The sequence below is a fragment of the Streptomyces sp. NBC_01268 genome, from assembly GCF_036240795.1.
In the GTDB taxonomy this organism is placed as follows: Bacteria; Actinomycetota; Actinomycetes; order Streptomycetales; family Streptomycetaceae; genus Streptomyces.
Map to the genome: position 1 here is coordinate 8,413,644 of NZ_CP108454.1, position 55,232 is coordinate 8,468,875.

The following is a 55,232-nucleotide window of genomic DNA, read 5'->3' on the forward strand; positions in this document are numbered from 1 at the left end:
CATGCCGATCCGGACGTGTTCGCGGCGCTGAAGGCGGCCGTCATGGCCGACTCGACCGACCACCAGTTCCGGCTGCTGCTCGACTCCCTGGACCCGGACGAGACGTACGCGGCGATGGAGCCGGGGGCGTTGGTCCAGGCCGACGCGTGGGGGCGGGTGCCGCACACGTACGTCCGGCTCTCCGCCGACCGGAGCCTCCCCCTGGCGGTACAGGACCACATGATCCGCACGGCGGACGCACTGACCCCGCACCACCCCTTCGACGTACACACCCTCGCGACCTCCCACGTCGGCTACTTCAGCCGGCCACGGATCTTCGCGGAGCTGCTGACGAGCCTCTCCTGAAGCGTCCCCCCGCACCCCGGTCGCCCGGGGTGCGGGGGGACGTCCTCTCCAGGGGAGGGGCCCGCCCGGTCGAGGTGGACCTGATCCTTACTCGGCCAGCCCGCGGCTCGCCGCACTGGCGAGGCGGTAGTCGGCGTCCCGCTCGGCGAAGCGGTCAGGCGGCGCGGCAGAGTTCGGCCGGGTCGGTCCGGGACGAGGCGTGGGTCACGGTCGGGTGTACGGGACGGTCGGTGCGGACGGTGGCCGCGGCGTGCGAGCGCTTCCGCGCGAAGACGACGAGGCGCAGCACCGCGAACCGTGCGACACCGGCGAGTGCGGAGGCGGACAGGTAGACGGCCTGCCCGAGCACCGCACCGGGTTCCGCCACCAGCTGGTGGAGGACGAGTATCGCCACGCAGGTCACCACGTACGCTCCCCCCGCGGCTCCGGCGGACTGCACATGCTGACGCCAGGTCGCGCGCCCGCCCGCGCCGAAGGTGAAGCGGGCGTGCATCTCGGTGGCGAGGAGCGTGGAGACCACGGTGATCAGGGCGTTGGCCAGGATCCAGGGAATCCAGAAGGCGAGGAGCGGCACGGCAAAGCTGGAGGCGAGCCCCACCCCGCCGCCGCAGAGCACGAAGCGGGCGAAGGTGCTGAAGGCGCCGGGTCCTGCTTGCCGCCGGCCGCGTGCTGTCTCCATGATCCGCCCCCTTTGGTGACTCATCCCGTGAAACCCGTGAGACCCGTGAATCCCGTGAAAACGCGCACCCCTCGGCCCGTCGAGGCCGCAGAGTGCGCCATGCGTGGTGCCATTATGGCGCATGCGTGGCGCCATCGCGAGCCATTAATGGCGCCGCCTGTGGCGTCATGGGTTCCGTGGGCCGGGGCGTGGCCAGAAAGTTGCAGGTCAGGTGCTGTTGGGTCGCCGGCCTGGCGAGGCGGGACGCGCCGCTGACAGACTGGCCGGCGATCTGCCGAAGGAGCACCCCGTGTCGATGATCCACCGCCTGCGCAGCGCGGTCCGCCGGACGTACCGGCGCGCCGTGGACCTCAGCCACCCGGCGCGCTCGCCACTCGGCAGCGCCGTCGTCAACTGTGTGGTCTACGCGGACGGGGTGCGGCAGGAGGGCGTCCGGTCGGTCGAGGAGGCCGTGCGGCGCGTGCGCCGCAGGGGCGGCGGCGGCTTCGTGTGGATCGGTCTGCACGAGCCGGAGGAGAAGGAGTTCGCGGGGCTTGCCGAGTTGTTCGGGCTGCATCCGCTGGCGGTCGAGGACGCGGTCCACGCCCATCAACGGCCGAAGCTGGAGCAGTACGGCGACGTGCTGTTCGCCGTCTTCAAGACCGTTCGCTACGTGGAGCACGACGAGCTCACCGCCACGAGCGAGGTGGTGGACACCGGCGAGCTGATGGCCTTCACCGGACCCGACTTCGTCATCACCATCCGCCACGGGGGCCACGGCTCCCTCGGCCCGCTCCGCGAGGCCCTGGAGACGGAGCCGGAACAGCTCGCCAAGGGGCCCTCCGCCGTCCTGCACGCGATAGCGGACCATGTCGTCGACGACTACCTCGCCGTCGCCGACGCGGTGCAGGACGACCTGGACGCGATCGAGACCGCGGTCTTCTCCGAGCAGGGCGACCGTGGCGACGCCGGCCGGATCTACCAGCTCAAGCGCGAGCTCCTCGAACTCAAGCGGGCCGTGGCTCCGCTGGGCCGGCCCCTCCAGCGGCTCGCCACGGAGCCGGTCACGATCGTCGCGCCCGAGATCCGCGCGTACTTCCGTGACGTGGCCGACCACCTGGCCCGGGTCGCCGAGCAGGTCGCCTCGTACGACACCCTGCTCGACTCGATCCTCCAGGCCCATCTCGCGCAGGTGACCGTCGCCCAGAACGAGGACATGCGCAAGATCACCGCCTGGGCCGCGATCATCGCGGTCCCGACGATGGTCTGCGGCGTCTACGGCATGAACTTCGACCACATGCCCGAGCTGCGCTGGACCTACGGCTATCCCCTGGTCCTCGGCGTCATGGCCGTCGCCTGCTTCGTCATCCACCGGGGCTTCCGCCGCAACGGCTGGCTCTGACCCCCAGCGCCAGGCGTGTCAGGGACGCGAGACGGCCGTCCTGGGCGCCCGCTCGTCGGTCGGCGCCTCGGGTGTCCAGGTGCAGGGCGGGCAGGGTGACGTCCCTTCGGGGTACCCGGCGCGAGGCTGGCGCGTGGCGCCGGAGCGTGTCGCGCGGGTTCGGGATATGAGTGGTCGCCGGCGGCGGTCGGCGGTGATCGCCACTGTTCGGAAAGGCGGGAGTCCGGTGACCGTCAAACCCATTCCCGAAGGATATCCGCGCGTCACGCCGTACCTCTGCGTCGACGGAGCCGCGGCGGCGATCGACTTCTACGTCTCCGTGTTCGGCGCGAGCGAGCGGATGAGGATGCCGGCGTCCGACGGCAGGATCGGCCACGCCGAGCTGGCGTTCGGCAACTCGGTCGTCATGCTCGCGGACGAGTACCCGGAGATCAACTTCCGCTCGCCGAAGACGGTGGGCGGGACGCCCATCACACTGCACGTGTACGTCGAGGACGTCGACGCGGTCTTCGCCAAGGCCCTCGCCCGTGGCGCGAAGGAGCTGTCGCCGGTCAAGAACGAGTTCTACGGCGACCGCACCGGGCAGTTGGAGGACCCCTTCGGCCACCGCTGGAATCTCGCCACGCACGTGGCGGACGTCCCTCCGGAGGAGAGGGAGAAGCGGGCCAAGGAGGCCCTGCAGTCCATGGAGTCGGCCCCGGACGGCGACTGAAGCGCCCTACTCGATGGGGGCTGCCGGGAGGCGCGGGACGCCGTCGCTCGCATCCTGCGTCTTCGGCGCCGAGTGGCGGCGCCGCCTTCGCAGCCAGACGTACAGCGCCAGGCAGGGCAGCAGCAGTCCGCAGACGCTGAGGGTGAGGAACGCGGTGAAGCTGGTGATGTGGGTGACCAGCCAGTCGAAGTTCTGCCCGAAGAAGCCGACGACGAAGGACAGCGGGAGGAACACGGTCGCGACGATCGTCAGCCGCTCCATCGTGGCGCTCTGCCTGAGGTTGATCTTGTTCTGCTCGACGGAGATCACCGCGATGTTCGCTTCCAGGACGGTGGTCAGAAGGTCCCGTTGGGCGGCGACCTCCTCGTTGACCAGCAACAAGTGGTCGTGCACGTCGCGGAAGTACGGCAGGAGTTCCGTCGGTGATCTGCCGGGCGGCAAGCGTCGGGCCAGCACGGTGAGCAGCGGGTGCACGGCGCGGTAGAAGTCGGTGGCCTCGCGGCGCAGGGAGTAGATCCGCTCGGTCGGGGCGACCGTACCGGAGAACACCGTGGACTCGATCTGCTCGATGTCCCGTTCGAGCTCTGTGACGACGGGCGCGTAGCTGTCGACGACCTGATCCAGGATCGCCCACAGCGTCGAGGCGCTGCCGGTCCGTAGCAGCTCGGGGCGGTGTTCGAGTCTGCTGCGGGCGCCGGTCAGTTCGCTGGCGATGCCCTGGCGGACGGTGATGACGAAGCGCTCGGCGAGGAACACGCTGATCTCGCCGGTGTCGATCTCCTCGCGCTCGTCGTCGTAGCGCGCGGTGCGCAGGATGATCAGCTCCGTGCCGTCCTCGTATTGCTCGGCCTTCGGTCGCAGGTGGAAGGCCTGGGCGTCCTCGACGGCGAGTTCGTGCAGTCCGAAGCAGTCGCGTACCCGGGCCAGTTCCTCGGGGCCTGGTTCGAACATGCCGAGCCAGACGAATCCGCCCTGCCGGCAGCGGGCGGCGGCCTCCTCCAGCGGCATGGGGCCCACGTGCTGTCGGTGCCCGTCCCGGTAGTGTGCGCAGTCGACGATCATGGTCTTCCTCCTGGCGTCCAGCCCACCGCGCCGCCTGTCGTAGCGCGTCGTAGCGCTCGTGTACGCCTCGTAGCCGGAGACGCTCCTCCGATCCCGCGGGACGTGACCTCAGCGGCCGCTCGCGTCGGCCCGCACCGCCCATGGCCTATCGCCTTGGCCTGTATATCCCATTTAATCCAGATTGCTCGCTTATGGGGAAACATGGCGGCATCAGCCGTCGGTCCGTGCTGAAGGCCCTCCCCGTCGCGGGTCTCGCGGCGGTGCCCGGCGGAATCATGGCCATATGGCGTGTGGCCGCGGCGCCGACGCCCTATCCGCAGCCCGCCGTCCCGGCCTCGCGGCCGGTGCCCGGTTCGGTGTCGCCGGTGCTGGAGCAGACGCTCGACGTCCGGTTCACGGACATCTCCGTGCCGGGCCTCGGCCCGATCACCACGCGCACCTACAACGGGGCGATCCCGGGCCCCACCCTGCGCGTGTGCGGCGGGCAGACCCTGCGGCTGACGCACATCAACGGCCTTCCGCCCCACCCGCCGCACACCGGCGGCCACAACACACCGCACCACCCGAACAGCTTCAATCTGCACACGCAGGGGATCCACGTCTCCCCGTCCGGGGACGCCGACAACGGCCTGCGCGAGTTCGCGCCGCGCACCACGGACGAGGCCACCGCCGGCGCGCCGGAGCAGCGGTACGTGACGATCGTCCACGTGCCGGTCGACCATCCCGCCGGCACCTACTGGTACCACCCGCACCTGCACGGAGGCGTCGCGGAGCAGATCGTCGGCGGCATGGCCGGGATGAGCATCGTCGAAGGCGACGTCGACGAGGTCCCCGAGATCAAGGCCGCCGCCGACCTCGTCGTGTGCATCAACGAACTCAAGGTCAAGGACGGCAAGATCCCCGCCTTCACCTCGGGTGGCTAGGTGGCCGGGGTCCTTCCACGTTCGCCGTCAACGGCACCGTCAACCCCACCCTCCGGTTGCGCCCCGGCGAGGTGCAGCGGTGGCGGCTGGTCGCCGCGACCGCCTTCACCGCCCTGCGAGACGAATGGGGGTGGGTCAGTCGCGCAGGCGTCCGAGCAGTGCGCCTTGTCCGGACTGGAGCACGTGAGCGGTCTCCAGCGGGATCCAGAAGCACTCGAACCGCTTCGTCTCACCGTGCCCGTCGTGGTCCTCCTGGCTCGGCCACCGCTCCGGGGTCGATTCGGCCAGCTCCAGGTGGAAGACGTGCCGCTCCTGGATTTCGGCCCGGTACGGGCCCATGTCGTACGCGGTCACGCCGAGCTTGCGCCACGATCTTGAAGTCCGCGAGGCCGGTCTCCTCGCGGGCCTCGCGCAGCGCCGCCGCCTCGGGCGCTTCGCCCTCTCGGATGCTGCCGGCCGGGACCTGGGCGCCGACCTCCTCCCAGGGGAAGTCGACGTGGCGGTGGACCAGCAGTCGGCCGTCGCGCACGATGTAGCACAGCGCCTTGGCCTTGGTGACCTTGTCGGACAGGAGGTTCTCCTCAGGAGTGACCTCGGACGCGGTCAGCGGTAGTCGTTGAGCCAGTCGCCCGGAATCAGGTCACGGACGCGGTCGAGGTCTTCGGGCGTCCGGCCACGAGCCAGGACGGCCATGCCGTCGCTGCGTAGCAGGACGTCCTGGCCCAGGAACCAACGAGTCGCGTGCTCTTCCTCCCCGATGGGATAGGCCGGGAACGGCAGCTGGACACAGGTCTCTTGCAGCAGCTCGATGCTGGCGCCATCAGGGTCGAGGAAGTCGCAGGACTCTCCGTCGGCCTGCACAGACTCGGACAGAACGATCTCCATAAAGCACAGGGAAAGACGCTCCATCCAGCCCTCCCACCGCTCGGCGATCTTGTCGGACAAGTCGAGCCGGATGAACACCGCAGGGTCGTCGTCCCGGAGTCGTTCGAGGAGGATGCCCCAGGATGCGGCTCCCTGGTTCTCGTGCCGGAAGACCAGGGCCTCTTTGGCGTCATCAACATGCAGTTCTGCCGGGCTGAGCAGCTCGTCATGGTTGCTGGTGAGATCCCGGCGGCGCCCGAACAGCAGATACGCCTCGCGCATCGCCGTCGGCAGCTGGACGCCCAGCCTCTCCTCCGCCGCGGCCAGATCGGCCTCCGTCCACCCGTCGCCGCTCTGCAGCGCGTCGGCCCAGTGGGCGGCGAAGCCCTGAATGAAGCTCCATGCACCGCTGCGGCCGTCGACGCCTCGGGCGAGAGATGCAGCAAGATCGAACCCTTGTGTCATGCCAGGACGATATCCGTCCTGCTCATTGCCCCGACAAGCCGACCAGGTGCTCTCGGAAGTCGGTTCTGGCACAGAACTTGGGGAGCGGTCGCGGAGAGTCATCGCAGCGTTCGACGTCCAAGAACGATTGATGCCGAGTTCGTGCAACAGGGACCCTCGCGCAGTTCGTGGAGAATGCCAAGCTGCCCGGCAGTTTGAGCATGCCTCGCTGCGCCGGGTGAGAAGCCCCTTCTGGCAAGCGCAGGCTGCGTAGTTCCGGCTCCGGAAATGGCCAGGAGGAGCTACAGCTTGGGACGCTAGTGCTCTGACCGGAAACGATCACCGGGTTCAGTCCTGGTCCGGGCGTCGCGGAGAACTCTCATGCGGTCGTGTCATGTGTCTGTGCGCATGCGCCACAGTGGAGATCGATAGCCTGTCGTCCGTCGTGCCCCGACCGGGTTGACGTTGCGGATGTTCCAGGTCAACGAGTCACCACGTCGCTTCTGTGAGCGGCACGGATTCATCGCCACTGAGCACACCGACGGTCACCGCAACGAGGAACGCGAGCCGGACATCCGGTACGTGTGGTGCCCTGGGAAGCAAGAGCTTTGAGGTGCTTCAAGCCATCTGGACGATTGGCCGTCTTCCCCAGCGCATGCCATTCTCGCTGCGGACGCGGACGGGAGCGCGTTCGCGTCGCCCTGGGGCTGAGCGGCCAGGCTGGATCACACCCTTGTCCGCACCCGAAGCAGTCTCTAACATCCGTCTCCGCGTCCCGTGCACCGCGTCCCGCGACGGAAGGCTGCCTCCGTGAGCGTATTCACTCTGCTGCCCTTCCTCCTGATAGGCGGCGCGGTGTTCTCAATCGCTGCGGTCTCCCGGAACAGACGTCGTACGGCCGAAGCACGCGCCCAGCGCGAGCGTTCCTACCAAGCCGCGCTGCCGCTCCCCACGATCGCTCTGGACCGCCAGAACGCGCTGGCACTCGAAGCCCTGGACGAGGTGTGCGCCCTGAGCGGCAGCGTCGCCGGGGTCTTCGTGGACATGGAGGGGTACTTCACCCGGCGCGGCTGGAACGCGGGCGACGTCTTCCTGATCACGGGCCGACTCGCCGCTCTGGACCTGGCCCACCAACTCGTGACCGCCAACCACCCCTACAACCCGTACCGGTACCGGGCAACACCAAACGGAGTGAGGGAGAACATGGCGAACGCCGGCCGCGGGGCCAACGCCTCGAACATCAACGTCAACCAGACCACCGAACAGGGCGACAACACCTTCAACGCGTCCTTCGGTGCGGGCAACGCCTCGATGTACCAGGACCGTCAGGGTGAGGTCCGGAACCTCCACCAGCGGTTGGCGAACCAGCTGCGCGAAGACGCCGCCCAGGCCACGCAGGCGGAAGCGGACGTCGCCGAGAGCTACGCGGGGAACCTGGAATCGGCCCTCGCCGCCCCCGACGCCGAAGCCCGCGATGTGGCCCTGGGTCGCATCCACCGGTTCCTCCTGACGGCAGGCAGCGCATTCCAGGCCAGCCAGCAGCTGCTCAGCCTCCTCGGCCTACCCGGCTCCTGAGAGACGGCAGCTGAGGAGCGCGAACTCTCCTGTGTCTGTGCTCGCATCCCACCGTGACCCGGCGCCAAGGTCATTTCATGACGCGCCTTGTGTGATCGGCAGCGTTTGCTAGTGCTCTGACCGCATTGGTTCGCCGGGTTCAGTCCGGTGGATGAGAGCCTACGCTGGCGACCGTGCCAGTCCAGCAGTCCAGTTGGTCGGATTCGCTCCAGAGGACCTCAAGCTGTCTGCGGGTGAGTTCTTCCGCTTTCTGGAGGAGGGCCGTCTGCGCGAGATCAGGCTCGGACGAGGACGGAGGACCAGCGAGCGCGCCGTCGGCAACGCCAGCTGGTCCGGTGAAGTAGACGGCGTACCGCCACTTGCCCGGCGTTCGGTACAGGACCAGGGTTGCCGGTGTCCCGAGGGTGCGCCAGTACGGCTGTCGCTTGCTTGGCATGCCGGCACGGTACTGCTCTTGGTCGGCCTCGCTGCTCGTGCGGCGTTGGGCAGAGGCCGACCGCCCCAGCGGAGGCCCTTCTCGCTACGGACACGGGTGCGCTCCTTGCGCTGGGCGGCGAGCACGTCGGGGTGACGGGCGTTCTTGTTACGCCAGCGCAGGTAGGCGTGCAGGGCCCGGGTCTGGACGGTGTGGTGTGGTGGTTGGAGTTGGCGACGGTGAACTGCCGCAGCGGTCGGCCGGTCCTTCTCCTCCGTCGAGGAGATGGACGCCGCCTTCATCACCTGGGTCCCACAGCGGCGGGCTCAGGCCCACAGGACCCACCAGCAGATCATCGGAGAGCGGGCGGCCCGCGACCACGCGGCTCTCAAGCCGCTTCCGGAGAATCCGTATCTGGTGGCCGAGCGGCATCTGCGGCCTGTCGGCAAGGACTGTCTGGTCGCCTTCGGCGGCAATCTCTACTCAGTACCTGCCCTCAGGGTCCGACCACGTCAGTTGGTGGAGATCCGGGCCACGAAGTCACAGGTCATGCTGCATTCCACCATCGCGGCCGCCAACGGCGAGACGTTGCTGGCCACCCATCCGCGGGCGATCGGCCGAGGGGCCCGTGTCGTCGACGAGAGCCACCGGGACGGTCTGCACAAGGAGTTCGCGGGTTTCGCTCGGGGCGGCCCCGTCCTGGCCCGGACGCTCGACGACGTCGAGGGCCCGGCTGACCAGTGCCAGGTCGACCCCTTCCTTGCGTGGTGCCTCCAAGGCGTCTTCGATCCGTTCAGCCACCCGCGCCTCGCCCGCGTCGTTGGCGATCAGGGCGATGGCCTGCTCGACCAGCACCGCGGCCTCATCGCTCTCCATCTCATCCGCCCAGGCGACCCCGGGAACTGTGAGGAAGAACAGAGTGGCGACCGTGCCGGTCAGCCCCGTACGCGGGGCAGGGGTGAGGCAACCTGTCGGCCTCCGTGTTCGTGCCCTCGGGCTGGATGGATCCTTGCGCATGACGATCGCCCTTCGTGGCGTCAGGGACAGCACCCCCGCTACGGCCGTCACCAGCAGAGTGTGGGACATGCGAGGGGGGCCTCGATCACGGACCCGCCGTGCGGCGGCCTGTTCACCCGGGCGCGTACGTCTCTGTTGACGGGCAGGACGCCGAACGACTCCGACCGCGGGGGAGCGCCGGTGTCGAAGCGCCGCGCGTTCCGCCTGCCCTCCTGTCAGCTCTTGCCCAGCATCGTCTTCATCTGGGCGATCTCCGCGGTCTGGGCCGTGATGATCTCGTCGGCGAGCGTCTTGGCGGGGCCGTAGGCACCTTCGGCCTTCTCGGTCTTCGCCATCTCGACCGCGCCCTCGTGGTGCTCGATCATCATCGTCAGGAACATGGTGTCGAAGGCCGTGCCGGAGCCTTTGTCCAGCTCGTCCATGCGTTGCTCGTCCATCATGCCGGGCATTCCGGAGCCGCCGTGGTCCATGCCGTCCATACCGTCCATGCCCGTGGGGACCTCCTCGCCCCACGCCTTCAACCAGCTCGTCATGGTGGCGATCTCCGGGCCCTGCGCGCCCTTGATCTTCTCGGCCAGGGCCTTCACCTCGGCGGATGAGGCGCGGGTCAGGGCCATCTCGGACATGAGGATGGCCTGGCGGTGGTGCGGGATCATGCCCTGCGCGAACGTGACGTCGGCCTGGTTGTGCTCGCCCACGGGGACGGTGGCCGGGGCGGAGGGGGTGGCGACCGTGGGAGTTTCGGTTGCGCTGGTCGTGGTGTTGCCGTCGTCGCCGCAGGCGGTCAGGACGAGCGCGGCCGCGGCCGCAGCCGCGGCCAGAGCGGCACGGCGGGTAGGGAATAGGTTCGTGTCCATGGTGCACAGCTCCCGGTTGGGTGGGGGATCGGGCTACGACGTGGGCTGTGAGCCCAGCGGCCCCGCACGCCACGGCGTTTTCCGGGATCCGCAGCAGATGGCGCGGGTGAGGCGGGGCCCTCCCGCAGGCGGGCGCGCCCTGCGCCGGAACTGAGGGCGTGCCAGCGGAGTCAGGTCACGGTGAGGCGGCCTGTCATGCGCGGGTGGACGGTGCAGAGGTAGGGGTAGCTGCCGGGCACGGATGGAGCGGCGAAGGTGGTCGTCGCTCCGCCTGCGATGGAGCCGGTGTCGAACGCCTGGTCCCCGGTCGCGGTCACCGTGTGCGGTGCCGAGTCACGGTTCGTGACGGTCACTTGCGTCCCGGGGCGGACCTGGAGATCCGTCGGGCTGAACGCGAAGTCCTTGATCACGATGCGCGCCGTGACGGGGCTCGCGCCGGTCGCCGCGGGTGAGTGGCGGGGGGAGGGAGGGGCGGTCCCACCCCCGTTCGAGCAGCCGGCCAGTGCGAGCAGGGTGAGCTCCTCCCGCAGCCCGGGCGATCTGACGGGACCAAGGACGGAAACGTGACATGTGGGGCGGCCCCTTCGGCGAGGGCTGACTGTGGGCAGGCACGGCCGACGGGCGGCCGACGCACTCAGCCTTGCCCGCCCATGCGGCGTCCGCCAGGCACGTACCGCCACCCGCATCACGGCCCTACACGAAGGCCGGACGCCGTCCTCCGATTCGGGGGCGACTCGGAGCCATTGTCGCGGTGTGCTCGCCGCCTCCGAGAGACTCAAGCCGTCGCGGGCCACCCCAGAGAAGCGGTGGCCAAGGCGGCCAGCACCATGGCCACGTACGTCAGCACACGCCCCAGGCACAGTCTTCGGCTGACCAGCCATGCCTCGGCCACGTCGCTGCGGTGCTTTCGCGGCGGTGCGTCGCCACTCGGCAGCGGCGAAGCTGCGCGGCCAACGAGGAGCACGGCCCAGCTGGCGTCCTCGCCGTCGTCGTTTCGCGCCGGACCCCAGCAGCGCCCGCCGCCGCGACGGCCGGAGCTGGAAGTCGGCACGCCGGGCCGTGCGTCGGCCGGTGGTGTTCATGATCTGCCTCCGGCGGTGTGTCCGGTGTGGTGGAAGAGTGCGGCGGCGGCCAGAGTGAGGGCGGTCAGCCAGCCGAGACCGAGGAGCAGGGCGCCGGCCTCGTCGAAGGCGGGGGTGACGGCGGCGTCGATAAGGACGCGGCCGGGGCCGTAACCGGGCAGCACATGGGCCCAGGCGGGTGGCTGGGGGTGGAGCATCGGGCTCTGCTCGATGCCGAGGTCGATGAAGGGCAGCAGGAAGACGATGGGTGGTGCTGCGCAGCGACAGCACGTACTCGAACACCTCGCGTGCCTGGTCCACCCGGCCGGTCAGGGCGAGTGCGTCGGCCAGCCAGAACGAGCACAGCACGAACCGGCCCTCATCGCCGGTGAGCCCGTCGAGAGCTTCGCGCGCACCGGCGGTGGGGTAGCGGCGCATCAGCCCCTGGGGGGTGGCCAGCGCGGCGCGCACGGCGTCGACGGTGCCGATGACTCGGGGGTCGTCGCCGGGAAGGAACCCGGTGCGGGGGATGAGCAGCAGCGCGGCGTCCAGCTCGACCGACCCGTAGGACTGGGTGAAGGTGTTGCGCTGCGGGTCGAAGCCCTTCTCGCACACCTCGCGGTGGATCTCGTCTTGCAGCGCCGCGAGTTCGGTCGCGTCCATGTCGAGGGCTCCGGCCTCGATGAGGCGGATCGTGCGGGTGACGGCCACCCACGCCATCACCTTGGAGTGGACGAAGTGCCGCGGCTCGCCGCGGACCTCCCAGATCCCGGCGTCGACCTGGCGCCACTGCTCCTTGAGCCGGTCGATGAGCCCGCGAACGAGGGCCTGGAGAGGCGCGGTGAGGGTGATGCCGTGCTCGTGTGCGAGCGCGATGAACTCCAGGACCTCGCCGAACACATCCAGCTGCAGCTGGTGCACTGCCCCGTTGCCGACCCGTACCGGGGCCGACCCCTCGTACCCGGGCAGCCAGTCCAGGACCCGCTCGGGCAGCTGACGCCCGCCGCGGATCGTGTACATGATCTGCAGCTTGTCCAGGTCGCCCGCAACCGTGCGCACCAGCCACCGCAGCAGGGCTGCGGCCTCCTCGCGGTAGCTGGCCCGCAGCATCGCGCTCAGCGAGTCGGACGCGTCACGCAGCCAGGTGTAGCGGTAGTCCCAGTTGCGGACGCCGCCGATCTCCTCGGGCAGCGAGGTGGTCGGCGCGGCGACGATCCCTCCGCTCGCCGTGTGCGTCAGCGCCTTCAGCGTGATCACGGCCCGTACGACGGCCTCGCGGTACGGCCCCTCGTACGTGCAGCGGGCGACCCACGTCCGCCAGAACTCCGCGGTCTGCTCCAGGGCGCCCTGCGGGTCGATGCGCGGCGGCGGCCCGTCCGGGGACGGCCCGCCAGGACAGCGTGAACACCATCCGCTCCCCGGCCGCGAGGCTGAAGCGGCTGTGCAGGGTGTTGTCCTTGACGGTGACCTCAGCGGCGGTGTCGAGCCACAGGGCGTCCTGGCCGGCGATCGCGAAGAACAGACCCGCCTCGGCGTCGATCCAGGGCTGCGCGTGACCGTAGTTGAACCGCGGGGACAGGACGGAAGCCATCTGCTGCAAGCCGCTCCCGCATCAGGGACAGGGGAGCACGGCGCAAATTTCGGGCGCCTCTGCTCGTTCGGGTGATCCGCCTGGCCATCCCGGGCGCGCCGTCCCTGCTGGCCGCTACGGTCGCCCCCTCACCCGCATCCTGAGGAGGTCACCGCCGTGTTATCGCAGGTGACGGCGCCTGTCATCTCCGCCGTGGTCCTTGCCCTGGCGACCGTGAACGCACCGTACGGAGCTGTAGCACCGGCTGCCGCACCGTGCGTCAGCGGCGAGTCCGAGACGCGGGCGGACTCCGCCGTCGACGAGGGCGAGATCCGCTGGACCGAGACGTCGAAGTACGACAGCCAGCGCACCCACGCGATCACCGAGTGGAACAAGCTGCGGACGATCAACATTGCCCCGGATGCCGTGAACACGGTCAACGACCTCGAGTTCCGCGACTACTCCAAGAACAACGACACCGCCGCCTACTACGAACGGCACGGCGGCATCGCGCAGACCGACTACATCTACCTGAACAAGCACTGGCTCGACGGCGCCTACAAGAACGAGCCGGCCTTCCAGAAGAACATCGTGCTGCACGAGCTCGGGCACGCGCTCGGGCTGTGCCACAAGGCAGACACCGTCGACTCCGTCATGCGCAAGGCCGCGAGCCCGAAGACCGTTCCGACCGCCGTAGACGTCGCCAACATCAGAAAGATCTGGGGCTGATGAAACACGCCGTACTCCTCTCGCTCGCCGGAGCCCTCGTGCTCGCCGGTTCCGCGACCACCGCCACGATGGTGCTACTCGACGACGACGTCACAGTCAGCGCCTCCTGCGCACCCGTCATGGACTCTGACCGGGACAAGGCCGGCCTCGTCGACCACGTCGCCGTGGTCACAGCCGAAAAGCAGTCCCGGCCCCTTCGCAGCCCCGACGGCGTCCAGCGGGTCACCGTACAGGTCAAGGTCGACGAGATCCTCAAGGGGAACCCGCCCGCCATCATGCCCATCGATCAGGACGTCACCCAAGGCGCCCGCCCAGCCTTCGAACAGCAGCCGCTCGTCCCCGGCCACCGCTACGTCATCGGAGTCCACAACTGGGACACCGGCATCGGCCGTAACGCGTTCTTCGCCACCAGCGCCGACGGCGACCAGCTCCAGGCCGAGCACGCCCGCTGGACCGACGCCGTCGCCCACCAGAACCCGAAGCGAGCCGCGCCCGGGTGCCGGGACGTCGTCACCGTGCCGTAGGCAGGCTTGGCGCGTGCAAGGGGACCCTTGACGGGTCGTTGCGCTCGGCCTGTGTAGGGCGGACGTGTGGGCCCCGCGATCCCGGCCGCCACAGACGGCTCTCTCCACGTCCGCCCATTTCGACTGCCCTCATCCGGCGCTCTGAGCAACTTCCGGACCGCTGCCGCGACGAACAGTTGCCGATAGACCGTCACCTGGCGCTGAGGGATCCCACAGAGCGTCGCCTCATCCGCCAAGGCGTACTCCAGGGCTGAGCCACCTGCTTTCCAGGCACCCCGTGAAGCCCGTCGGGGGCGAGTCCGAACGTGAATCTGAAGGACCGGAGGCGGTGACCACGCTGCGGCACCGCTACCAGCCTCGCACGTGGCCCGATCAACGTGTCCTACGTGCGGATCAGGCCGAGTGTCGGGCGCGGAGTAGACGGATCCCCTTCACGGCGTAGACGCCGGCCATGAGTACGAGGCCGGCAAGCCCGAGCCAGGACCAGGATTCCGCCACCATGAGGCTCAACAGCAAGCTCCCGAGGAGCAGCAGGGTGCCGACGGTCTCCAGCAGGTCGAGGCGCGCTTTGGAGCGCACCGCAGGGTCCGGCCCGCGCGTCCGGCGCACCGTGGGGACGAGGGCGAGAACCTGCAGGAGGGCCACGCCGAGAGCGATCCAGGCCAGCCAGTTGGGTATGTCCACGGCGTGCAATGTATCGCCCGCTGCTGCTCGCCTTCGAGGTGGTCCGAGAGAAACGGCCCAGCCGCCCAGCGGGGCTTGTAGAGGCGGCCGTCTTGAGGAGATCCTGCGCGGCAGAAGGGAGCATCAGTGAAGACGCGTCAGAAGGACCGCGGCGTGCCGGAGCCACACGCCCCCTGGAACGAGGTCCTGCCGGGGCTGTGGATGGGCGGTCACCAATGGACCGACGCTACGGGGCAAAGCCGTCCAGTGGTCGTCAGGAACGAATTCGGTCTGGTCATCAGCCTGTACACCCGCCCCGGTCACGGACCCGATCCGGGCATCGACCACCTGGTCGCCGAAATTCCTGACGGTCCGCTCGTCGCTGCACAGATCCGCACGGTCCAGCAGCTCGCCCGCATCGCCGCCCGGGCCGTCCAGGACAGGCGCACGGTCCTGGTCCGCTGTAACGCCGGCTACAACCGCTCAGGCCTCGTCGTCGCTCGGACGCTCATCGAGTTCGGTCACGAAGCGCCGACGGCCGTCGACACCGTCCGGCAGAAACGATCCCCCGCGGCCTTGAACAACAAGCTCTTCGAGGAGTACCTCAACACCGGCCTCCATGTCGTCCACCTGCTCGCCGACCTGGACGCACCCTCCTGACCGGATCGAGGGCAAGCTGAGATCGGCAGCGCACGTATCGCGAACCCTCACCCCGGGGCAGCCCGCAGAGGAAGGGCCGAAGCGTCTACTCGGCGCCGCCGGCCAGTTGCGGCGCGGAGCACCAGGAGCCGTACTCGCTCCGCAGGTTCCGCGGCGCCTCTGCTCGTTCGGGTGATCCGCCTGGCCGTCCCGGGCGCGCCGTCCTCGCTGGCCGCTACGGTCGTCCCCTCACCGCATCCTGAGGAGGTCACCGCCGTGTTATCGCAGGTGACGGCGCCTGTCATCACCGGCATGGTCCTTGCCCTGGCGACCGTGAACGCACCGTACGGAGCTGTAGCACCGGCTGCCGCGCCGTGCGTCAGCGGCGAGTCCGAGACGCGGGCGGACTCCTCCGTCGACGAGGGCGAGATCCGGTGGACCGAGGCCTCGAAGTACGACAGCCTCCGGAATCACGCGATCACCGAGTGGAACAAGCTGCGGACGATCAACATTGCGCCGGACGTCGTGGACACCGTGAACGATCTGGAGTTCCGCGACTACGACAAGGCCGACAACCTCGGCGGCTACTGGCAGCGCCGCGGCGGCATCGCGGAGACCGACTACATCTACCTCAACAAACGGTACCTCGACGCCATGAGGCTGGCGTTCCAGCGCAACGTCGTCCTCCACGAACTCGGCCACGCCTTGGGCCTGTGCCACAAGTCCGAGGACTACCTGACGGCGATGTGGAACAAGAAGAGCGACGTCGACAAGCCGACCGCCGTCGACCAGGCCAACCTGAAGAAGCTGTGGGGATGATGAAGCGCACCGTACTCCTGTGGATCGCCGGGGCTGTCGTCCTCGCCGGTTCGACAACCGCCGCCGTGCTCGCCGCCCAGGACGGCGACACCACCACCAGCGCGGTTTGCGTCCCTGTCGACGACACCGACCGGGACAAGGCAGGCCTCGCCGACCATGTGGCCGTCGTGATGGTCGATCACCGGGTGAAGGAGCAGCCCAACGAGACCAATGTGGAAGTCTTCTCCCAGATCCGCGTTGAGGAGACCCTCAAGGGGGGCCTCGCGGCACAGGCCACCGTCGACCAGGTCGTCTTCCGCGCCCCGGGAGGAGGCTTCAAGGCCACGGGCCCTCACCGGGAGCCGCTGACCGCCGGGCACCGGTACGTGATCGGCGTCGACGACTGGGGCGGCACGGGTAGCCCGAAGGTCCAGGAGGTCCTGTTCGCGACGCCGGCCGATGGCGACCGGCTCAGCCAGGAGCGCGCCCGCTGGCAGGACGCCATCACCCACCAGACCCGCAGGGCGCCTGGGCACTGCAACGACGTCGTCGGCGGTGACTAGGGCGTGTCTGGTAGAGAGCATGTTGCAGCGTCCTGAAGCGCGGCGATCTGCATGTGAGAAGGTCATGCGCGTGACCAATCAGCATGGCGGCGTGGCCCGCGAAGTCGTAATGGTGGATGGATTGAGCCCGGCGGAAGTCGAGCTTCTGCACCGTGAGGCGCTTCGTGTGCTGCGCTCTGGCATCGACTCTGCCCACCTCGACGCCTACAGCGACGATCCCTGGCCACCCGCGGTGCTGCGTTCCTACGAACGCGTGCTGTCCCTGGCTCGGGAGGCGGTGACAGATGGCACTCGTTCCCGACGCGCCGACCCCGAAATGGGCATCGACATCGAAGTCCGTGATGACGCGCAGTTCGAACTGCTGCTGGACTTGGTTCCCCACGCGATCAACTCTGAAGCTTGGCGAGGGGACCAGTTGGTCTTCAGCGCCAGCGATTCGGGGACCTCACTGTGGACAACAGTTACGCAGAGACAGGAGGCGGAACTCCTGTCCCGGCTGGAGGCGCAAGGGATCCCGCCGAGCGCACTTGCCGTCCCGTCGCCCGGTCGCTGAGAGAAGAGACATTCACGGTGCGGGCTCGCGGAGCCATAGGATCAGGCCAACGGCGACGGCCTCAGTGGCGGCGACATCGGCGCTCGGCGGCCTTGCACACGCCGCCGAAGGGTACTGGGCATCGTTGCGGGCCGTGGCCCGAAACGGCTTCCAGCAGTGCGCACACAGGCGCGCTCACCCGGCCAAATCTCCACCGTAGGCCGTCCGGGATCGCGCCGTTCGCCGCCGTTCCACCAGTGCTCGCCGCTACGCTGGGGACCTCTCGCCTGGCTGTGGCCGTCCGGTGCGGGTGGGGGCCGCCGCGAAGCTCGCCGCCGCGCTGCAGGTGGTTGTGGGGGAGACGGCGAGCACTGCGTCGCCCGGCTGTGGATCACCGCCTCCAACGCTGACGCCCTCGCCCAGCACATCCTCGCCGCGGGCCTCACCCCGTGGACCGACGCGATCCTCTCTCAGGGCGTCGAAGACCGAGAGTCCGGATTGTGACTGCTTGGGATGTGGGGAGCGGGCCATGAGCTGACGTGGGCGGCGGCTCCTTGTGCCCTGGGGTGTGAGTGTGGGCAGGGGGCACGTACGCTCGCGGCTCGTGATGTTCGATCGACGATTGTGGACGCTGTCCTTGTGGCGGATGTGGTCGAGGGGCTGGGCGGCACCGTGGCATGTCGTGGCGGCCCAGGATGCCGACGCGCTGATCGCGGCAAGCCGGTACGAGGAGGCCGAGGAGAAGGGCCGTGCTCTCGCGGCGGTCCGCGGACGGGGCTCGGAGCGACGCTTGCTGGCGGCATGGTGGGGCATCCTCGTGGCTACGGAAGCGGCGGTTGCCCTGGGACGCGGCGTGGACGTCCTGGACGAGTTGGAGGCGTTGATCCAGGAGTCGAACGCAACGGTGGGCTGGCCCCGTCAGATTCTGCTCGGGGCACGGATGAGTCGAGTGACCGTCCTCCTCCAGCAGGGAAGGCTCGCCGAAGCCGAGACCGAGGCACGGTCCGTGCTGCGTGAGGTGGCCAGGCTGCGACACCTCGTGCGCGTGGCCGCGACCGAGTCGGGGGCCCTGATCGGTCTCGCCGCAGCCCTGTGTGAACAGGGCCGTTACGAGGAGGCCGAGGCAGTGGCCCGGGGAAACCTGGAGCGGATGGCCGACGGCTGGGCGCCTGCCCTGCGGACCTGGCTGGTGCGCGCGCTGTGTGGGCAACAGCGGTATGCGGAGGCCCTTGAAGAGGCCGGGCGTGCCGGCCCTGACCGGGACGAGCCACGCTCCGAGGCGGGCGCGCTCGGGATCGCCATAGCCATGGCCCTGCATGGACTCGGCCGACACGAGGGGGCAGAGCAGGAGGCACGACGGGCCGTCGACGATTGCGCGGCGCAACTGGATCCGGCGCATCCGCGCCACAACCAGGCACGCGCACTCCTCGCCAGGATCCGTGGCGAGCCGACTACTGCATGAGTCGAGAATGAGGAGTTGCAGCGCGTACGCCAGGGCAGGCGGCGGGCCAGCCGCGAGTGAGTCCGGCGGACCATGATGCCGATCACCGCCCAGCGGATCACCGTCTCGGAGTGCGCTTTCAGCCGTCAGATCGGTGAGTATTAGGCGTGACCGCTCAAGCGCCCGGAGACGCACGTGGGCAACCGCTACCAGACATCGACACCTGGCACGGCTTGCCTTGGTTGAAGTCAGGCGGTGGTTTCCAAGTGGTGCCACCAGTGCCCGCACCCTTTGGAGCAGTACCGCTCGCGGCGCCGTGCGTCTGCGACCGCGAGTACGGCGACCAGCAGTCTGAATGCCTTGCGGCGTTCGTCGAGGGGCTTGAGAGCGGCGATCTTCCACAACTGCATATCGATCCGGCCCCGTGCGATCAACACCGCGGGCGTATGCGTCGGGCGCAGCCCAGCGAGCCGGACGCTCTCTTGCGCGTCCTCGGCGACAGCGCGCGCCTGCATACAGTGATGACTCAGGAACCGCAGCACATCGGACTGTTCATCCTGGCTGAGGCCGTCGAACCACTCAATGCCCTCGGCCATGGGGCGCAGCCCCTGCGCGAGTTCATTGAGCAAGACGTCCCGTTCACTCACCATGCCCCCACAAGATCAGGCGGCACTCGGCCGCGGCGCTGGCGCGGATCCGCATCCACCCCGGTTGGGGCGAGTGTCCGCACCTTGCTGATCAGGCCACTCTGCCGTGCACAGCCGCTTGAACACCAACCCATTCGCAGGTGGACTCCTCCGTCGACGAGGGCGAGATCCGCTGGACCGAGACGTCGAAGTACGACAGCCAGCGCGCCCACGCGATCACTGAATGGAACAAGCTGCGGGAGATCAACATCGCCCCGGATGCCGTGAACACGGTCTGGCCGACGCGAAGGGAGCGATCACTGGGACCTGAGCGTCGACTCCACGGTCTGTCGCGCCCATCAGCATGCGGCCGGAGCCCGCAAGCAGGGCGACCTGCAGAAGGAACCACCGGGCGGTGTATTCAGCGAACCTGGCGATCACGGGCTCGGGCGCTCGCGCGGCGGTTCACCACCAAGCTGCACCTGGCCATCGAGCAGGGCCAGAAGCCCATGTCGATCGTCCGCCTTAAGAGGAACCGTGCTGTCGCCATGCGCTACGACAAGTTGGCGGTCCGCTACGAGGCGACCGTGCTGTTCGCAGCGATCAACGAACGGCTATGACCGTGCCTCGCGCGTCATCACGTACCTGTTCCCGATGTCAGGATCACCGTAGAAGAAGAAGAGCTCCAACCCATCGTGCTGACCGCGGTCCACGTGGAAGGACCAGGAGTACGTCGCCGGGGGCTCCGAAGCCGAGGGGTCAGCCACCGAAACGGGAAAACGCCTCTCGACCCTCGTCCGGGTCGTCAGCGCGAGCCGGACGACCTGTCCGCCGTCGTCGTCGGTCAGTTGCCAGGTTCCCGTACCGGAGAGACGCCAGCCGTCCTCGAAGTCGAAGTCCTTCCCGTCGAGCCTTTCGAGAAGAGCCGATCCGTCTTCACGAAGCACCACGCGGGTCCCCTCGACGTTCTCCCAGCCCCCAGCGACTTCGGCCGCCGTGGCGTCGTGGATCCCTGCTCCCTCGTAGTACTGATAGGGGCCGGCGCACGCCGTCAGAGCAGCCAAAACCACCATCAAGACACCGAGGGCCGTCCCCCACGCACGCAGCCTGCTTCCGCCCGCCACCAGGACCTCCCACCTCAGCCCGCATCGGCCAACCGATAGGAGCGGCCGTGGAGAGATACCTTGCCAGACACGTTGAACGCGTTCAACTCTGCGACTGAAGAGGTGATGCGCATCTCTGCGGCCCGTGCTGTCGGCGTACAAGTGAACGTGGCTCTGGCAAGAATTTCGTAGCCCGAGATCATCCATGCCGACGATCACGTCTTTCCCTGCCGTCAGCGCCAGTTTTTCGCCCGGGTGTTCAACCTTCAGGCTCGTGGAGACTCTCTGACCGAACAGCTGGCGAAGCGGCCAGGCGGATCAATCCCAGTCTGGCCGCAGCTGGTCGACTCGGCCGCCTGTGTGTGGTGTGGGGATGTAGCCCTTCGCACCGTCGGGGAGGTCGGCGACACACGCCGACGAGCAGGCGCTGACCAGCAAAGGAAGCACGTCGGTGGCCACGCGTAGCGAGATCCACACCTGATGGAGACCGCCTTGTGTGATCGGATGGTTGCAGACGCTGCAGCGATGGATGGTGGTGACGCCCCGTCGCCGGGGATCCAGGTTCTCCAGATCGAGGTCCGCGACGGAGTCCTGGGCAGGCTGAAGCCTCGGGAAGGGTGGCCGCAGCTTCTCGTTGCCGAACAACGCGCGCGTGCTCACTGTGCTGCGGGTCAGCTTCCGGCATCGGGTGATCTCGTAGGGGAACCAGTGCAGCCGGTAGGAGGTGTAGGGGGTGAACTCCTCCAGGCTGGTCATGCATCCGATCTCGGGCGGGATGCGGACCAAGTTGCTGCCATAGAGCACCAGGTGTTTGACCGCCGTCAGTCTGGCGATGCTCGGCGGCAGGGTGATGATCTGCCGCCGCTCTTCTTGGCTCAGCTCGGTGAGGGGACGGAACTCTTCGCGCCCGTCGGCGATGGCCTCATCGACCAGCTCCAGCAGGTGCTGCCAGCCCGGGGCGGAGGTGTCCTGCCGTTCGGTGTGGAACCCGACGCGGGCTCGCGGTTGCGGCCTGGACTGGTCGAAGCACGCGCACGCGTCCTGGCGGGATCCACGCCGCTTCGGGGACGGATCTGATGTGTCGCCCCAGCGGTTCACATAGAGCCGCGGCTCTCTCTCGCTCGTCATGACGTCAAGATACGAGGGCTGCCGCAGACCACCTCAGTGATTATTCGGTTGAGCTCGCGGAGGACATTACATGCCGTGCTCGAACGTCTGGCAGGGGAAGCTGACGCTGCGGATGAGGAGCGCGCAGCAGACGCCCTCGACACCGAAGTGGTCGCCGAACCCGTCGCCCTGGTGCAGAGGCAGGCCGACGAGGACCCGCACCGCCTCCGCCCATGACGCCATGAACTGGGCGCTCAGCGCCGCCGTCGGCGAACGGGACGCGGCGCTCGCCGAGGCCGCGACCGCCCTGCGTGAAGCCGTCGGCGCCGACGTGGCCGCCGCGACCACCGCGCTGGAGGCCCTCACCGGTCGGCACAGTGAAATTACTGCGGAATACCGGGACCTGACCAGCCGCCACAGGAGCTCACCGGCCGGCACGCGGAGCCGTCCCGCCTGCGTGAGGAGCTCACGGCCGGGCTCGACGGTCCAGCAGCAGCTTGACGCCGAGCGCGGTGAAGTTCGGGGATGGTGTGCTTGATCTGCCGTCTGCGCAGGTAGCAGCGGTTGCGACGGGAGGAGTACGCCTTGTCACCGCCGACGTGGTCCGGGCGGGTGCGGGGGCGACCGCCGCTCCGGCGGCTGACACGGATGCGTTCCATGACGGGGATGAGCTGCGGGGCGTCACCCCACTGACTCGGCGTGATCAGCAGGGACAGGGGACGGCACCCGCCTTCACCAGCCAAATGGATCTTGCTGGTGAGACCGCCCCGGGAGCGTCCGAGCCCCTCATCGGGACGGTGCTGACGGGGCGCGCGTCTTCCCGGCATGCGCGGGGGCCTCTTGCGTGCGCCGGCCGCGTGCTGGTGGGCCCGGCAGGTGGTGGAGTCCACTGACACCATCAACCAGTCGATGCGGCCTTGGGTATCCGCATCGGCTAGGACTGCCGCGAAGATCTTGTCCCATGTGCCGTCCGCCGACCAGCGTCTGTGTCTCTCGTACGCGGTCTTCCACTTCCCGAACCGCGCAGGCAGGTCCCGCCACGGCACCCCGGTCCGGTTCCGGTACAGGATCCCGTTGATGATCCTGCGGTGACTGGCCCAACGCCCACCGCGCTGCCCCGGCTTGGGCAGATGCGGCTTCAGCCGGGCCCATTCCTCGCTCGTGAGATCTACCCGCCCCATGCGCATGCCAACGGGCCGGAGCGCGAGAAGTCACTGATCCGCCGGACAGACCCTATCCATCCTGGGATGATCACGGTGTGGCTGGTGTGATCAAGGCTCGGAAGCCGATGGCAGCAGCTGTATGCGACCCGGATCCCTACCGTTTCCCATGGGGGGAGTGCACCAGGTATCGCCAGGGGAAGCCGGTGCGGTCGGGAAAGAGGACCACTTCCGTGATTCGCCGCAGGTCGTGCTCGGGCGGTCGGCCTATGACCAGGCCCTTCCCGCTTCGCTCAGCCCGCCAAGCCGACAGAATGGGCTCCCTCAACTCCCACCGGGCATCAGACAGGTCACTCGGATACGGCCGCTGCCGAGGCATGTTTTGGCAGTACCGCCGACGGCCCTTCGACTCCAGGGCGCAAACGGGGGTGAGCGCGGGCAGTTGGGCTCAGACAGGAGCGGAGATGCCGAAACGAACCCTCAACCGGCCCCACGCACCACAGATGCCACGAAGCGACCACCAGCCCCACCAGCGACAAGTAGGCCGACAGTCGAAACGCCTACCAAACCATCTGACCGGGATAGAAGGCTCTTTTACTGATCGTTTCAGAATGATCTACGGAGGCGTCGGAGGCAGATGATGCTGCAGGCGAGTTCGAGCAGGCCCTGATGGAGGTCGGCTCGGCGTTCGTAGCGGATTCGGAGTCGCTTGAACTGGTGCAGCCAGGCGAAGGCACGCTCGACCACCCAGCGCACCTTGCCGAGACCGGAGCCGTGTGCGACACCGCGGCGGGCGATGATCGGCTTGATGCCGCGTTTCCAGAGCAGGCGGCGGTACTTGTCGAAGTCGTAGCCCCTATCGGCGTACAGGCGCCGCGGCTTGCTGCGGGGACGTCCCCGCCGTCCGCGGATCGGAGGGACCGCGTCCAACAAGGGCAGGAGTTGGGTGACGTCGTGGCGGTTCCCGCCGGTGAGCGTGACGGCGAGCGGGGTTCCATGGCGGTCGACGATCAGGTGGTGCTTGGAGCCGGGACGGGCGCGGTCGACCGGAGAGGGGCCGACATGGTCCCCCCTTTGAGGGCCCGGACGTGCGATCCGTCTACAGAGCAGTCGTCCAGTTCCAGCAGGTCGGCGCGACGCATCTCGGTCAGCAGGGCAGCATGCAGGCGGGGCCAGACTCCGGCCTCGGTCCAGTCCCGCAGACGGCGCCAGGCCGTCACCCCGGAGCAGCCCACTACTTCGCTTGGCACGTCGCGCCATGCCACGCCCTTGCGCAGGACGTAAAACGATGCCCGCCAGTGCGACCCGGTCCGGCACCGGGAGCCGTCCGGGATGGCGGTGCCGCCGTGGGCGCACCGGCAACAACGGGGCTATCCGGTCCCAGAGATCATCGGGGACAAGGTTCACGTTCACGAGGCTGCAGCTTGCCAGAGAACCCGGTTGAGCACGCCGAGCCGGATCGACATACTCCCCGGATGACCAACACCGGGGACAAGGCCACTGAGCAGGGTTGGGATGAACCCTGGTACCGCGTCCGCACAGATCGGTTCGAGGTATCATTCCTGCCCAGCGCCGGCGAGGATCTGGATGCCGTCTGCAACGTTGACGTAGAGGTACGGCTGGCAGCGGACGGCTCCCGCTGGAGCGCGACCGTGTTCACGCTCGCCGAGGTCGAGCGCCTGATGAAGAGGTGGTCCCAAACAGGCGAGGAGTTGGGCGGCCGCTACTTCTGGTGTTCTGACGGACTGATAGTCCGGGACCCTGGCATCGACAACATGACCCAGGTACTCGCCGGCCTGCTCGACGCCGGTGACTTCACGCAGGTTCTTCAGCGACTCGATGACGAATAGCCAGCGCCCTCATTCTGAAACGATCAGTTAAAGAGCGTTTTGTCCCGACAGGGGTGCTTCATCGCAGTTCAGGCGGCGGACTGCTTCGGGTCGACTGGGGCAGTAGACGTGTCTTGTGGCAGGTGAGGCAGATGGCGGCCTTCGGGGGCCCGTTTCAGCCCCTTCGCTCCTGTCTGATCCCAACGCGCCCCCGGTGGAACCGGTTTGCGCCCTGTGGTGGAGTGGCGGCCATCGGTACTACAGAAACATGCCTCGTAAGCAGCGGCCCTATCCGAGTGACCTCTCCGACGCCCGCTGGAAACTGCTGGAACCAACCCTGACGGCTTGGCGGGCCGAGCGAAGAGGAAAGGGCCTGGACATCGGTCGGCCGCCCGAGCACGATCTGCGCCGAATCATGGACGCCATCCTCTACGTCGACCGGACCGGGATCCCCTGGCGGTATCTGCCGCACGACTTCGCCCCATGGGAAACCGTCTACGGATACTTCGCCGCCTGGCAGAAGGACGAGGTCTTCGACCAGCTCAACGGTCTCCTGCGGCGACTGGTCCGGAAGGCCGAAGGTCGCGATGTCGAGCCCAGAGCATCAAGACCTCAGCCAACGTGCCCGCAGCCGATCAGGGCATCGACGCGGGCAAGAAGATCGTAGGCCGCAAACGGCACATCGGTGTCGACACGCTAGGCCTCCTCCTGACCGTGCTGGTCACCGCCGCCAGCGTCTCCGACAACGCCGGCGGCATCCACCTGCTCTCGGACATCGCCAAAGGCCACCCCCGCATCACCAAAGCCTGGGCCGACACCGGCTACCGCACCAAGGTCATCGACCACGGAGCCCGCCTGGGCATCGACGTCGAAGTCACCCGTCGCGACCCTGGCCAGAAGGGCTTCAAGGTGATTCCGCGACGCTGGGTCGTCGAGCGGACCTTCGGATGGCTCATGCACCACCGCCGCCTCGCCCGCGACTACGAAACCCACCCCCACCGCTCCGAAGCCATGATCAAGGTGGCCATGGTCGACCTCATGAGCCGACGACTCACCCACGAATCCACCCCAAACTGGCGCGACTCCTGAGTCAGGAGGAAGCGTCCTGAGCAGGGCAGTGCCAGTCGGCCGAGTCGATCGCGTTCTCCTCCGTGTCACTGAGGTGGAAGCAGTTTCCGTTGACCCACACCGTGACCGATTCGGGCCGATGGTCGACCTGGAATGGTTCGTCACCCCGCAGAGTGCCGGACCATGAGCCATCCGCTTCAGGCGAATGGGTGACAACGACCCACGTCTGCTTCGGGAGCATCTGATGTGTCTCCGCCCAGGGCTCCACGGTCAACTCCAGCGCGGACTCACCTCCATTGCTGATCAGCAACCGCGCTGTTCCGACACTGCCCATTCCCGGCACCCCTCCCTGCCTCTACGGACGATCCCGCACGCAGCTGCAGAGTAAGGGCCCGCACGACCCGATCGTCACGCACGCACGACTATCTGAAGCCGCCCTGTCATCCGAGATATCAAACAGCCCTGCCGGGACAAAACGCTCTTTTAGAGGTTGGCTTTCCAGGGCCCGTGGGTGAGGGTGGTCCCGCCGTCGGGCGTGATGGTGACGCGCGCTCCGTACACGGGTAGTTCGCCGAGCCAGTTGAGGCGGTCGAGGATGTCCTCCAGCACGTCCCACAGGCGGCGTGGGCCGCTTTGGTGCACGGTGGGGGCTTCGCGGGGGGCGGTGGCATGGGCGCGGGCCCATGAGCCGTCGCGGCAGGCGTCAGGGCGCTACATCTCCTATCAGACCTCCGATTATCAGACGCAGGTCGCCGATCTGGACACCCAGCGGGTCATATTGCGGCGGCCGAGCGGCGGCTACGGTCAGGTCACCTCCCTCGTGGGCGACACGCTGTGGCAGGAAAGCACGCGGACCGGTGTCGTCGAAGCGTTCGACGTGACCACCGGCACGTGGAAGTGGTCGCGGAAGGTATCCGACTGCGACCTGACGGAGCTTCAGGTGTGGGGCGCCTACCTCTACTGGCGGTGCGGCGACGCGAAGGCCGGTGTCCAGGCGTGGAGCCCGGCCGTCGACATCCCCGTGCCTGCGCACGACCGGGCGATGCTCGGGGAACGGGTACCTCGCGCACTCGAAGGGCGGTGTACTGTCCGTCACGCCGCTGCGCGAGCCGGGGTCGACGCGGGTGATCGGGGACCTCGCCTATGTCAACGACTACTGGACTGTGGATCGTTTCGGCGGCGCCATCGCCTACAGCGACAAGCAGCAGCGTATCCACGTCGTCCCGACCGGCGTCCCCGCATCCGCCCTCTCCGTCCTCGACCACGACGACGCGCAGGTCCTGGACCTCGCCGCCAATTCCTCCTGGACCGGCAGGTGGTGGCTGAACAAGCCCGCCGGCTCTTGGTCGCTGACACTCAAGGACCGGGCCGGGATCGTGGTGCGGACCCTGCGCGGGGGAGAGACGCGGGGGCTGGTGAAGGCCGTGTGGGACGGCCGGGGTGACGGCGGCACGGCACTGGCCGAAGGGCGGTACACGTGGGAGCTGGCCGCCGCACCCGCCGACGGTGTCGGGGCCGACCTGTACCGCATTGGTGAGACGTTTCTGACGCGCGGGGGTCTCGCTACGTACGAGCCGGTGGCCCCGGCTCGGATCCTCAGCACCGTGACAGGCATCGGCGCGCCGAAGGCGAAGATCGGTCCCGGCGGCACGGTGACAGTCCAGGTCACCGGACGCGGCGGGGTGGCCACGACCGGCGTGACGGCGGTGACCATGAACGTGACCGCGACGAACCCGACCGCGTCGACGTACGTGTCGGTCTACCCCACCGGGACGAACCGCCCTGCCACATCCAGTCTGAACGTGGCGGCCGGGCGGACCGCGCCGAACCTGGTGACCGTCCCGGTCGGCAAGGACGGCAAGGTCACGCTCTACAACCACTCCGGCTCCGTCGACCTTCTCGCCGACGTGGCCGGCTCCTACACACTCAGCGGCCAGGGCGACCGCTTCCGAGCGGTGACGCCCGCCCGGCTGCTCAGCACCGTGACCGGCACGGGCGCGCCGAAGGCCGCCATCGGCCCGGGCAAGACGGTATCTGTACAGGTCGCGGGCCGTGGCGGGATTCCGGACACGGGTGTGACAGCGGTGACGGTGAACGTGACCGCCACGAACCCGACCGCGGCGACGTACGTGTCGGCCTATCCGTACGGGACACCGCGCCCTGCCACGTCGAACCTGAATGTGACCGTTGGCCAGACCGTGGCCAACCTGGTGACCGTCCCGGTCAAGGACGGCAGGATCACGCTGTACAACCATGCCGGTTCGATCGATCTCCTGGCCGACGTGGCCGGGTACTTCACCAGCGCGGCCGGGCAGGGCGACCGGTTCAGAGCAGTGGCCCCCGCCCGGATCCTGACCACCGTCACCGGTGTGGGGGCGCCCAAGGCCAAGGTCGGCGCGGGCCAGATCGTGAACCTGCAGGTCGCGGGCCAGGGCGGCATACCGGTCACCGGCGTGTCCGCGATCGTCATGAACGTGACCGTCACCAGCCCGACCACGTCGACGTACGTGTCGGCTTATCCGTACGGGACCCCGCGGCCGGCGACCTCGAACCTGAACGTGACCGCCGGCCGTACACTCGCCAACCAGGTCGTCGTCCCGATCCGCGACGGCAAGGTGACGCTGTACAACCACTCCGGCGCGGTGGACCTCCTCGCCGATGTGGCGGGCTACTTCACCGAGTAAGGCCGGTCGGCCCCCGAACAACCAGGGGCGGCGCACCGTTCTTGGTGTGACTCCCGTCGGCGCGTGCCGTCGCGGCTGGGATCCGTTCACGTACCCGGAGATCCGCAAGTTCCTCGACGAAGCCCCCGCGATCCAGAACGTCGACAACCAGGTCGATGCGGCTCGGCTGGCTGCGGCTGGCGGCCGAGGAGTGCGGCAGGCCGCCGCGAAGGCGATGACCGGAACGCCTGAGGAGCTGGACGAGTTCCTCCTCTACGGCTTCGAGGGGCCGCTGGACATCGACCGGCAGGCTGAGATCGCCCGCATCTCAGGTATGGGTGGTTGCGAGGTCAAAGCCGAGGTCACAGCTGCGCTCAAGGGCACGGTTGCCGACCGTGAGGAGTTTCTGGCCAAGGGCCAGTACGAGGCACGGAAGCTGGACAACCAGGCGGAGGTCGCAGGCCTTGCGAGTGCCGGCGGCCCGAACATGAGGGCTGCAGCTACCGTCGCGCTCAAGGGCACGCCGGAGGACATCGTCGAGTTCCTGGAGATCGGGCAATTCACCGCCCGTGACCGGGACCAGGAGCTCATGTCCGTCGCGGATCTGGTCAAACAGGCCGAGCAGGCGGGCAGGCAGGCCGAGGACGCGGCCGAGGAGGCTGAGGAGGCCAAGGACAAGGCGGTCGAGTCCTCCAGGCTGGCCAAGGAAGCAGCCAGGAACGCCGCGGAGGAGCTGGCTGGAGCCAACATCAGTAAGAAAGAGCCGACGGAGGAACATCGAAGCGGATGCTGAGCGTCTGCAGCAGCTCTTCCGCCGCGAGGCACCGCACCAGGTCCCTTGGTCCAAGAAGCGATGGGCAAGCAGGCCCGAGCCCTGCTGGTGCAACTGGACGCGGCCTGCGAAGCGGTTGCCGACCTCGCTCAGGTCACCGAGGAAGCCTTTCAAGCTCATCCCGACGCCCCGACCATGCTGCGCTTCCCCGGCATCGGCGCCCAGATCGGCGCACGAATCCTCGCGGAGATCGGTGACGACCGCACTCGGTTCGCCACCACCGGAGGGCTGAGGGCATACGCGGGCGCGGCCCCCATCACCCGGGCCTCCGGTAAACGCCACTACGTCGGACGCCGGTTCGTCAAGAAGAACCGGCTCAACCACGTCGGCCACCTCTGGGCCTTCTCCTCCCTCAGCGGCTCGGTCGGCGCCGACGCCCACTGCCGCCGAGGACGTACCGGCGGAGACTGGCACATGCAGGCTCTGCGGCACCTGTTCAACCGGATGCTCGGCCAGCTCCACCACTGCCTTCAGGCCCGGGCTTCCTTCGACGAATCCACCGCCTTTCCCGTCACCCAGGGCAAAGAAGTCACGAGCAGCTGAGCCTGGGACTGCCTACCAGTGCAACGTGATACTGCCGTCGGCGTTGATCTCCTCGCGCACGGTCTCGACGTGATGCTTCCAGGCAGGTATCTCTGCTTCGGCGGTCGCACGGAGCCAGTCGGTGAAGGACGCGTAAGTGCGGACGGGAACGTCTGCGTGCTCGCCTTCGGAGTATGACCAGACCTCGGGATCAGGTCCGGTGCCTCGCATGAACTCGAACTGATAGCCCTGATGCATGTAGAAGACGCGATCGGTGGCCTCGAAGTGGAAAGGCGATTCGTTCTCTTCGAGGAGTTCGCGGGCAGCTGTCCCCAGGCCAAGGACGCGGGGGTGGTAGACGTCCTCCCCCTGCATGAAGCGCCCGGCGCCACCGCCGATCAGGGAGAGGAACTCTCGGTAGGCATCTGCCATCGGCGCTTGTTGATCACGCTCGATGGCCAGGACGATCTCGGCTGGCAGGCCTTGGAGCTGATCGGGGCGGGCCGTGGTGCCGTCGGTGATCGCGTCGACCGTAGCCCGGACCCGCTGCTTCGGCGTCAGCAGGCCGGGCTCAACCAATGACTCCGGCTCCCGCCCCGTTGCTGGGCTCTCGTCTTGGCGTCGCTTCCACCACATCTGGCACCCCCATCCGCTCTGTGATCGAGAGCTTACGTGTGCTCCGATCCGGCCTTGATTCGGCCCGATCGGCTTGACGTCTTAATACTCCAGTGTAGTGATCTTGTTAGCGGGATGCCGGGTCACGGTCGGGCCGATTCCCGTCTCGATCGGTCCGGTCCGATGCGCTTGCCGTATCAGCTGGACTGGTCGGGGGAGGGGTAGCCGACGCTGTCCGTGCAGAAGCGGTCCTGCTACCGGGCCCGGGACAGTAGCCGCGGGACATCCCAGTCGAGGATGAATTCGCCGACGGTGTACTCGTCGGCGGTTCCGGATCCCATGCGGGATCCGAGTCGGTCGAGGGAAACCACGAACTCGTTCAGGTCCTGCAGGACGGCGACGACATCGTTGAGGGGTATGCGGATCTCTCGGGAGGACATGTCCATCGGCCGATTCAATTCCAGAGCGGGTACTCCGGCCCAGATCGCGGTCTTGCTGGTCGGGGCTGGTCCGGGAGCGGATGCGGCCACCGTTGATCATCGGTGTGTGAAGACAGAAGATCAGACGGTGGCCGCCGGTCGCAGCATAGATCTCGGCCGCTGGCAGGAGACGTTCGAGGTCCTCATGGGCCGTATCGCAGGACGGTTCGGCCGGGTAGAACCGCGGCGCCGGACACGGGCGTTCGTGCTCGGGTTGCTCTCGGAGCTGCCGCGCAAGAACTGCTGGACGCTGGCCGAGCATGCCGGCGAAGCGAACTCGTACGGCCTGCAGCACCTGCTGTCGCGGGCCCAGTGGGATGCCGACGCGGTACGCGACGACATCCGCAGCTTCGTCGTCGAGCACCTGCGCGACGCCTCGGCGGTGCTGGTCGTCGACGAGACTGGCGACCTCAAGAAGGGCCGTGCGCCGCCACCGTGGGCGTGCAGCGTCAGTACACCGGGATCGCTGGACGCATCGAGAACAGCCAGGTCGCCGTCTACCTTGCCTACTCCACCCCGCTCGGTCACGCGGCGATCGACCGGGACCTGTATGTGCCGCGCTCCTGGACCGAGGACACGGCCCGCTGCCAGACCGCCGCCGGGATCCCGACACCGTCGGCTTTGCCACGAAGCCCGCACTCGCCGCCCGCATGATCGGCCGTGCCCTGGACGCCGGCGTCCCCGCATCCTGGGTGGCCGGCGACGAGGTCCACGGAGGCAACCCACACCTGCGAGCCGCTCTGGAGAAGCGGCAGGTCGGCTACGTACTCGCCGTCGCCCGTGACCACCAGATCACCACACGCGCGGGCAAGTTCCGCGCGGACACCTTGGTCAAGAGGCTGCCGAGGCGGGCCTGGCAGAAACGCTCCGCCGGGGCCGGAGCCAAAGGCCACCGCTTCTACGACTGGGCCCTGGCCGACATCGTCGACGACCGGCCCGGCCACCACCAGCTGCTTGTCCGCCGCAACCGGCGCACCGGCGAACTCGCCTTCCACCAGTGCTACTCAGCGACCCAGGTCCCGCTGTCCACCCTGGTGCAGGTCGCCGGACGCAGATGGACCGTCGAAGAGACCTTCCAGTCCGGCAAGGGCCTGGCCGGACTGGACGAACACCAAGTCAGACGCTGGACGTCCTGGCACCGCTGGGTCACCCTCGCCATGCTCGCCCACGCCTTTCTGGCCGTCGTCCGCGCCGACGAAGCCGCGCGCTGCCCCAGGCCGGACGAGCTGATACCGCTCACCTGCAACGAGATCCAACACCTGTTCAACACGCTCGCCGTCCGGCTCGTCCACGACACGGTCCACCGGCTCGACTGGTCCCATTGGCGACGTCACCACCAGGCCCGATCCCAAGCCAGCCACTACCAGCGACAAGCCGCTCGGGCATGAAGATCGCGAACTACAGCTGGAGTATTAACTGCATGAGGTGTCTTTGTACGCGTAGCCGGACACAGAGGTCTCCTTGCGGACGGGCCGGGGCGGCGGGCCGATCCGGTGGCCGTACGCTGCCCGGATGACCCCGTCCTCATCCGCCCCGCCGCGCCCTCGGCGCCGGGCCCGCCGTACAGCCGATCCGCGCCCAGGAGGCGGACTTGCTGCGCGGCCTGCCGCCCATCGAGATGCCCGACCCGGACGAACTTCGTGCGCGGGGAGTGCTCGGGCCGCCGCCAGCGCCTGCGCCGAGGTCGCGCCGTGTCCTCGGCGCCGGACGCACTCCGGGGGCGTCGGTCACCGGCAGCACGGACAACGGACGTGGCGATGGTGGCGTGGAGCGCGAGGGCATGGAGCCGAACGAGTAGGGGTTTTCCATCGAACTCTCGGTCGAATGAAAATCGCGGATCTGTGGCGGCGGCGGAGTGCCGAAGCCGTTCCGGCGGGCGGCGGGCGGCCGGCGGCCCTGAGGGGCCGTAACGTCCCAGGTCAGCCCAACTGCCGTACCGTGCCTGCGATCCGGTCTCCAGCAGCGACACGCGGTACGGGTCGAAATTGAAGTCCGCCCCAAGATCCAGTGGTTGGATTGCATCAGACACTGCTTACGAGCTGGTGCGTGATAGCGGTGGAGACGTGTTTGCCTGGTCGAGGTCGAGGTCGAGGTCGAGGTCGAGGTCGAGGTCGAGGTCAGGCGTTGGCGGTGCGGTCGGAGACGAGGCTGTCGATGGCCCGGTAGGTGTCGGGCAGAGTCTCGCGCCGGTGGATCCAGCGGGCCAGCTGCTTCCAGCGTTTGTGGTCGGGAAGTGCCTGCTCGACGGTGATGCGCTTCGATGAGTGTTTGTGTCGGGCTTCTTCTCTGGCTGCGTGCACGTGCGGAAGGGCGATCTTGTTTGGCGCTCCGGGCGGTGTGATCGCCTGTCCAGGTGGTCGCGGCGGAGGCCCAGATATCCGTCGTGCAGGAGAACCTCCACATCAGGGAAGTGCTGGAAGCAGACACCGATTCCTTCGTTGCGTGTGGCGGTCGCGTCATGCATCCGCGCTGGTCGCAGGGCATCAGTCCCAAACGGGCGGCCCTGGTGGTCGGCGATGACGGTGACCTTCATCGTGTTCGGCTTCTTCTTCCCCGAGACGAACGCCCGGCGTCCGCCGCGGCCGGCCAAGGGTCTGCGGACCTGGATCTCGGTGGCGTCCAGCCGCAGTTCGATGCCCTCGGCCTGGCATAGGCGAACACGTCCGCCAGGGTCCGAAGCCGCAGGCCAGGACGGTCGGGCACCGCGCATCCGCGTTCGGCCAGAAGTCTGCGTATCTCTCCGGTAGCCCGGGTGATGGTGGAGCGGTCGACACCGAACAGCAGGGCGAGGACTGAGTGCGGGAGATCGTGTCGCAGGTGGATCAAGGTGGCGATCAGCCGGTCGACGAACACCAGCCGAGGTCGGGCGCCTGCCCTGCCTCGCGTTTTCTGGCCCCTCCACGTGCCTCGTGACGGCGTCCCCCGACAGCGGCCTGCCACGGATCGGCCAACTCCGCAGCCAGGCAAGTCAGATGCTGCCGGGAGATGCCTGTAAACAACTGATGCGCGAGAACCGCCGGCCGACCATGATTGCCACAGCCGGATCATGCCATCCACCAGCACGGACGCCTCACCCGCTATCACGCACCAGCTCGTAAGAGGCCCTAACAAAGGCGTTGGACGTGTCGGTGAGTGATGAGGCAGGTGGCGAGGTCGAGCAAGGCTTCGTGGGTGTCGTCGCGTCGTTCCCAGTGGACGCGTAGCCGTCGGAAGCCGTGCAGCCAGGCAATCGTCCGCTCGATGACCCAGCGGGGACGCCCAGGCCGGAGCCGTGCGGGACGCCTCGTCGGGCGATGGCTGGTTGACGCCCATGGCACAGACTAGCCGGCGGTATTGTCGTGGTCGTAGCCCCGGTCGGCCAGCAGCGAGCCCGGTCGTCGCCTTGGCCGGCCGACCAGGAAGGCGACGGGGACGGGATCGCGAGCAGGGCGTGATCGTGCTGGAAGCGCTGGCCTTGAGGCCGAGTCTTCCGTCCTGATTTTCCCCGAAGGATGAGCGAGGCGCCGCGCGTCCGGGCGACCTGCTTGTACGCGGCGTCGGGTGCGAGATCCGCGGACTGCACCGTCTCCACCAGGTCTGGTGTCGGAGGGGGGAGGTCCTACTCCTCCTGCTGGCAGACGGAGGCCATTTCACCCCGAAAATGGGTGCCCCGGCTCCTGTCGCCGATCGGCCAGATCAAGACCCGAAACTGGGCGGTCCGGGCTGACGGCCGACGCTACGGTAGCGGCCATGGATCCTGAGACGGCGTTCGCCGGCGAAGAACTATTCGCCCATGCCCGGCCCTGGGACGTGGTGTATGACGCGTTGTGGGTGTCACACAGCGAGTTCTGGCTGGTAGCCGGCAACGGACCCGGCGCTGACGTCGTGACCGCCATCCCTGAGGGTGACTCCGTGAAGGGCAACGGAGAGGCGATCGGTATTGCCACGCTGGGCTCGGCTGGGCGGATCGCGGTTGCGCTGTCCGTCTGGGAGGCGTCCGCGCCGGACGGTCAAGGCACGCTGCTGGGAACGTCTCGCATCATGGTGCCTGACAGAGAGCTTGCGGTTGTCAACGTGGAAGGCCGGGAGCCCGGCCCCGTCCTGGTGGTCTTGGACGAGGGTGAGCACGAGGTGAAGGTGTGGCGGCTTGCGCCAGGGAGTGCTGATGATCCCGAGCGCTATGACGTCCGCGTGTGGCTGTGCCCCGCCCGTGGTTGACCAGGGCACAGCCTGAGCGTGCGGTTGAGTTACATCCTGGTCGTCAGCGTGGACGTCACGGCGTGATCGTCACGATGAACTTGTCCTTGTGGAGGATCCGGTCCTTGGTGTACCAGTTCCCGAGGGTCGCTCCGGCAGAGCGGTTCTGTGAGAGGTCGAGGTACACGGAGAAGTTGGTCCCTGCGGCCGGCCCCTCCCAGGTCGATCCGAAGGGGATCGTCGCAGTCCAGGCCCGTGGGGTCTGCGGGCCTGATGGGCGCGCAGGCGTTGTTCTTGGCCGTGATGTTCTTCTGCCGCTGGGTAGCGGCGACCGCGTCCCAGCCTTCGTACAGCCGGGTCAGCGGGCGGTCCACCGTACCCCCGGGGATGGACTTGCCTGCGACGACAGTGTGGTGGCGCTCGGGTTGTTGAGCGCCGTGTAGATGTCTGCCGCAACGGCCCCGTGCGCGGTGGAGCTGACGCCGTAGGTGAGGTTCGGCGTGACCTGGTCGAAGATCCCGCTGCCGACGGTGCCTTCGAGGTAGCTGGCCGAGTCAAGCCTGATCCCGGTGATCGCATCCCGGTAGTTGAGGATGCCGGGGCTGGTGACCATGGAGATGGGGCAGCGCGACACGAAATCCCGGCCGACTGCCAGGGACTTGTCCTGGTCGAACACGGTCGTGGCGACCGCGTTGCCGTTGGCTCGCCACTGCTCGATCGTCTTCGGATTGTTGGCGCTGTTGATGATTCCGCAGGCCGGATTGGAGCCGTCAGATCCGCTGTATCCCAGCGTGTCTCCGACCACCTCGAAGGCCAGGTCGTTGTGGTAGCCCACGAAGTCGAAGAATCCGAGATTGGCCTGGTAGTAGATCTCCCGGTAATCCTGCGGCGCCTGTCCCGCAGTGGTTTGCACGTAGCTCGTTGTTCCGACGACCTTCCCCGTGCTGTCCACCCAGTTGAACGCCTGCTTCTTGACGGAGCAGTACTGGAAGTGACTGACCACCCTCGCACCCTGCTGCCCGCCGAGGATGTTCCGGCAGTCGTTGATGGGGTCGTACGCGAGGTTCGTCCGCCTGCTGGGGCCGCCGTCCTTGTAACTGTCCAGGTTGACGTTGTACTTGGCGCCAGTGTGCTGGGCTATGACGTCGCCGTGCTCGGTCTGTGTGGCCCAACCGGGCTCGGCAGTCTTCCTCGAACGGTTCCGCGCAATGGTGTCGATCGGCACCCTGTCTCCTCTTGGGGATGGGGTGCTCTGCGTCGACGGTTTGATGGATCACAGTTGAGGTTGACCTTGGGGCAGGGTGGAGGCTCATCGCATCGGCACGACGCCGACCCGGGCACAACCGATGTGAAGGAGCAACATGTCCACCAACCTTTCCGGCCAGGGCCAGGATCGTCCGGAGCTGCAGAAGGCGATCGAGGAGTTGGCCGAGGCTGGCTTCGTCGGGATCCAGCTCCGGGTGAACGACGAGCAGGGCGAGTGGGTCGGCAGTGCTGGTGTGCGCGAGCTGGGCCAGAACGCCAAGCCGCTGACGAACGGGCACTTCCGCATCGGCAGCAGCACCAAGAACTTCGTCGCCACCTCGGTGCTCTTGCTGGTGGCCGAGGGAAGGATCGGCCTGGACGCCCCTGCCGATGACTACCTGCCCGAGTTCGGTCTCGACCGGAGGATCACTGTGCGGATGCTGCTGCAGCACACCAGCGGCATCTTCAACCACACCGGCGAGCTCTACGAGGACGGGACGATTGTGCTGGGGGTTCCCTGGCAGGGCAAGGAGTGGGTGGACAACCGGTTCAAGACCTACCTGCCCGAGGAGCTGGTACGGCTGTCGTTGTCCAAGCCGGCGCGGTTCGCGCCGGGGGCGGGTTGGAGCTATGCCAACACCAACTACGTGCTGGCCCGGCTGGTGGTCGAGAAGGTCACCGGCCGTCCGTTCGTCGAGGAGTTGCAGCGGCTGATCCTGGGGCCGCTGGGGATGACCGGCACCGTGGCGCCGGGCCCCTCGCCGGAGATCCCCGAGCCGCACAACCACGGCTACTACCGCTACGAGGACGTCGGACAAGAGCGGACGGTCGATGTCACCCGTCAGAACCCGTCCTGGGTCGGAGCCGGCGGCGACATGATCTCGACCACCCGGGACCTGCACACGTACTTCTCCGCAGTGATGGGCGGCAAGCTCCTGCCGGCCGAGCTGCTGGCCGAGATGCGCACGCCGGAGGCGACGGTCGGCTACGGCCTTGGAGTGTTCGCGCAGGAAACGGAGGGCGGCACCGTCTTCCACCACAACGGCGCCACCATGGGCTCGGCGGCGCTGATGTACAGCACCCCCGACGGCAGCAAGACCCTGACCGCCGGGCTGACCTGGGTGGACGACGCCGACCTGTCGATAGCACCGGCATTCCAGACCGCCCAGCAGCGTTTCGTCGACGCAGTGTTCTGCGGCAAACTGGGCTGATGAGGAACGGGGTCACGATCGGGCAGGCGGCGGCGTTCGTCGGCGTCACGGTGAAGACGGTGCGGCACTACCACAAGCTCGGCCTGGTCGCGGAGCCGGCGCGTGACAGCTCCGGCTATCGGCGGTACGGATCCGGCGAGCTGCTGCGCCTCGTGCAGGTGCGGACGCTGGCCGCCGCGGGCGTGCCGCTAGCCGAGATCGGGCCCATGCTCGACGCCGACGCCGCGCAGTTCGGCGCCGCGCTCACCGACGTCGAGCGGCAGCTCACCGAACGCATCGATGAGCTGGTCGCCCGCCGCGACACGCTGCTCCGGCTCGCCGACGGAGACCAGGCCCTGCTTCCCGACCGCGCCTGCGCGGTCCTGGACCGGATGCCCGGCCTCGGCTTCAGCCCCGACTACGTGGCCGCACAACGCGAGGCCCTGGTACTGGCCCGGGCGCTGGTGCCGGAGGGCTTCGACGGCTTCCTGACCCAACTCGAACACGGGCTGGACGACCCCGAGTACATCGACCTGACCAAGCGCGGCCAGGAGGCCGAGACCTGGGAACCGGACGACCCGAGGATCGAGGAGCTCGCGGCCGCAATGGCCGACCGCTACCTCGCCAACCCCGCGCTGCTGGGGGATCCCGCCAGCCTGCAGGCATGGGCCAAGGCTTCGGCTCAGTACAAGCTGATCAACAACCACCGCGAGGACCAGGCACCGATCTCAGCCCGGCTGACCGCGCTCACCGAGACCAGACTCCGCGCTGCGGGCCTACCCGTCCCCCACCGATGAGGTCCTGGAAGTTCATCGTGTCCCTGTATGTGATCGGCTGACAGTGTCGGCCGCGGTGTGGGGGTGGAGCACAGCGGTGGTCTGCCCCAGGCCGAGGCGCTTGTGCGACCTCAGCGCCTTTGGCTTTCGGTGCCCGACGAGCCAGGCGACGAAAGCCGGTCATGAGACTGCCGAGGATGGCCGCCCCGGCCGCGACCAGGGCGATTTTCCACTCACTCATGCCGGTGATCGTGCCACCCCATGCCGAGAGCGGGCGGTGGTCTCGCGGTCTCGGGTCGCATACGAAGTGGTTGTCCGGATTCGTGCGGCTGATCCTATGTCTGCCGGATTGTCAGTTCCTGGTTCTATCGTCGGTGTGGTTGGGCTTCTCCGAGGGTGGAAGGCGGACACGTTGGCGAACATCGTCTGGCACGGCGCGCAGGCCGCTCCTCGTCCGCCGGCATTCCCCCAGCCAGCTCCGCTGCCGATGCCTCCCCCGCCTGCGCAGACGACGCCGCTCTCTGCATAGACCTCCCCGGCTCCGGTCGCTGCAGTTCCACGGCAGCCAGGGTCCGCCGACCGAGCTGAGGGGCGGCTGTTGAACTGGGGGTCGAACGCGCACTGGGCGTCTGAGGTCCGGCCATGCCGACACTGCCACCACGCCGCGAATCTACGGGACGAGGAAGGGGCACCGTCGCACAAGACTTGCGCGGAGGCACGCACCACGCAGCGCAGTTGAGAGGGACCACTCGGCGGCCTGACCGCCCGGGCCCAGCCGCCACGTACGCTGGCACACGACGCCAAGAACGCCCAGGGGAGGCCCACGTGACCGCGCAACCCGGCTACGGCCTCGCCGGGTCCGTGCCGTCGATGCGGACGCTCGCCGAACTCTGTGCCGCTCCGGGGGGCTGGGGATCCCTGGAGACCTCCAGTCCTTCGAGCAGGAGCTGGCGGACGCGGACCTGGACGACGTCACGCACGTCCCAGCATGACTCAGGCCTACTGGCACCGGGTGCTGCTGCGGTGCGACCCGCAGCCGACGGCAGCCCTGACACGCAGCAGCGAGGAGGTTGCCTCCGAGCTGGCCCAGAAGCTGGGTGAGAGGAACGCTCGGTGACCCACGCGTTCTCCTGACGGTGCCTGCCTCACGGAGGACGAGGCCTGCAGCGCACCTCCGCTCGCGCGGAGAGGCCAGCCGGGTGTCCTCCTGCTTGAGGATCGCCTGCGGCCCACCTTCGCTGACGGAGAGGACCCAGCCACGGTCACTCTGGACCAGACCGGCACCGGCTCACCTCCGCTCGCGCGGAGAGGACAGGGGGTGGTCCACTGGTTCGCCCAGCGCTTCGGCTCACCTCCGCTGGAGCGGCGGTGAGCTGTGTTCCAGCCGTCAACTGCGAGTGACTCGAAGAGCCGTCAGCTTCGAGCGACTGCGGGCTGTCTTGTGGCAGAACCCGGCTGGCGGCCAGAGGTCGAGCGTCACCAGGCGGACCTTCGACCGGCTGTTCGTTCCGCGGCCTGATCTCGATCATGATTTGACGGACTAGCCCCATGTTCTTTGCCTGCGGCTTTGCTCGACGGCACGATCCGTCCGCCACCCTCTGGCCACGCAGAAGAGTCATCCACCGACGGAAGGTCGATATCCGTATCAAGGCATCGAGCACGGCTGCAGTTGCCGCACCGGCGCTGATACCCATCCTGGGTGGCGCGGCCCTGGCTACAGCCGGCGAGACGGGAGTGCAGGCACTCAATTGTCCCGGCTCCGGCGATATCACCCCAGGCGACAAGTGTACGACGTTGAGTAATGGCGTTCTCATGATCAACGAGACGAGCACTGGCTCGTTTGTGGGGCTGCAGTACTACAAGTCGGGCGGCTCTGCCGTGACCGCCCGCCTCGGCTATCTGCGGCAGGGTGTGAACCGCTGGAGTGGGTGGCAGTCGATGACGGCCGTCAATACGTAAGACGCTCAGTGGAGCGGGCTTTCGGGCGGGTGCTACCCGACGAACGGCCTGCTGAACACGAGCGGTGGGGCGACCTACCAGACTCCGGCGGCTGGTCCCTGCTGATTCCTCGGTGTCCGGTGGTCCACGCAGCTCGAGTGGGCTACCGGACACCGACTGGGCTCACGTTCACGTTCATGCAAAGAGAGTGGTCAAGTGCTGTACGCCGTCTTCAACGGGCACGGGATGTTCATCGCCCTGGCGACCTTGCTGTCGGCAACGGTCGGCTTCATCGTCTACAAACAGGCCCCCGAGTCCAGTGAGCACCGCGCTCTGAAGGGCTTCTTCGGAGCCTCGGTGACTGGCGTGGTGAGCTTGACGCTCTGGTCGACCGGATCCCCCGTTCATCAGCCGCGGGTGTGTGTGGTCAACCGCGATCTCATCGAACCGTTCACCACTGACCAGGGGCTGCTCAACGCGGGACTCTTTCTTCCGGTCGGGCTGCTGGGTGTCCTGGCAACCCGGAAAGTTGTCGGCACCGTCGCCTTCGGGGTCCTGCTCACCTTCGCGATCGAGACCCTGCAAGGTTCTCTCACCTTCCTCGGACGCGGCTGCGATTCCAGTGACCTGGTGATGAACTCCCTGGGTGTGGTCGCCGGCGCCGTCGCGGGATGGGCAGTCACCGTCCTGGAGAAGCCACGCGCCGGTTTCCTCCACGCCTGGCGTGCGCGGAGCACCTACGCGGCCGTGTCCACGGTCACCGCGCTCGCTCTGGTCTGGGCAGTCGCGATCGAGCCGCAGGTCGTGGACCGCACGCTGGGAATCGGGCGGGCGGACGCGGCTCAGGAGGCCGCGATCCGTGCGGTCGTCGACGAGTCCTTCGACGGGTACTACAAGGTCAGCCGCGTCGACTTCGCGGCCGGGCCGGACGGTACCGGCACGGTCATGGCCCAGTTCTCCGGGGGCGGCTCCGCCGAGCTCCGCTGGCCCGGCCGGGACACCTTCCAGGCCTACCTCGACATGACGAGCACGGGCGAGCCCAGCGGGTACCCGCTGCCCGGCGCCAAGGCGTCCCCTGTCGACGAGCAGCAGGCACAGGAGATCGCCGGCGCATATGCGGCTCGTCACGCTTCCTGGGGGCTGCGGGATGCGCGGCCGAGGACCACGAAAGTCGATGCGAACGCCGAGCTCGGCTGGATGACCAGTTGGCGTCGGCACGACGCGAACGGCGTCCTCATGCCCATGAGGCTCGACATCCAGGTCGATCGTGGCGGCCTCGTCACCCAGATCGTCATGACGAACATTCCGGACCCCCCTCTGCCCTCCCCCCCCCGCGTCCGGAAAGAGGGCGCGATCGCGGCCCTCCTGAACGCGAACAAGCAGGACGTAGCCAAGCCGCCGGCAGCTACTGCGGTGCTCAACCGCACCCTGCCCGACGGCACCGGTCCCCAGCTCCTGTCCGAACGGGACGAGGAGGGCTGGATCATCCTCGCCTTCACCTACATCCCCAGACGCCACCCCGATCTCGCCCCCGGCTCGCCCGACCTCCCGGCCGTCCTCGACACCGTCGCAGCCCTGCACGCCCCACTCACCCCGTGCCCCTACCCCCACGCCCCCGCCTTCACCGCCCACCCCGTCGTCGCCCACGCAGCCGACCACCACCACGCGATGACCGGAGACGCCCTGCTCCACTGCGACATCAGAGTCGACAACATGCTCCTCGGCACACGCCCGCCGTCGGCCGCTTCCTCCGCGGCGGCCTCGCCTACGGCACCGGCCTCAGCCTCGCCGGCACGCTCGTCTCCAGGGTGTGCCGACTCCAGTGACGCCGGCGGCGCATCCGCCGACCGCGTGACCGAGGGTGTCCTCACCCGGGCGTCACACGGCTGTCACTCCCGGATGAGCTCGAACGCCCATGCCTGGGGCGCGCCGATGCCCATAATCCCCAGCTCAAGATGAGGCGGGTGGACGATCAGCCTCGGCAGACCGGTCCCGTGGCTGGACGTCCCGCTCCTTCATGGTGAGGGCTGCAAAAGGAACACCGTCCGCCAAGCCCGCCCCGTCGACGTACGGGCGAATTGATCTGGTCCGCGTGTTTGACGACCACCCGTCCTATTATGTGAAGCTGGACCGATGCGCATCCTGGTTGTGGAGGACGACGAGAGCCTGGCCGACTCGCTGCGGCGTGGTCTGTCCGCCGAGGGGCACTGGGTCGACCTCGCCCACGACGGGCACCGCGGCCTGGAGCTCGCCCTCGGCGGAGACTACGACGCGGTGGTCCTCGACCTGATGCTGCCCGGGCTCAACGGCTACCAGGTGTGCGGCAGGCTGCGCCGCCTCGGCGACGCCACGCCCGTGCTCATGCTCACCGCCAAGGACGGCGAGTACGACGAGGCCGAGGGCCTGGACACCGGGGCCGACGACTACCTCACGAAGCCCTTCTCCTTCGTCGTGCTCCTCGCCCGGCTGCGCGCGCTCGGCCGCCGTGGCGGCGCCCGCGACGACCGCACCCTGCAGACCGGGGACCTCACCCTCGACGTCGCCGGCCGCCGCTGCCGCCGGGGCGGTACGGAGATCGAGCTCACCGCCCGCGAGATGGCCGTCCTCGCCTGCCTGCTCGCCCAGCCCGGCCGCGCCGTCGCCAAGCAGGACATCCTCGACGAGGTCTGGGACACCCCCACCACCGTCGACCCCAACATCGTCGAGGTGTACGTCTCCTCGCTGCGCAAGAAGATCGACGTCCCGTTCGGGCGGCGCTCCCTGCTCACCGTCCACGGCACCGGCTACCGCATGGCCACCGACGGTGGCTGACACCCCGCGCACCACCCGCCCACGCCGCGTCGAGCCGTCCCGGCTCGTGCCCCGGACCGTGCGCGGCCGCAGCGCCGCGGCGGCCGCCCTCGCCATGGCGCTCCTCCTCACCGTCGGCGGCGTCTGGCTGCACTCCCTGCTGCGCGCCAACCTCCTCGAGAACGCCAACGGCCGCACCGAACTCGCCGCCCGCAAAGTCGCAGCCCAGGCCGACACCGGCACCCTGCCCGCTCGGCTGCCCGCCTCCGAGGGCGGCGTCGACCTGGTCGTCGTCGTCGATGCCCGCGGCCACGTCGTCGCCGCCACCCGCGACACCGCGCCCGACGACGTCCCCGCCCTGACCGGCTTCCGCCCGCCGCCCGGTGAGGACAGCGCCACGCGCATCCTGCCCGGCGGCGAACGCAGCGATCTCGTCGTCATCCGCGCCACCACCCCCGGCGGCGAGGCCCGCTACGTCTACGGCATGACCGTCCTCAGCGACGTCGACGCCGCCACCGGAGCCATCGGCTGGGTCCTGCTCGCCACCACCCCGCCGCTCATCGTGCTCGCCGCCGCCCTCGCCTGGGCCGTCACCGGAGCAGCGATGCGCCCGGTCGGCGCGATCCGCACCGAACTCGACGCCGTCACCGCCCGCGATCTGGACCGGCGGGTTCCCGAGCCGCCCGGCGGTGACGAGATCGCCCTGCTCGCCCGGACCGTCAACACCACCCTGGACCGCCTGGAGCAGTCCGTCGGCCAGCAGCGCCGCTTCGTCGCCGACGCCTCGCACGAGCTGCGCGGCCCCATCGCCGCTGTCCGCTCCCGCCTGGAGGTCGCCCTCGCCGATCCCGGCGAGGCCGCCGTGCGCGCCGCCCTCGCCGACACCGAGCGGCTCCAGCAGGTCGCCTCCGACCTGCTGCTCCTCGCCCGCCTCGACGCCCGGCCCGTCGTACGGAACGAGCCCGTCGACCTCGCCCTGCTCGCCGCCGAGGACGCGGCCCGGCGCGGCGCCGCGCGCGCCCCGCTCGTGGTCGACGCGGACACGCCCGTACCGGTGCGCGGAGACCCCGCCCAGTTGGAGCGGCTCCTCGCCAACCTGGTCGACAACGCGCTGCGGCACGCCGCCGGCGAGGTACGGGTACGGGCCGCCCTGGAGCACGCCACCCCCGTCCTCGAGGTCACGGACGACGGCCCCGGCATCCCGCCCGCCGCCCGCGCGTACGTCTTCGAGCGCTTCGCCCGCCTCGACGCCGCCCGCACCCGGGACAGCGGCGGCACCGGCCTGGGCCTCGCCATCGCCCGTGACATCGCCCGCGCCCACGGCGGGGACCTGGTCGTCGCCGACAGCCCGCGCGGCGCGCGGCTGGTGGCGACGCTGCCGGGGTGCGCCGTCCAGGAGCCGCGGCGTTCCTGAGCGCGATTTCAGGACCTTCAGGAATCCTTCAGGGCCGTGCTCCGAGGATCGAGCGGTATGAAGCACCGTCGGGCGAAGAACACCGAGAAGGCGGACCTGAGGGCCGACCGGAGGGGCGAGCGGAGGGCCGACCGGCTTGCCGACCCGAGGGCCGCCACCGCCACCAGGGCCGGGGCGACCGGCGCGAGGAGGCGCACGCGCAGGCGGCCCCGGTCGAGAAGGTCCTTGATCGTCCGCGCACTGCTATGCACGGGCCTGACCGCCGCCATCTGCGCCGCCGGCGGGGGCTGGTACCTCTACCGGGACCTCTCCCAGAGCATCGGCGTCTCCACGGCCCTGGACGACGGCGCGCCCCGCTCGAAGCACGGCGACACCAACATCCTGCTGATGGGCCTGGACAGCCGCAAGGACAACAACGGCGAGGACCTGCCCGACGCGGTCCTCGACAAGCTCCACGCCGGCAGCTCCGAGATCGGCGGCTACAACACCAACACGCTGATCCTGCTGCACGTGCCCGGCGACGGCTCCCGGGCCACCGCGCTGTCCGTGCCGCGCGACGACCTCGTCGAGCTCACGGGAGTACCCGGACACGGCAAGGACAAGATCAAGAAGGCGTACGGCATCGCCAAGTACGAGGCCGAGCGGCAGCTCGCCCGGCGGGGCGTCACCGACCGGCGCACGCTGGAGCACGAGGGCCGCGAGGCGGGCCGCAAGGCCGAGATCCGTACCGTCCGCGACTTCCTCGGCGTGCCGATCGACCACTTCGCCGAGGTCAACCTGGCCGGCTTCTTCCACATCGCCGACGCCCTCGGCGGCGTCCCCGTCTGCCTCAACAAGCCGGTCAAGGACCACTACTCCGGCGCCGACTTCCACGCCGGACGCCAGACCCTCGACGGGCAGCAGGCGCTCGCCTTCGTCCGCCAGCGCCACGGGCTGCCGCGCGGCGACCTCGACCGCACCCGCCGCCAGCAGGCGTTCCTCGCCTCCGCCGCGCACCAGCTGAACTCCGTGGGCACCTTCACCGACCCCGGAAAGCTCGTCAAGCTCCTCGACACCGCCAAGAAGGACCTCGTCACGGACAAGGGCTGGGACCTGCTGTCGTTCGTCGAGAAGGCCAAGAACCTCTCCGGCGGGCACGTCGAGTTCGCCACCCTGCCCATCGCGGGCTTCGACAAGCACAAGGGCGAGGACGTCAACATCGTCGACACGGCACAGGTACGGGACGTGGTGCGCACCAAGCTGGCGAAGGCCCCCTCGGGCGCACCGGACCCGTCGGCCGCGCCGGGCGCGAAACCGTCCGGGGAGCCCGCCGCGAAACCCCCGGGCGGCGAGAAGGACGACGGCGTACGCACCCTGGACGGCGGGGGCATCCCGTGCGTGGACTGACCGCCGCGCTCGGCACGCGCCGCCGCGCCGAGGCCGTCCTGCTGCTGCTCGCCGTCGCGATCCCGGTGTACGGGTACGTGTACACCGGCGTCACGATGACCGCGTCGCCCACCGAAGGGCTCGCCGGGTTCGCCGCCAGCCTGCTGCTCCTCGCGCTCACCGCCCACCTGGCCGTACGCCGCTGGGCGCCGCGCGCCGACCCGCTGATCCTGCCCATCGCGTTGCTGCTGACCGGCATCGGGCTCGTCCTGCTGCGCCGCCTGGACATCACGTACGCGAAGAGGTTCGGCGCGGACCCGACCGCGACCGGGCAGCTGCTGTGGACGGTCGTCGGGGTAGCGACGTGCCTTGCCGTGCTGGCCGTGGTGCGCGACCATCGCCGCCTGCGCCGCTACCTGTACCTGACGATGGCGGTGGCGCTCGTGCTGCTGCTCGCGCCCGCGTTCTTCCCCGGCGACACCTACGGCGCCAAGCGGTGGGTCTTCCTGGGGCCGCTGTCCTTCCAGCCCGGCGAGTACGTCAAGATCATGATCGCGGTGTTCTTCGCCGGGCACCTCGTCCTCAACCGCGACGCACTCGCCCTCACCGGCCGCAAGGTCCTCGGCGTCCGGCTGCCGCCCGGACGGCAGTTCGGGCCGATCGTCACGGTCTGGCTGATCAGCCTGCTGGTGCTGATCTTCGAACGCGACCTGGGCACCTCGCTGATCTTCTTCGGCATGTTCGTGGTCATGCTCTACGTCGCCACCGAGCGCACCAGCTGGATCGTGTGCGGCCTGCTGATGGCGGCCGTCGGCGCGTTCGCCGTCGGCGCCACCGAACCGCACGTCAAGGGCCGTGTGATGGCGTGGCTGCACCCCATGGACATCTACCTGCCGGTCGAAGAGCGACCCGCGGGCCTCGTCTCCGACCAGGCCGCCCAGGCGCTCTTCGGCTTCGGCAGCGGGGGCGTCACCGGCACCGGCCTGGGCCTGGGGCACCCCGAGCTCATCGGCTTCGCGGGCCGCAGCGACTTCATCCTCACCACCATCGGCGAGGAACTGGGCCTGGCCGGCACCATGGCGGTCCTGCTGCTGTACGGACTGCTGGTGCAGCGCGGCATGAAGGCGGCCCTCGGGGTCAGCGATCCCTTCGGCAAGCTCCTGGCCGTCGGGCTGTCCGCCGCCCTCGCCCTCCAGGTGTTCGTCATCGCGGGCGGGGTTCTCGGCCTGATCCCGATGACCGGCAAGGCGCTGCCCTTCCTCGCCAAGGGCGGCTCGTCACTGGTCGCCAGCTGGGTGCTGATCGCGCTGCTGCTGAGGGTGAGCGACCGGGCGCCCGAGCCCCTGCCGCCGACGGGGTCGCCTCGGGACACAGGGGAGCGGGGGCGGTCGGCCGTCATGATGTGAGGGGGCCCTTGATCTGATGGTGGGTCGCTGTCGCCTTCCCGACAGCCGTACCGCAGGCCACGGAGGCCTTGCCGTGCACCAGCGGGTTCCGCACCGACCTGGGGCGCGACCGAAGAAGGAACGGGTGGCCTGCGCCGAAGCTCGCGCGGAGCAGTTCCGGGACTCGTCGGCGCGTGGGCGACGGTCGAGGACGAGCTCCTCGTCAACGCCTGACGGCTGGCTGTCCGTACCGACATGATTGGGCTATGGACTTCTAGCGAGAATTCCCTGGTGAGCTTCCGGGCGGACGCCTGCGATGCCATCGACAGTGCAGAGAGTCAATACAGGAGCAGGGTGGGTCAGCTCGAAGCCGATCGCGTCTACTCGGCGCCACTCCAACCCGTGCCCGTGGGACCTTTGGGCGACGTCCGAGTCAGCTGCGTGCGCGAGGAGCCGGCCACCCGCACCAAGATGCGCTTCGTGACAGTCCGCTCGGGCAGAATCGTCCTCAGGTTCGTGTACGGACCCATCAACGAGAAAGCCGCCTTCCCGAAAGAAATCGACACCGTGATCAGCACCTTCGTGAAGAAGGCCGAGGCGAAACCAGTCAAATAGGCCACCCCGAGCCCCACCGCCCCGCCTGGTGGAGGGGCTGACCCGCGCTCCCGCTGACAGGTGCGATCACGGCGGAGTCTGAAGGGTTCTCGGTGGGAACCCGAGGGTCGGTCGTCGTGCCTCGCAATGTCGGATCGGTAGGTTCGTGGTGAAAGTCGCGGGGCGAGCGCGACGGCAGCGGACGGGCATGGCCGGGTTGGGCCCCACAGTCACGATTGGTCGGGGTGACTGAGTCGCGCCGTCTCTCCGCCGAACGGTAGGCGCGTGACTCGGCTGGCGAGGAGCCAGGTGTCCTCGATCTTCCGGAACGTGTCCTCGTAGTGGCCCACGTTCGCGGGGAGCCTCGGAGGCACCATGCCATCGGTGTAGCCGTCGACCCGGTAAGTGGCAAAGTAAGAGGTTGCGGTGGCCGCCGACGCGGAATTCACCGTGACCAGGATGTTCGTAGACATGCGGCGTGACAGCCGGTCCTTGGGCCGCGAACCGAAGTAGCTGCGGAGTGCCTCACGCCCTTCCACTCTGCGGTCACCGTGAGGCCACTCCCACACCCCGTCAGGTGTGAAGAGGTCCGCGACGCTGCTCGGATCTCCCAGGTCAAGGCGGTGTACGAACTCGATGATCAGACGCTCGCAGGCTCGCTCGGCGAAGAGACGTTCCATCGGGTCAAGGGCTTCAGTCGACATCGTCAATTGCTACCAGCTCTGCATGGGGAATCGCGATGGCTTTTTGCTGCCGATCCCTCTGATCGTGGACGCGACGCCGTCTTTGACGTGGCACGACAGTCAGATCCCGCTCTCGACAGGTCGCTCCAGGAGTGCGCGGGTGGAGTTCGCATACCGGATCGCGGTCTTCTCGTCCCGGCCGAAGACCTAACGAGCTCGTGCACGGTAAGCGGTGTGACGTCGAGTCTCGAGTGGTTGATCATGGTCAGGGCTGTCGACCGATGTGATCGGTGAACTCGTTGCTGAGTTGGGCCCGTTGTGGCATGAGCGTCACGGGGCCAAGCTGGCATCTCGACCGCGGAAGCGAGCTGTGGGAGCCGGTGCGAAGCACCGGTTCGTGTTCGTCGACCGGCTCCTGGCCGTCCTCGTCGATCTCCGCCACGGGGCCACTCACGACGTGCTGGCCTGCTGGTTCGCAGTGGACCGCTCCACCATCACCCGGGCCATCGGCGAGATGTGGCCCTTGCTTGCCGAGCGGGGATGCGCGATCGGCCCCGGCGTCCGGCTGTGAACTCTGGCCGAAGTCATCGACCACCTCGGCGCCAGTGGGCAGGCCGGCATCATCGACGGCACCGAGATCCGGGTCCGACGGCTGGCCACCTGACGCAAGGACCGGGACAAGTTCATCTCGGGGAAGAACAAGCAGAACGCCGTCAAGGCCATGGTCCTCACCGACCAGAAGGGGCGGGTGCTGTTCTGCAGCCCAGCCAGGCCAGGCAGCTGCGCGGACATCACCCATGCTCGCCAGTTAGGGCTGGTCAAGCTCCTGGCGGACGGCCCAGCGGTGGAGATCCTCGCGGACGCCGGCTATCAAGGCCTCGGCGCCCAGACCGGCGGACGCGTGGTCACACCACCACACCGCAAGTTCAAGAAGGACGCCCCGGACTGGTACGAGGAAATGCATGAACGGCAGCGCAAGGCGCATTCATCCGGGCGGATCCGCGTGGAGCACGACATCACTCAGAGCACGGGCGCGAACAGGGGACCTCCGGACGCCGGCAGTGTTCCTGGTCGGGCAGGGTGACCGGCTCGACGCCCTGGGCCTGCAAGAAGTCGAACGCGGCGAAGTGGGACGGCTACCGGGCGGCCAGGGCAGGGCGGCGGGTGGCGGTCCGGTGCTGCAACGCCTCAGGCGACAGCCGGCCCGCTTCCGGATCCCACACCAGCGGCGCACCGTTCAGGGCCAAGCTGTCCGGCAGCTACTGCTCGACGGCCGCGCGCGGTCGGGGAACCGGTCCTGGATCAGAGATCCGCACCGGGTCTGCATCAGGACCGGGCCGCACGGTCCAGCAGGGATGAAGATCAGGGTGCGGTGCCCGTCAAGCTTCCGTTATGCCCTGTTGAACGGTCCGTGTGGGCGGCCGAAGACCGAGGTGTCCGGCCCCGGCGGGGGAGCGGTCCGTCTCGACCACGTCGGCCTCGCCGAGCTGAACAAGCTCATCACGACCGCCGGCGACCCAGACCCCGACGAGACGGACGACGCCGAAGACCTCCGCTACGTCGACGAAGACGAGGATGAGGAAGACGACGGCGACACGGCCTGACCTCGGCCCCGACGTTGCCTCCGAGGCCGACGAGATGATCCGGCTGATCGCCGCCTGCCGGAAGATGCGCCGCGCCGAGCGCCGCCGCGTCGCCCGCCGCGCCAGCCCCGAACTGCGCACCGCGCTCGCCGAGGTTGAGTACGCCATCGCACTGGAGCGCTCTCCGGGGGCGATGGCTGCGATCCTCACCGATGGCCGGGAGATGTAGGCGGCGAACCTTGCGCTGATCGACCAGCCGTTCCAGCGCATGGCGCGCGGCGAGCAGAGCAAGGCCCTGATCACCATGCCGCCGCGGCACGGCAAGTCCCGCCGCGCCGCGCGGTGGGCTCCGCTCTGGTACCTCGCCCGGCGGTTCGACCTCGTCAACCCCGACACCGGCGACCGCATCGAAGGCGGCCTTGTCGCAGCAGGTGTCGGAGGCGGCCTCACTGGCAAGGGCGTCAGCGGTCTTCGAGCCGGCGTGCAGGGCAAGGCCGATGCGGGATCCGTAGGTCTGGATGGCGTCGCGGATCCAGCGGGAGTGCTCTTCGGCGAGGTCGGCACCGTAGGAGGCGATCATGATGCGGTGGTCGGGGTGCGCCCACTTGGCGATCGTCGACGACCCGATCAAGGACGCCGCCGACGCCTAGTCGACGACGGTGCGTCGCCGTCGCTGGGGGTGGTGGACCTCCGTGCGTCGGGCTGCGCCGCCGGCCGCCGTGCCGCTGACGGCGACGGCGGCACGGCGGCCCCGTCTCTTCCGCGGCGCCCCGGTCTCTTCCGCGGCGGGTTCGTCGTTCCGGGCCGCGCGGGGGTCTGTGCCGTGTCCTGGTGTTTCGGTTCGTGTCCCGGCTTGTGTCCTTGTTCGTGCTCATGTGATCCCGCAGGCCAACGGGCCTTTCGCGGCCCTGCGCACCGTGCGGGGCCGCCTGCGGCGCGGCCTTGGCGATGCCGGCCGTGTCCTGGACAGCGCATGGAGGCCTCGGGGGTCACCCCGGAGACGGGGCTCGCTCACACCGGCGAGAAGAGCGGGTCCCGCCCGGCATCCGAGGTCTGGAACCGCTCGGCGAGCACCAGCCTCGAGTAGCTCCCATCCCGCCTTGGCCAGGACAAGGAGAAGACCATGGCTCACCGCCTGCAGTTCGACCCGGCCACGCCCGGGGGTGAGGCGATCGTCGTTCTGTTCAACCTGATCAAGGCCGACGAGGATCCGGGTGGGAGCTGGAACGGCGGCGACGTCGTCGACACCCTCGGCTACTGGTTCGGTGACCTCGGCGTCGATATCGACGCGGGCCCGATCAGCACGATGAGCCGGGACGAAGCTCCTGGTGCCGCTGCAGGGCTCGCCCCACCCGGGCGGGCCCTGCGACGTGCGAGGTCACGTGTCGTCAGGCGACGCGGAGCTTGACCTCTGCCTCGTACTCGTCGACGAACACCTCACTGAAGTTTTTTCGCACGCCGGAGCCACATGCCTTGATTGTCCGGCTCTGCTCACTCTGGGGCTTGATGGTGACGTGTGCGCACCGGTTGTCGGGCAGGGTGTCCTCCACCCACCCGTGGACGGTCAGGTGGCCCCACTGGTCGCACGTGAGCTGCCAACTCGCCTCCCCGCCCGTTGTCCTCGGGTGAGCCGAGGAGGGGCAGGTGACGGCGTAGGCCGTGCCTCCCGTCCCGACCACCATTCCCAGGGCGAGCCCCGCTGCCGCCAGCGCCGCTCCAAGAGCCCTCTTCACCACGGCTGATCCGCCTTTCGTTCGGCGATGAATGATCAGAACCTAGAGTGGGAGTCGCGGCCGTTGGTCCCCGATCACCACAACGAGTGATCATCCTTCCTCCGGAAGTGATCACCACGGGCGCCTATCCTCCTGCGGCCCAACCTCCGGCCGACCAGGAGAGACCCAACCATGACGACCACCACCGGGCCCGCCGGCGCCGTCTCTTGGCGGCCCGCGCCGTGGGGACGTCGGGATGATCCTGGAGAGTTTGGCCGGGAACGGCCAGTTCCGCCCGCTGGTGTCCGCGAGCAGGAGGACGGGGAGCTGGACGTCTTCGCCGGCAACCACACCTTGTAGGCCCTCCGCCCCACGGTTCCGGCCCCTAGGGCCTGGTCACCCGCGCCGGCGAGGAGGAGCGCTTGTGCGCCCTCGCCACGTCCGCAAGCGGGTGCCCGCCGCCCAGGTCGCCGTCTGCCAGTGCGACGACGCCACCGCCCGCCGCATCGTCCTGGCCGATAGCCGCACGAGCGACGCCGGCGGCCACGACGAGGGAGCGCTCGCCACGCTCCTCTCGGGCCTGGATGGTGAGGAGTCCCCCGGGCCGTTTCCGGTCGGGGGGCTCCTCGTGTGCGCACCCACGACGGTGCGGGCGGTGTTCACCTGTGGGGGCCCCGGCGGCGGGGGATGCCGGAGGGTTCCGGTGAGTGAGCGTGTCCCACTCGCTCCACCTCCGTGTGCCCTCGATGCCGCCCGTCATGCACGCGGAAGTGCTGGCGCGCACGGAGCCCCTTGGTCACGGGGTCTGACCTGCGGGCCGCTGGCTTTGGACGGTCAGTGGGGACAGGGGTGTGCGGCTCGTGGTCTGGGTGGCCGGCGGGGTCCTGCGGCCACTATCGCCGTCCCCGCGCCGAGCCGCGCGCGGTGTCCGGTCGGCGGCCAGGGGGGCGTCGGCCGGTGTGGCCTGTCTGTGACCGAGCCCTGTCGGCGTGGTCACGGTGCTGCCGACGCGCACCGCGGTTCACCCGCCCGGGTGGTTGGTGGCTGGTGGTTGGCGAGGTTGTGCGGGTTATCGCCTTGTCAGGCGATGCGCAGGATGCTCTTGCCGTAGGTGGCGCCCTCAGCGAGCCGTTGTACGGCGGTGGCCAGGTCGGCCAGTTCGTATTCGGCGGTGATGTCCACGTGCACCGTACTGTCTGAGACGAGACCGAGTGCGCGGCGGGCGCTGTCGGCGAGGCGTTCGGGGTGGGTCCGGCTGAGCAGGTTGCTGTTGTAGGTGATCAGTGACTTGCCCTGCATGAGCAGGTCGTTGGTGTCGGCCAGGACGGGTTCGTAGGTGCTGAGGTTGCCGTACACCGCAAGGCGGCCGTGCGGTGCAAGCTGCTCCAGGCCGGTGCGGCGGGTCGAGCCGCCGACCGGGTCGAGGATCACGTCGAAGCGTTCGTCGCCGAGCTCGGTCGGGAACTCTTCGCGGAGCACGACCTGGTCATAGCCGAACCGGGCCGTGTAGTCGGCTCTGGCCGCACTGCCGACGACGCCGACGATCCGGTCGGCCCCGGCAAGCCGGGCGAACTGGGCGGCGAGGGTGCCTACCGAGCCGGCCGCGGCATGGATCAGCACGCTTTCGCCGGGCCGTACTCGAGTCGCGGTGTTGATCAGGTCGTAGGCGGTCGGTGCGGCCCAGCCGAGCCCCCCGGCCGTCCGCAGTGGCAGGTCGCCGACGTCCAGACTGAGGACGGCGGGCGCCACGACCACCTCGGCGCAGGCGCCCGCAGCGGTCAGTGCGGCCACGGGTGTACCGATGCGGTCATGGTCGATGCCCTCGCCGACCGCGGAGATGTACCCGGACGCCTCGAATCCGGGGACGAAGGGGCGCGGGGCGGGGAAGTGGCCGTCCCGGAGCATGGTGTCCCCCCACTGGATTCCGGCGTAGGCGACCTGGATCGCCACCTCGCCGGGGCCGGGAGCGGGCTCATCGAGTTCGGCGACCTGGTAGTGGCCCTCGGCGTCGAGAAGGACAGCCTTCATGAGTACAGCTCCTTGCGTTGACTCAGTATCCTGATACTGGAACCTAGGTGTATAAGGTTCCTGAGTCAACCCATGAATCTGTTAGTTGAGTAGGAGTGCATCGTGGAAACCCCGGTCGAGGAGTCCCTCTGTACCCGGATCAGGCGGTCGGAGCAGGCGTTGATGGCGCATCACGAGGCCGTGCTGCGCGGCTACGGGCTGACCATGACGCAGTACACCGTGCTGCTGGCCCTCTCGCGTGAAGGCGGCATGTCCGGCGCCCAGCTGGCCCGCTCCTGCGGGGTGACGCAGCAGAGCATGAGCAGTGTGCTGACCAACATGGACGCCAAGGGACTGATCCGCCGCGAGACGTCCCCGGTGCACGCCAAGGTGCAGATCGCCACCCTGACCGATGAGGGTCAGACCGTCCTCGACCGCGCCTACCAGGAGGTGATCATCCTTGAGCGCGCACTGACCGACGCGTTCACGCCCTCCGAACACGCAGCACTCTGCGAACTCCTGGAACGAGCCACTGCCGTGCTGATCCAGCAGACGCGCCACGCGACGGCCCCGCCCGCCACCTGAGTCCTCAGCCGCCGGACGCGCACGAGCCCCGTCCCTCCGTACGACCCCGGAAGATTCGGCTGACCTGCCTGCGAGGTCTGCCTGCCCTGCCGCGCCCGTGGTGCTGACCGCGGCTGAGTGCCACCGGCTGAAGAAGAGGGCCTACGGCCACCAGCCCCGCACCAGATGCAGCAGCGGGCGGCGACCGCCTTGCCGGCGGCTCGTGGCCGTAGCAACGCCCGGATAGCCACCGAGACCTGTTTGCGTCGTCAACGGTGACGTCTGCGACTTCTGGGTCTTCGGCCTCTTGCGCCGCGCCTGGCACCCGTCGGCCATGCTGTGATTTGCTTGCGGGTCGGGGCCGGATCCTCGGTCGACGAGCGGTGCATCACCTGGCTCGGGACAGTGTTCTCGAACATGTCACAGGTCTCCAGCGCCTTCACCTCGGCGACGAGCGTGTGCTCGCCTGCGGTGGTCAGGTAGTCGGGGTGGCGGCCGGTGCCGAACTCGGGCTCCACCGCGAAGGTGTAGCCCGCTCGCGGAGGTAGCGGGCGACACGCGCTTCAGTCACCTCGCCGATCCCGGGTGGCTTCACGCGGGCAGCATGCCCGAGTCGGCCCTGCCCGGCCGCAGCAGGAATCTGTGGATCTCCGCCATGCCGGGCGCGTAGCCGTCGGAGGTGTCCACCAGGAGCTTAGGGGCGGCCAGGCTGATGGGAATGAACCGGTCAGGGTCGTAGACGCCGGCCTCCATGTCGGCGAGCAGAGCCTTGTCTCCATGGGCGACCCGGTGGCGGTCGCTGTGCGCTCGGTCGGCGATACGTCGGGCGATGGCTGAGGCGGGGGTGGTGCACCGGATGATCCGTAGGTCGGCGAACTCCGCGAGCGGCTCCAGCCCGGGGCGCCAGAGACGGTCTTGGAAGGCGGCTTCGGCGACGACGGTCGTACCCGCCCGCAGGAGTACGGCGATCGCCGCGAAGAACGCCTCCAGGGCCGGGATGTCGAGCGGGTTG

At 68.6% G+C, this 55,232-nt stretch carries 54 protein-coding genes and 13 pseudogenes (2 of these 67 cut by a window edge); 40 read left to right on the forward strand and 27 right to left on the reverse strand.

Annotated elements, in window-relative coordinates:
- A protein-coding gene (locus OG309_RS37600; protein WP_329427982.1) for an alpha/beta hydrolase crosses the window boundary here: on the forward strand, positions 1–345 show its end. 519 nt of this gene lie to the left of the window's left edge; the window shows 345 of its 864 coding nt (coding positions 520–864); the start codon falls outside the window, past its left edge; its stop codon occupies positions 343–345.
- Positions 346–499: 154 nt separating this feature from the next.
- On the opposite strand, the gene OG309_RS37605 is transcribed toward OG309_RS37600, so the two are convergent.
- Positions 500–1,024 carry a hypothetical protein gene (locus OG309_RS37605; protein ID WP_329427983.1) on the reverse strand — a complete coding sequence of 175 codons (525 nt, stop codon included), beginning with the start codon at positions 1,022–1,024 and terminating at the stop codon, positions 500–502.
- Between the two features lie 295 nt (positions 1,025–1,319).
- On the opposite strand from OG309_RS37605, the gene corA reads away from it, so the two are divergent.
- Together corA and OG309_RS37615 are read left to right on the forward strand one after the other, a co-directional pair.
- Complete coding sequence (gene corA / locus OG309_RS37610) at positions 1,320–2,405, forward strand: magnesium/cobalt transporter CorA (protein WP_329428748.1); 1,086 nt, start codon at positions 1,320–1,322, stop codon at positions 2,403–2,405.
- A 226-nt stretch (positions 2,406–2,631) separates the two neighbouring features.
- Complete coding sequence (locus OG309_RS37615; RefSeq protein WP_329427985.1) at positions 2,632–3,117, forward strand: VOC family protein; 486 nt, start codon at positions 2,632–2,634, stop codon at positions 3,115–3,117.
- A gap of 6 nt (positions 3,118–3,123) precedes the next feature.
- Here OG309_RS37615 and OG309_RS37620 read toward each other — a convergent pair whose 3' ends face one another.
- On the reverse strand, positions 3,124–4,179 hold the full coding sequence (locus OG309_RS37620; RefSeq protein WP_329427987.1) for a magnesium and cobalt transport protein CorA: 1,056 nt from the start codon (positions 4,177–4,179) through the stop codon (positions 3,124–3,126).
- Positions 4,180–4,454: 275 nt separating this feature from the next.
- Between OG309_RS37620 and OG309_RS37625 the strand changes: the two genes are divergently transcribed.
- On the forward strand, positions 4,455–5,102 hold the full coding sequence (locus OG309_RS37625) for a multicopper oxidase domain-containing protein (RefSeq protein ID WP_329427989.1): 648 nt from the start codon (positions 4,455–4,457) through the stop codon (positions 5,100–5,102).
- 135 nt (positions 5,103–5,237) lie between these two features.
- On the opposite strand, the gene OG309_RS37630 is transcribed toward OG309_RS37625, so the two are convergent.
- The 3 genes and pseudogenes from OG309_RS37630 to OG309_RS37640 all read right to left on the reverse strand — a co-directional run bounded on the left by OG309_RS37630 (position 5,238) and on the right by OG309_RS37640 (position 6,431).
- On the reverse strand, positions 5,238–5,456 hold the full coding sequence (locus OG309_RS37630; protein ID WP_329428768.1) for a hypothetical protein: 219 nt from the start codon (positions 5,454–5,456) through the stop codon (positions 5,238–5,240).
- A gap of 37 nt (positions 5,457–5,493) precedes the next feature.
- Positions 5,494–5,631 (reverse strand): annotated as a pseudogene (locus tag OG309_RS37635) (NUDIX domain-containing protein); the annotation flags it as partial.
- Positions 5,632–5,705: 74 nt separating this feature from the next.
- Positions 5,706–6,431: an SMI1/KNR4 family protein gene (locus OG309_RS37640; RefSeq protein WP_329427990.1), complete on the reverse strand. Its 726-nt coding sequence runs from the start codon at positions 6,429–6,431 to the stop codon at positions 5,706–5,708.
- A gap of 423 nt (positions 6,432–6,854) precedes the next feature.
- On the opposite strand from OG309_RS37640, the pseudogene OG309_RS37645 reads away from it, so the two are divergent.
- Both OG309_RS37645 and OG309_RS37650 read left to right on the forward strand, forming a co-directional pair.
- A pseudogene (locus OG309_RS37645) lies at positions 6,855–7,022 on the forward strand (GNAT family N-acetyltransferase); the annotation flags it as partial.
- Positions 7,023–7,220: 198 nt separating this feature from the next.
- The gene (locus OG309_RS37650) at positions 7,221–7,985 is read left to right on the forward strand and encodes a hypothetical protein (RefSeq protein WP_329427991.1); all 765 of its coding nucleotides are present in this window, start codon (positions 7,221–7,223) and stop codon (positions 7,983–7,985) included.
- Positions 7,986–8,124: 139 nt separating this feature from the next.
- Here OG309_RS37650 and OG309_RS37655 read toward each other — a convergent pair whose 3' ends face one another.
- Both OG309_RS37655 and OG309_RS37660 read right to left on the reverse strand, forming a co-directional pair.
- Entirely contained in the window at positions 8,125–8,421 is a 297-nt protein-coding gene (locus tag OG309_RS37655; protein ID WP_329427992.1) for a hypothetical protein, read from the reverse strand.
- Positions 8,422–8,477: 56 nt separating this feature from the next.
- A pseudogene (locus tag OG309_RS37660) lies at positions 8,478–8,656 on the reverse strand (IS630 family transposase); the annotation flags it as partial.
- 29 nt (positions 8,657–8,685) lie between these two features.
- On the opposite strand from OG309_RS37660, the gene OG309_RS38235 reads away from it, so the two are divergent.
- The gene (locus tag OG309_RS38235; protein ID WP_443067622.1) at positions 8,686–9,723 is read left to right on the forward strand and encodes a Mu transposase domain-containing protein; all 1,038 of its coding nucleotides are present in this window, start codon (positions 8,686–8,688) and stop codon (positions 9,721–9,723) included.
- Here the strand turns inward: OG309_RS38235 and OG309_RS37670 are convergent.
- The 3 genes and pseudogenes from OG309_RS37670 to OG309_RS37680 all read right to left on the reverse strand — a co-directional run.
- Positions 9,633–10,274 carry a DUF305 domain-containing protein gene (locus OG309_RS37670; protein WP_329427995.1) on the reverse strand — a complete coding sequence of 214 codons (642 nt, stop codon included), beginning with the start codon at positions 10,272–10,274 and terminating at the stop codon, positions 9,633–9,635. The two genes, OG309_RS38235 and OG309_RS37670, sit on opposite strands and share 91 nt — an antisense overlap.
- A gap of 170 nt (positions 10,275–10,444) precedes the next feature.
- Positions 10,445–11,356: a cupredoxin domain-containing protein gene (locus OG309_RS37675; protein ID WP_329428749.1), complete on the reverse strand. Its 912-nt coding sequence runs from the start codon at positions 11,354–11,356 to the stop codon at positions 10,445–10,447.
- 252 nt (positions 11,357–11,608) lie between these two features.
- A pseudogene (locus OG309_RS37680) lies at positions 11,609–12,941 on the reverse strand (glycoside hydrolase family 15 protein); the annotation flags it as partial.
- 141 nt (positions 12,942–13,082) lie between these two features.
- On the opposite strand from OG309_RS37680, the gene OG309_RS37685 reads away from it, so the two are divergent.
- Together OG309_RS37685 and OG309_RS37690 are read left to right on the forward strand one after the other, a co-directional pair.
- Complete coding sequence (locus OG309_RS37685) at positions 13,083–13,634, forward strand: matrixin family metalloprotease (RefSeq protein ID WP_329427997.1); 552 nt, start codon at positions 13,083–13,085, stop codon at positions 13,632–13,634.
- Entirely contained in the window at positions 13,634–14,158 is a 525-nt protein-coding gene (locus OG309_RS37690; protein WP_329427999.1) for a hypothetical protein, read from the forward strand. Before OG309_RS37685 ends, OG309_RS37690 begins: the two co-directional genes overlap by 1 nt.
- Before the next feature lie 393 nt (positions 14,159–14,551).
- Here the strand turns inward: OG309_RS37690 and OG309_RS37695 are convergent, their stop codons facing one another.
- Positions 14,552–14,842: a hypothetical protein gene (locus tag OG309_RS37695; RefSeq protein ID WP_329428001.1), complete on the reverse strand. Its 291-nt coding sequence runs from the start codon at positions 14,840–14,842 to the stop codon at positions 14,552–14,554.
- A gap of 246 nt (positions 14,843–15,088) precedes the next feature.
- Between OG309_RS37695 and OG309_RS37700 the strand changes: the two genes are divergently transcribed.
- The 5 genes from OG309_RS37700 (at position 15,089) to OG309_RS37720 (ending at position 18,815) form a co-directional block, all read left to right on the forward strand.
- Positions 15,089–15,481 (forward strand): protein-tyrosine phosphatase family protein, encoded by a 393-nt coding sequence (locus OG309_RS37700; RefSeq protein WP_329428003.1) that lies wholly within the window; start codon positions 15,089–15,091, stop codon positions 15,479–15,481.
- Between the two features lie 255 nt (positions 15,482–15,736).
- Positions 15,737–16,279 (forward strand): hypothetical protein, encoded by a 543-nt coding sequence (locus OG309_RS37705; RefSeq protein WP_329428005.1) that lies wholly within the window; start codon positions 15,737–15,739, stop codon positions 16,277–16,279.
- Positions 16,276–16,821 carry a hypothetical protein gene (locus tag OG309_RS37710; RefSeq protein ID WP_329428007.1) on the forward strand — a complete coding sequence of 182 codons (546 nt, stop codon included), beginning with the start codon at positions 16,276–16,278 and terminating at the stop codon, positions 16,819–16,821. Before OG309_RS37705 ends, OG309_RS37710 begins: the two co-directional genes overlap by 4 nt.
- 70 nt (positions 16,822–16,891) lie before the next feature.
- Positions 16,892–17,374 carry a hypothetical protein gene (locus OG309_RS37715; RefSeq protein WP_329428009.1) on the forward strand — a complete coding sequence of 161 codons (483 nt, stop codon included), beginning with the start codon at positions 16,892–16,894 and terminating at the stop codon, positions 17,372–17,374.
- A gap of 583 nt (positions 17,375–17,957) precedes the next feature.
- On the forward strand, positions 17,958–18,815 hold the full coding sequence (locus tag OG309_RS37720; protein ID WP_329428011.1) for a hypothetical protein: 858 nt from the start codon (positions 17,958–17,960) through the stop codon (positions 18,813–18,815).
- Positions 18,816–19,042: 227 nt separating this feature from the next.
- Here OG309_RS37720 and OG309_RS37725 read toward each other — a convergent pair whose 3' ends face one another.
- Complete coding sequence (locus OG309_RS37725; protein WP_329428013.1) at positions 19,043–19,444, reverse strand: DUF5958 family protein; 402 nt, start codon at positions 19,442–19,444, stop codon at positions 19,043–19,045.
- A gap of 297 nt (positions 19,445–19,741) precedes the next feature.
- On the opposite strand from OG309_RS37725, the pseudogene OG309_RS37730 reads away from it, so the two are divergent.
- A pseudogene (locus OG309_RS37730) lies at positions 19,742–19,938 on the forward strand (IS5 family transposase); the annotation flags it as partial.
- A gap of 96 nt (positions 19,939–20,034) precedes the next feature.
- Here the strand turns inward: OG309_RS37730 and OG309_RS37735 are convergent.
- The 3 genes from OG309_RS37735 to OG309_RS37745 form a co-directional block, all read right to left on the reverse strand.
- Positions 20,035–20,544: a hypothetical protein gene (locus tag OG309_RS37735; protein WP_329428015.1), complete on the reverse strand. Its 510-nt coding sequence runs from the start codon at positions 20,542–20,544 to the stop codon at positions 20,035–20,037.
- A gap of 297 nt (positions 20,545–20,841) precedes the next feature.
- Positions 20,842–21,651: a leucine-rich repeat domain-containing protein gene (locus OG309_RS37740; protein ID WP_329428016.1), complete on the reverse strand. Its 810-nt coding sequence runs from the start codon at positions 21,649–21,651 to the stop codon at positions 20,842–20,844.
- Positions 21,652–21,717: 66 nt separating this feature from the next.
- Positions 21,718–21,873, reverse strand: a complete 156-nt coding sequence (locus tag OG309_RS37745; RefSeq protein ID WP_329428769.1) for a hypothetical protein — start codon at positions 21,871–21,873, stop codon at positions 21,718–21,720.
- Here OG309_RS37745 and OG309_RS37750 point away from each other — a divergent pair.
- The gene (locus tag OG309_RS37750; protein ID WP_329428771.1) at positions 21,872–22,168 is read left to right on the forward strand and encodes a hypothetical protein; all 297 of its coding nucleotides are present in this window, start codon (positions 21,872–21,874) and stop codon (positions 22,166–22,168) included. The two genes, OG309_RS37745 and OG309_RS37750, sit on opposite strands and share 2 nt — an antisense overlap.
- On the opposite strand, the pseudogene OG309_RS37755 reads toward OG309_RS37750, so the two are convergent.
- The 3 pseudogenes from OG309_RS37755 to OG309_RS37765 all read right to left on the reverse strand — a co-directional run.
- Positions 22,149–22,811 (reverse strand): annotated as a pseudogene (locus OG309_RS37755) (IS5 family transposase); the annotation flags it as partial. The gene OG309_RS37750 and the pseudogene OG309_RS37755 overlap by 20 nt on opposite strands.
- Positions 22,812–22,974: 163 nt before the next feature.
- A pseudogene (locus tag OG309_RS37760) lies at positions 22,975–23,169 on the reverse strand (transposase); the annotation flags it as partial.
- Between the two features lie 227 nt (positions 23,170–23,396).
- Positions 23,397–24,203, reverse strand: a pseudogene (locus OG309_RS37765) (IS5 family transposase).
- Between the two features lie 62 nt (positions 24,204–24,265).
- Between OG309_RS37765 and OG309_RS37770 the strand changes: the two are divergent.
- Positions 24,266–24,640: a hypothetical protein gene (locus OG309_RS37770; RefSeq protein WP_329428018.1), complete on the forward strand. Its 375-nt coding sequence runs from the start codon at positions 24,266–24,268 to the stop codon at positions 24,638–24,640.
- 247 nt (positions 24,641–24,887) lie between these two features.
- Positions 24,888–25,708 (forward strand): annotated as a pseudogene (locus OG309_RS37775) (IS5 family transposase).
- A 462-nt stretch (positions 25,709–26,170) separates the two neighbouring features.
- On the opposite strand, the gene OG309_RS38240 reads toward OG309_RS37775, so the two are convergent.
- The gene (locus OG309_RS38240; protein ID WP_443067623.1) at positions 26,171–26,296 is read right to left on the reverse strand and encodes a hypothetical protein; all 126 of its coding nucleotides are present in this window, start codon (positions 26,294–26,296) and stop codon (positions 26,171–26,173) included.
- 515 nt (positions 26,297–26,811) lie between these two features.
- Between OG309_RS38240 and OG309_RS37785 the strand changes: the two genes are divergently transcribed.
- From OG309_RS37785 to OG309_RS37795, 3 genes are read left to right on the forward strand one after another with little or no spacing between them, the layout of a single operon-like run.
- Complete coding sequence (locus OG309_RS37785; RefSeq protein ID WP_329428019.1) at positions 26,812–28,371, forward strand: FlgD immunoglobulin-like domain containing protein; 1,560 nt, start codon at positions 26,812–26,814, stop codon at positions 28,369–28,371.
- Positions 28,372–28,417: 46 nt separating this feature from the next.
- On the forward strand, positions 28,418–29,143 hold the full coding sequence (locus OG309_RS37790; RefSeq protein ID WP_329428021.1) for an ALF repeat-containing protein: 726 nt from the start codon (positions 28,418–28,420) through the stop codon (positions 29,141–29,143).
- Between the two features lie 60 nt (positions 29,144–29,203).
- Positions 29,204–29,725, forward strand: coding sequence for a transposase (locus OG309_RS37795; protein WP_443067624.1), 522 nt, complete (start codon positions 29,204–29,206; stop codon positions 29,723–29,725).
- Positions 29,726–29,737: 12 nt separating this feature from the next.
- Here OG309_RS37795 and OG309_RS37800 read toward each other — a convergent pair whose 3' ends face one another.
- Together OG309_RS37800 and OG309_RS37805 are read right to left on the reverse strand one after the other, a co-directional pair.
- On the reverse strand, positions 29,738–30,283 hold the full coding sequence (locus tag OG309_RS37800) for an SMI1/KNR4 family protein (protein ID WP_329428022.1): 546 nt from the start codon (positions 30,281–30,283) through the stop codon (positions 29,738–29,740).
- Positions 30,284–30,573: 290 nt separating this feature from the next.
- A complete protein-coding gene (locus tag OG309_RS37805; RefSeq protein WP_329428023.1) occupies positions 30,574–30,765 on the reverse strand; it encodes a hypothetical protein in 192 nt (63 codons plus the stop codon).
- A 178-nt stretch (positions 30,766–30,943) separates the two neighbouring features.
- Between OG309_RS37805 and OG309_RS37810 the strand changes: the two are divergent.
- Positions 30,944–32,186: pseudogene (locus OG309_RS37810) on the forward strand (IS701 family transposase).
- 729 nt (positions 32,187–32,915) lie between these two features.
- Here the strand turns inward: OG309_RS37810 and OG309_RS37815 are convergent.
- Positions 32,916–33,797: pseudogene (locus OG309_RS37815) on the reverse strand (transposase family protein).
- Between the two features lie 105 nt (positions 33,798–33,902).
- Positions 33,903–34,193, reverse strand: a pseudogene (locus OG309_RS37820) (transposase); the annotation flags it as partial.
- A 334-nt stretch (positions 34,194–34,527) separates the two neighbouring features.
- On the opposite strand from OG309_RS37820, the gene OG309_RS37825 reads away from it, so the two are divergent.
- Positions 34,528–34,995 (forward strand): hypothetical protein, encoded by a 468-nt coding sequence (locus OG309_RS37825; protein ID WP_329428025.1) that lies wholly within the window; start codon positions 34,528–34,530, stop codon positions 34,993–34,995.
- A 337-nt stretch (positions 34,996–35,332) separates the two neighbouring features.
- Here OG309_RS37825 and OG309_RS37830 read toward each other — a convergent pair whose 3' ends face one another.
- Positions 35,333–36,199: a hypothetical protein gene (locus OG309_RS37830; RefSeq protein WP_329428027.1), complete on the reverse strand. Its 867-nt coding sequence runs from the start codon at positions 36,197–36,199 to the stop codon at positions 35,333–35,335.
- A gap of 136 nt (positions 36,200–36,335) precedes the next feature.
- On the opposite strand from OG309_RS37830, the gene OG309_RS37835 reads away from it, so the two are divergent.
- From OG309_RS37835 to OG309_RS37880, 10 genes are all read left to right on the forward strand, one after another.
- Complete coding sequence (locus tag OG309_RS37835; RefSeq protein ID WP_329428029.1) at positions 36,336–37,430, forward strand: serine hydrolase domain-containing protein; 1,095 nt, start codon at positions 36,336–36,338, stop codon at positions 37,428–37,430.
- Positions 37,430–38,206, forward strand: a complete 777-nt coding sequence (locus OG309_RS37840) for a MerR family transcriptional regulator (RefSeq protein WP_329428031.1) — start codon at positions 37,430–37,432, stop codon at positions 38,204–38,206. Before OG309_RS37835 ends, OG309_RS37840 begins: the two co-directional genes overlap by 1 nt.
- 967 nt (positions 38,207–39,173) lie before the next feature.
- Positions 39,174–39,302: a hypothetical protein gene (locus OG309_RS37845; protein WP_329428033.1), complete on the forward strand. Its 129-nt coding sequence runs from the start codon at positions 39,174–39,176 to the stop codon at positions 39,300–39,302.
- Positions 39,303–39,733: 431 nt separating this feature from the next.
- Positions 39,734–40,144 carry a hypothetical protein gene (locus tag OG309_RS37850; protein ID WP_329428034.1) on the forward strand — a complete coding sequence of 137 codons (411 nt, stop codon included), beginning with the start codon at positions 39,734–39,736 and terminating at the stop codon, positions 40,142–40,144.
- Positions 40,145–40,369: 225 nt separating this feature from the next.
- Positions 40,370–42,082 (forward strand): VanZ family protein, encoded by a 1,713-nt coding sequence (locus OG309_RS37855; protein WP_329428036.1) that lies wholly within the window; start codon positions 40,370–40,372, stop codon positions 42,080–42,082.
- A 174-nt stretch (positions 42,083–42,256) separates the two neighbouring features.
- Entirely contained in the window at positions 42,257–42,934 is a 678-nt protein-coding gene (locus tag OG309_RS37860) for a response regulator transcription factor (protein ID WP_329428037.1), read from the forward strand.
- On the forward strand, positions 42,927–44,327 hold the full coding sequence (locus tag OG309_RS37865) for a sensor histidine kinase (RefSeq protein ID WP_329428038.1): 1,401 nt from the start codon (positions 42,927–42,929) through the stop codon (positions 44,325–44,327). Before OG309_RS37860 ends, OG309_RS37865 begins: the two co-directional genes overlap by 8 nt.
- A gap of 225 nt (positions 44,328–44,552) precedes the next feature.
- A complete protein-coding gene (locus tag OG309_RS37870; RefSeq protein ID WP_329428039.1) occupies positions 44,553–45,713 on the forward strand; it encodes an LCP family protein in 1,161 nt (386 codons plus the stop codon).
- Positions 45,701–47,098, forward strand: a complete 1,398-nt coding sequence (locus OG309_RS37875; protein WP_329428040.1) for an FtsW/RodA/SpoVE family cell cycle protein — start codon at positions 45,701–45,703, stop codon at positions 47,096–47,098. Before OG309_RS37870 ends, OG309_RS37875 begins: the two co-directional genes overlap by 13 nt.
- 270 nt (positions 47,099–47,368) lie before the next feature.
- Complete coding sequence (locus OG309_RS37880) at positions 47,369–47,692, forward strand: hypothetical protein (RefSeq protein WP_329428041.1); 324 nt, start codon at positions 47,369–47,371, stop codon at positions 47,690–47,692.
- 209 nt (positions 47,693–47,901) lie between these two features.
- On the opposite strand, the gene OG309_RS37885 is transcribed toward OG309_RS37880, so the two are convergent.
- On the reverse strand, positions 47,902–48,375 hold the full coding sequence (locus tag OG309_RS37885) for a nuclear transport factor 2 family protein (protein ID WP_329428043.1): 474 nt from the start codon (positions 48,373–48,375) through the stop codon (positions 47,902–47,904).
- A 349-nt stretch (positions 48,376–48,724) separates the two neighbouring features.
- Here OG309_RS37885 and OG309_RS37890 point away from each other — a divergent pair, with 349 nt between their 5' ends.
- From OG309_RS37890 to OG309_RS37910, 5 genes and pseudogenes are all read left to right on the forward strand, one after another.
- A complete protein-coding gene (locus tag OG309_RS37890) occupies positions 48,725–48,925 on the forward strand; it encodes a helix-turn-helix domain-containing protein (RefSeq protein ID WP_329428045.1) in 201 nt (66 codons plus the stop codon).
- A 111-nt stretch (positions 48,926–49,036) separates the two neighbouring features.
- Positions 49,037–49,438 (forward strand): annotated as a pseudogene (locus tag OG309_RS37895) (transposase family protein); the annotation flags it as partial.
- A gap of 271 nt (positions 49,439–49,709) precedes the next feature.
- Entirely contained in the window at positions 49,710–49,958 is a 249-nt protein-coding gene (locus tag OG309_RS37900; protein WP_329428046.1) for a hypothetical protein, read from the forward strand.
- Positions 49,930–50,166: a hypothetical protein gene (locus OG309_RS37905; RefSeq protein ID WP_329428049.1), complete on the forward strand. Its 237-nt coding sequence runs from the start codon at positions 49,930–49,932 to the stop codon at positions 50,164–50,166. Before OG309_RS37900 ends, OG309_RS37905 begins: the two co-directional genes overlap by 29 nt.
- Before the next feature lie 894 nt (positions 50,167–51,060).
- Positions 51,061–51,345: a hypothetical protein gene (locus OG309_RS37910; RefSeq protein WP_329417127.1), complete on the forward strand. Its 285-nt coding sequence runs from the start codon at positions 51,061–51,063 to the stop codon at positions 51,343–51,345.
- On the opposite strand, the gene OG309_RS37915 is transcribed toward OG309_RS37910, so the two are convergent.
- Both OG309_RS37915 and OG309_RS37920 read right to left on the reverse strand, forming a co-directional pair.
- Positions 51,326–51,673, reverse strand: coding sequence for a hypothetical protein (locus tag OG309_RS37915; RefSeq protein ID WP_329417125.1), 348 nt, complete (start codon positions 51,671–51,673; stop codon positions 51,326–51,328). The two genes, OG309_RS37910 and OG309_RS37915, sit on opposite strands and share 20 nt — an antisense overlap.
- Positions 51,674–52,729: 1,056 nt before the next feature.
- The gene (locus OG309_RS37920; RefSeq protein WP_329417122.1) at positions 52,730–53,677 is read right to left on the reverse strand and encodes a quinone oxidoreductase family protein; all 948 of its coding nucleotides are present in this window, start codon (positions 53,675–53,677) and stop codon (positions 52,730–52,732) included.
- Positions 53,678–53,839: 162 nt separating this feature from the next.
- On the opposite strand from OG309_RS37920, the gene OG309_RS37925 reads away from it, so the two are divergent.
- On the forward strand, positions 53,840–54,241 hold the full coding sequence (locus OG309_RS37925; protein ID WP_329417120.1) for a MarR family winged helix-turn-helix transcriptional regulator: 402 nt from the start codon (positions 53,840–53,842) through the stop codon (positions 54,239–54,241).
- An 894-nt stretch (positions 54,242–55,135) separates the two neighbouring features.
- Positions 55,136–55,232: the beginning of a hypothetical protein gene (locus OG309_RS37930; RefSeq protein WP_329417118.1), read on the forward strand. Its footprint extends 149 nt past the window's final position; only the first 97 of its 246 coding nucleotides appear in the window; it begins with the start codon at positions 55,136–55,138; its stop codon lies beyond the right edge, outside the window.

What these genes read in the sequence shown, in the direction of transcription:
- OG309_RS37605 (WP_329427983.1), bottom strand. Translation starts at nt 1,024, where the DNA reads ATGGAGACAGCACGCGGCCGGCGGCAAGCAGGACCCGGCGCCTTCAGC.
- corA (WP_329428748.1), top strand. Translation starts at nt 1,320, where the DNA reads ATGATCCACCGCCTGCGCAGCGCGGTCCGCCGGACGTACCGGCGCGCC.
- OG309_RS37620 (WP_329427987.1), bottom strand. Translation starts at nt 4,179, where the DNA reads ATGATCGTCGACTGCGCACACTACCGGGACGGGCACCGACAGCACGTG.
- OG309_RS37625 (WP_329427989.1), top strand. Translation starts at nt 4,455, where the DNA reads ATGGCCATATGGCGTGTGGCCGCGGCGCCGACGCCCTATCCGCAGCCC.
- OG309_RS37640 (WP_329427990.1), bottom strand. Translation starts at nt 6,431, where the DNA reads ATGACACAAGGGTTCGATCTTGCTGCATCTCTCGCCCGAGGCGTCGAC.
- OG309_RS37655 (WP_329427992.1), bottom strand. Translation starts at nt 8,421, where the DNA reads ATGCCAAGCAAGCGACAGCCGTACTGGCGCACCCTCGGGACACCGGCA.
- OG309_RS38235 (WP_443067622.1), top strand. Translation starts at nt 8,686, where the DNA reads ATGGACGCCGCCTTCATCACCTGGGTCCCACAGCGGCGGGCTCAGGCC.
- OG309_RS37670 (WP_329427995.1), bottom strand. Translation starts at nt 10,274, where the DNA reads ATGGACACGAACCTATTCCCTACCCGCCGTGCCGCTCTGGCCGCGGCT.
- OG309_RS37675 (WP_329428749.1), bottom strand. Translation starts at nt 11,356, where the DNA reads ATGAACACCACCGGCCGACGCACGGCCCGGCGTGCCGACTTCCAGCTC.
- OG309_RS37690 (WP_329427999.1), top strand. Translation starts at nt 13,634, where the DNA reads ATGAAACACGCCGTACTCCTCTCGCTCGCCGGAGCCCTCGTGCTCGCC.
- OG309_RS37710 (WP_329428007.1), top strand. Translation starts at nt 16,276, where the DNA reads ATGATGAAGCGCACCGTACTCCTGTGGATCGCCGGGGCTGTCGTCCTC.
- OG309_RS37725 (WP_329428013.1), bottom strand. Translation starts at nt 19,444, where the DNA reads ATGGTGAGTGAACGGGACGTCTTGCTCAATGAACTCGCGCAGGGGCTG.
- OG309_RS37740 (WP_329428016.1), bottom strand. Translation starts at nt 21,651, where the DNA reads ATGACGAGCGAGAGAGAGCCGCGGCTCTATGTGAACCGCTGGGGCGAC.
- OG309_RS37750 (WP_329428771.1), top strand. Translation starts at nt 21,872, where the DNA reads ATGAACTGGGCGCTCAGCGCCGCCGTCGGCGAACGGGACGCGGCGCTC.
- OG309_RS37745 (WP_329428769.1), bottom strand. Translation starts at nt 21,873, where the DNA reads ATGGCGTCATGGGCGGAGGCGGTGCGGGTCCTCGTCGGCCTGCCTCTG.
- OG309_RS37770 (WP_329428018.1), top strand. Translation starts at nt 24,266, where the DNA reads ATGACCAACACCGGGGACAAGGCCACTGAGCAGGGTTGGGATGAACCC.
- OG309_RS37795 (WP_443067624.1), top strand. Translation starts at nt 29,204, where the DNA reads ATGGGCAAGCAGGCCCGAGCCCTGCTGGTGCAACTGGACGCGGCCTGC.
- OG309_RS37805 (WP_329428023.1), bottom strand. Translation starts at nt 30,765, where the DNA reads ATGGACATGTCCTCCCGAGAGATCCGCATACCCCTCAACGATGTCGTC.
- OG309_RS37825 (WP_329428025.1), top strand. Translation starts at nt 34,528, where the DNA reads ATGGATCCTGAGACGGCGTTCGCCGGCGAAGAACTATTCGCCCATGCC.
- OG309_RS37835 (WP_329428029.1), top strand. Translation starts at nt 36,336, where the DNA reads ATGTCCACCAACCTTTCCGGCCAGGGCCAGGATCGTCCGGAGCTGCAG.
- OG309_RS37840 (WP_329428031.1), top strand. Translation starts at nt 37,430, where the DNA reads ATGAGGAACGGGGTCACGATCGGGCAGGCGGCGGCGTTCGTCGGCGTC.
- OG309_RS37845 (WP_329428033.1), top strand. Translation starts at nt 39,174, where the DNA reads ATGACTCAGGCCTACTGGCACCGGGTGCTGCTGCGGTGCGACCCGCAG.
- OG309_RS37850 (WP_329428034.1), top strand. Translation starts at nt 39,734, where the DNA reads ATGTTCTTTGCCTGCGGCTTTGCTCGACGGCACGATCCGTCCGCCACC.
- OG309_RS37855 (WP_329428036.1), top strand. Translation starts at nt 40,370, where the DNA reads ATGTTCATCGCCCTGGCGACCTTGCTGTCGGCAACGGTCGGCTTCATC.
- OG309_RS37860 (WP_329428037.1), top strand. Translation starts at nt 42,257, where the DNA reads ATGCGCATCCTGGTTGTGGAGGACGACGAGAGCCTGGCCGACTCGCTG.
- OG309_RS37885 (WP_329428043.1), bottom strand. Translation starts at nt 48,375, where the DNA reads ATGTCGACTGAAGCCCTTGACCCGATGGAACGTCTCTTCGCCGAGCGA.
- OG309_RS37900 (WP_329428046.1), top strand. Translation starts at nt 49,710, where the DNA reads ATGAAGATCAGGGTGCGGTGCCCGTCAAGCTTCCGTTATGCCCTGTTG.
- OG309_RS37905 (WP_329428049.1), top strand. Translation starts at nt 49,930, where the DNA reads ATGAGGAAGACGACGGCGACACGGCCTGACCTCGGCCCCGACGTTGCC.
- OG309_RS37910 (WP_329417127.1), top strand. Translation starts at nt 51,061, where the DNA reads ATGGCTCACCGCCTGCAGTTCGACCCGGCCACGCCCGGGGGTGAGGCG.
- OG309_RS37920 (WP_329417122.1), bottom strand. Translation starts at nt 53,677, where the DNA reads ATGAAGGCTGTCCTTCTCGACGCCGAGGGCCACTACCAGGTCGCCGAA.
- OG309_RS37925 (WP_329417120.1), top strand. Translation starts at nt 53,840, where the DNA reads ATGGCGCATCACGAGGCCGTGCTGCGCGGCTACGGGCTGACCATGACG.